Annotated in this window: 43 protein-coding genes, 1 tRNA gene and 1 pseudogene (1 of these 45 running past the window's edge); 19 read left to right on the forward strand and 26 right to left on the reverse strand. The window is 69.0% G+C overall.

Going from position 1 to position 57671, the window contains the following annotated elements; all coding sequences use genetic code 11:
• Positions 1 to 72: 72 nt before the first annotated feature.
• Together KY661_RS26570 and KY661_RS26575 are read right to left on the reverse strand one after the other, a co-directional pair.
• Positions 73 to 1458 carry a DUF2156 domain-containing protein gene (locus KY661_RS26570; protein ID WP_225412890.1) on the reverse strand — a complete coding sequence of 462 codons (1386 nt, stop codon included), beginning with the start codon at positions 1456 to 1458 and terminating at the stop codon, positions 73 to 75.
• A gap of 269 nt (positions 1459 to 1727) precedes the next feature.
• Complete coding sequence (locus tag KY661_RS26575) at positions 1728 to 3935, reverse strand: glycoside hydrolase family 15 protein (protein WP_225412891.1); 2208 nt, start codon at positions 3933 to 3935, stop codon at positions 1728 to 1730.
• 395 nt (positions 3936 to 4330) lie between these two features.
• On the opposite strand from KY661_RS26575, the gene KY661_RS26580 reads away from it, so the two are divergent.
• Entirely contained in the window at positions 4331 to 4852 is a 522-nt protein-coding gene (locus tag KY661_RS26580; RefSeq protein WP_225412892.1) for a hypothetical protein, read from the forward strand.
• Between the two features lie 52 nt (positions 4853 to 4904).
• On the opposite strand, the gene KY661_RS26585 is transcribed toward KY661_RS26580, so the two are convergent.
• The 7 genes from KY661_RS26585 to KY661_RS26615 form a co-directional block, all read right to left on the reverse strand.
• A complete protein-coding gene (locus KY661_RS26585) occupies positions 4905 to 6170 on the reverse strand; it encodes a hypothetical protein (protein ID WP_225412893.1) in 1266 nt (421 codons plus the stop codon).
• A gap of 163 nt (positions 6171 to 6333) precedes the next feature.
• The gene (locus tag KY661_RS26590; RefSeq protein ID WP_225412894.1) at positions 6334 to 9381 is read right to left on the reverse strand and encodes a Kelch repeat-containing protein; all 3048 of its coding nucleotides are present in this window, start codon (positions 9379 to 9381) and stop codon (positions 6334 to 6336) included.
• Positions 9382 to 9531: 150 nt separating this feature from the next.
• Complete coding sequence (locus KY661_RS26595) at positions 9532 to 11013, reverse strand: chondroitinase-B domain-containing protein (protein ID WP_225412895.1); 1482 nt, start codon at positions 11011 to 11013, stop codon at positions 9532 to 9534.
• A gap of 47 nt (positions 11014 to 11060) precedes the next feature.
• A complete protein-coding gene (locus KY661_RS26600) occupies positions 11061 to 16337 on the reverse strand; it encodes a trifunctional serine/threonine-protein kinase/ATP-binding protein/sensor histidine kinase (RefSeq protein ID WP_225412896.1) in 5277 nt (1758 codons plus the stop codon).
• A gap of 88 nt (positions 16338 to 16425) precedes the next feature.
• A complete protein-coding gene (locus tag KY661_RS26605; protein ID WP_225412897.1) occupies positions 16426 to 16773 on the reverse strand; it encodes a BP74-related protein in 348 nt (115 codons plus the stop codon).
• 45 nt (positions 16774 to 16818) lie between these two features.
• Positions 16819 to 17145 (reverse strand): thioredoxin, encoded by a 327-nt coding sequence (gene trxA / locus KY661_RS26610; protein ID WP_225412898.1) that lies wholly within the window; start codon positions 17143 to 17145, stop codon positions 16819 to 16821.
• A 335-nt stretch (positions 17146 to 17480) separates the two neighbouring features.
• Positions 17481 to 18656: a lactonase family protein gene (locus tag KY661_RS26615; RefSeq protein WP_225412899.1), complete on the reverse strand. Its 1176-nt coding sequence runs from the start codon at positions 18654 to 18656 to the stop codon at positions 17481 to 17483.
• 139 nt (positions 18657 to 18795) lie between these two features.
• Here KY661_RS26615 and KY661_RS26620 point away from each other — a divergent pair, with 139 nt between their 5' ends.
• A complete protein-coding gene (locus KY661_RS26620; protein WP_225412900.1) occupies positions 18796 to 19467 on the forward strand; it encodes a glutathione S-transferase family protein in 672 nt (223 codons plus the stop codon).
• Positions 19468 to 19476: 9 nt separating this feature from the next.
• Positions 19477 to 20601: an N-methyl-L-tryptophan oxidase gene (solA, locus tag KY661_RS26625; RefSeq protein WP_225412901.1), complete on the forward strand. Its 1125-nt coding sequence runs from the start codon at positions 19477 to 19479 to the stop codon at positions 20599 to 20601.
• Positions 20602 to 20604: 3 nt separating this feature from the next.
• Here solA and KY661_RS26630 read toward each other — a convergent pair whose 3' ends face one another.
• From KY661_RS26630 to KY661_RS26640, 3 genes are all read right to left on the reverse strand, one after another.
• A complete protein-coding gene (locus KY661_RS26630; protein WP_225412902.1) occupies positions 20605 to 21945 on the reverse strand; it encodes a LysM peptidoglycan-binding domain-containing protein in 1341 nt (446 codons plus the stop codon).
• Positions 21946 to 22111: 166 nt separating this feature from the next.
• On the reverse strand, positions 22112 to 23440 hold the full coding sequence (locus KY661_RS26635) for a hybrid sensor histidine kinase/response regulator (RefSeq protein WP_225412903.1): 1329 nt from the start codon (positions 23438 to 23440) through the stop codon (positions 22112 to 22114).
• Between the two features lie 257 nt (positions 23441 to 23697).
• A complete protein-coding gene (locus KY661_RS26640; protein ID WP_225412904.1) occupies positions 23698 to 24663 on the reverse strand; it encodes a hypothetical protein in 966 nt (321 codons plus the stop codon).
• A gap of 222 nt (positions 24664 to 24885) precedes the next feature.
• On the opposite strand from KY661_RS26640, the gene KY661_RS26645 reads away from it, so the two are divergent.
• Positions 24886 to 25887, forward strand: a complete 1002-nt coding sequence (locus tag KY661_RS26645; protein ID WP_225412905.1) for a metallophosphoesterase — start codon at positions 24886 to 24888, stop codon at positions 25885 to 25887.
• A gap of 6 nt (positions 25888 to 25893) precedes the next feature.
• Here KY661_RS26645 and KY661_RS26650 read toward each other — a convergent pair whose 3' ends face one another.
• Positions 25894 to 27333 (reverse strand): cyclic nucleotide-binding domain-containing protein, encoded by a 1440-nt coding sequence (locus KY661_RS26650; RefSeq protein WP_225412906.1) that lies wholly within the window; start codon positions 27331 to 27333, stop codon positions 25894 to 25896.
• A 124-nt stretch (positions 27334 to 27457) separates the two neighbouring features.
• On the opposite strand from KY661_RS26650, the gene holB reads away from it, so the two are divergent.
• Both holB and holA read left to right on the forward strand, forming a co-directional pair.
• Positions 27458 to 28489 (forward strand): DNA polymerase III subunit delta', encoded by a 1032-nt coding sequence (holB, locus tag KY661_RS26655; RefSeq protein WP_225412907.1) that lies wholly within the window; start codon positions 27458 to 27460, stop codon positions 28487 to 28489.
• Complete coding sequence (gene holA, locus KY661_RS26660; RefSeq protein ID WP_225412908.1) at positions 28486 to 29805, forward strand: DNA polymerase III subunit delta; 1320 nt, start codon at positions 28486 to 28488, stop codon at positions 29803 to 29805. The genes holB and holA overlap by 4 nt, the downstream gene beginning before the upstream one ends.
• A 34-nt stretch (positions 29806 to 29839) precedes the next feature.
• Here holA and KY661_RS26665 read toward each other — a convergent pair whose 3' ends face one another.
• Positions 29840 to 30229 carry a response regulator gene (locus KY661_RS26665; protein ID WP_225412909.1) on the reverse strand — a complete coding sequence of 130 codons (390 nt, stop codon included), beginning with the start codon at positions 30227 to 30229 and terminating at the stop codon, positions 29840 to 29842.
• 254 nt (positions 30230 to 30483) lie between these two features.
• Positions 30484 to 31278, reverse strand: a complete 795-nt coding sequence (locus tag KY661_RS26670; RefSeq protein ID WP_225412910.1) for an NRDE family protein — start codon at positions 31276 to 31278, stop codon at positions 30484 to 30486.
• A gap of 121 nt (positions 31279 to 31399) precedes the next feature.
• On the opposite strand from KY661_RS26670, the gene metG reads away from it, so the two are divergent.
• The 3 genes from metG to KY661_RS26685 are packed head-to-tail and all read left to right on the forward strand — an operon-like array spanning position 31400 to position 35276.
• Positions 31400 to 33526: a methionine--tRNA ligase gene (gene metG / locus KY661_RS26675; RefSeq protein ID WP_225412911.1), complete on the forward strand. Its 2127-nt coding sequence runs from the start codon at positions 31400 to 31402 to the stop codon at positions 33524 to 33526.
• Positions 33527 to 33531: 5 nt separating this feature from the next.
• The gene (locus KY661_RS26680; RefSeq protein ID WP_225412912.1) at positions 33532 to 34503 is read left to right on the forward strand and encodes a HEAT repeat domain-containing protein; all 972 of its coding nucleotides are present in this window, start codon (positions 33532 to 33534) and stop codon (positions 34501 to 34503) included.
• Positions 34500 to 35276, forward strand: coding sequence for a TatD family hydrolase (locus KY661_RS26685; RefSeq protein ID WP_225412913.1), 777 nt, complete (start codon positions 34500 to 34502; stop codon positions 35274 to 35276). The genes KY661_RS26680 and KY661_RS26685 overlap by 4 nt, the downstream gene beginning before the upstream one ends.
• Here the strand turns inward: KY661_RS26685 and KY661_RS26690 are convergent, their stop codons facing one another.
• The 5 genes from KY661_RS26690 to KY661_RS26710 form a co-directional block, all read right to left on the reverse strand.
• Positions 35277 to 37235, reverse strand: a complete 1959-nt coding sequence (locus tag KY661_RS26690; RefSeq protein WP_075010306.1) for an HD domain-containing phosphohydrolase — start codon at positions 37233 to 37235, stop codon at positions 35277 to 35279.
• Position 37236: 1 nt separating this feature from the next.
• A complete protein-coding gene (locus KY661_RS26695; RefSeq protein ID WP_225412914.1) occupies positions 37237 to 38766 on the reverse strand; it encodes a 3'-5' exoribonuclease YhaM family protein in 1530 nt (509 codons plus the stop codon).
• A 55-nt stretch (positions 38767 to 38821) separates the two neighbouring features.
• Positions 38822 to 39961, reverse strand: coding sequence for a class I SAM-dependent rRNA methyltransferase (locus KY661_RS26700; protein ID WP_225412915.1), 1140 nt, complete (start codon positions 39959 to 39961; stop codon positions 38822 to 38824).
• Between the two features lie 129 nt (positions 39962 to 40090).
• On the reverse strand, positions 40091 to 40453 hold the full coding sequence (locus tag KY661_RS26705; RefSeq protein ID WP_225412916.1) for a hypothetical protein: 363 nt from the start codon (positions 40451 to 40453) through the stop codon (positions 40091 to 40093).
• A gap of 15 nt (positions 40454 to 40468) precedes the next feature.
• On the reverse strand, positions 40469 to 42064 hold the full coding sequence (locus tag KY661_RS26710) for an NAD(P)/FAD-dependent oxidoreductase (RefSeq protein ID WP_075010310.1): 1596 nt from the start codon (positions 42062 to 42064) through the stop codon (positions 40469 to 40471).
• A 326-nt stretch (positions 42065 to 42390) separates the two neighbouring features.
• Here KY661_RS26710 and KY661_RS26715 point away from each other — a divergent pair, with 326 nt between their 5' ends.
• Positions 42391 to 42594, forward strand: coding sequence for a hypothetical protein (locus tag KY661_RS26715; protein ID WP_225412917.1), 204 nt, complete (start codon positions 42391 to 42393; stop codon positions 42592 to 42594).
• A 100-nt stretch (positions 42595 to 42694) separates the two neighbouring features.
• On the opposite strand, the gene KY661_RS26720 is transcribed toward KY661_RS26715, so the two are convergent.
• Entirely contained in the window at positions 42695 to 43375 is a 681-nt protein-coding gene (locus tag KY661_RS26720; RefSeq protein ID WP_225412918.1) for a diacylglycerol kinase, read from the reverse strand.
• 91 nt (positions 43376 to 43466) lie between these two features.
• Between KY661_RS26720 and KY661_RS26725 the strand changes: the two genes are divergently transcribed.
• The 6 genes from KY661_RS26725 (at position 43467) to KY661_RS26750 (ending at position 50107) form a co-directional block, all read left to right on the forward strand.
• Positions 43467 to 46295 (forward strand): golvesin C-terminal-like domain-containing protein, encoded by a 2829-nt coding sequence (locus KY661_RS26725; RefSeq protein ID WP_225412919.1) that lies wholly within the window; start codon positions 43467 to 43469, stop codon positions 46293 to 46295.
• Between the two features lie 94 nt (positions 46296 to 46389).
• Positions 46390 to 47403 (forward strand): type I glyceraldehyde-3-phosphate dehydrogenase, encoded by a 1014-nt coding sequence (gene gap / locus KY661_RS26730; RefSeq protein WP_225412920.1) that lies wholly within the window; start codon positions 46390 to 46392, stop codon positions 47401 to 47403.
• Positions 47404 to 47435: 32 nt separating this feature from the next.
• Positions 47436 to 48623: a phosphoglycerate kinase gene (locus tag KY661_RS26735; RefSeq protein ID WP_225412921.1), complete on the forward strand. Its 1188-nt coding sequence runs from the start codon at positions 47436 to 47438 to the stop codon at positions 48621 to 48623.
• A gap of 26 nt (positions 48624 to 48649) precedes the next feature.
• The gene (tpiA, locus tag KY661_RS26740; protein ID WP_225412922.1) at positions 48650 to 49420 is read left to right on the forward strand and encodes a triose-phosphate isomerase; all 771 of its coding nucleotides are present in this window, start codon (positions 48650 to 48652) and stop codon (positions 49418 to 49420) included.
• A gap of 97 nt (positions 49421 to 49517) precedes the next feature.
• On the forward strand, positions 49518 to 49949 hold the full coding sequence (gene secG, locus KY661_RS26745) for a preprotein translocase subunit SecG (protein ID WP_225412923.1): 432 nt from the start codon (positions 49518 to 49520) through the stop codon (positions 49947 to 49949).
• Positions 49950 to 50025: 76 nt separating this feature from the next.
• Positions 50026 to 50107: transfer RNA gene (locus tag KY661_RS26750), tRNA-Leu, on the forward strand.
• Between the two features lie 86 nt (positions 50108 to 50193).
• Here KY661_RS26750 and KY661_RS37610 read toward each other — a convergent pair.
• Positions 50194 to 50352: pseudogene (locus tag KY661_RS37610) on the reverse strand (tyrosine-type recombinase/integrase); the annotation flags it as partial.
• A gap of 51 nt (positions 50353 to 50403) precedes the next feature.
• Here KY661_RS37610 and sitA5 point away from each other — a divergent pair.
• Positions 50404 to 51609: a SitA5 family polymorphic toxin gene (gene sitA5 / locus KY661_RS26760; protein ID WP_225412924.1), complete on the forward strand. Its 1206-nt coding sequence runs from the start codon at positions 50404 to 50406 to the stop codon at positions 51607 to 51609.
• Between the two features lie 9 nt (positions 51610 to 51618).
• Positions 51619 to 51855, forward strand: a complete 237-nt coding sequence (locus tag KY661_RS37915; RefSeq protein WP_450097581.1) for a DUF7336 domain-containing protein — start codon at positions 51619 to 51621, stop codon at positions 51853 to 51855.
• Between the two features lie 100 nt (positions 51856 to 51955).
• On the opposite strand, the gene KY661_RS26765 is transcribed toward KY661_RS37915, so the two are convergent.
• The 4 genes from KY661_RS26765 to KY661_RS26780 form a co-directional block, all read right to left on the reverse strand.
• Positions 51956 to 53608 (reverse strand): ISL3 family transposase, encoded by a 1653-nt coding sequence (locus KY661_RS26765; protein ID WP_225412925.1) that lies wholly within the window; start codon positions 53606 to 53608, stop codon positions 51956 to 51958.
• A gap of 137 nt (positions 53609 to 53745) precedes the next feature.
• Complete coding sequence (locus KY661_RS26770; RefSeq protein WP_317987305.1) at positions 53746 to 54654, reverse strand: type VI immunity family protein; 909 nt, start codon at positions 54652 to 54654, stop codon at positions 53746 to 53748.
• A gap of 293 nt (positions 54655 to 54947) precedes the next feature.
• Positions 54948 to 55532, reverse strand: coding sequence for an SRPBCC family protein (locus KY661_RS26775; protein WP_225412927.1), 585 nt, complete (start codon positions 55530 to 55532; stop codon positions 54948 to 54950).
• A gap of 119 nt (positions 55533 to 55651) precedes the next feature.
• Positions 55652 to 56599 (reverse strand): sigma-70 family RNA polymerase sigma factor, encoded by a 948-nt coding sequence (locus tag KY661_RS26780; protein WP_225412928.1) that lies wholly within the window; start codon positions 56597 to 56599, stop codon positions 55652 to 55654.
• A gap of 211 nt (positions 56600 to 56810) precedes the next feature.
• On the opposite strand from KY661_RS26780, the gene KY661_RS26785 reads away from it, so the two are divergent.
• Positions 56811 to 57671, forward strand: partial view of a fatty acyl-AMP ligase gene (locus tag KY661_RS26785; protein WP_225412929.1) — the 5' end (the start) only. Its footprint extends 1005 nt past the window's final position; 861 of the gene's 1866 nt are visible here — the first part of the coding sequence; the start codon lies at positions 56811 to 56813; its stop codon lies beyond the right edge, outside the window.

The raw sequence follows: 57671 nt of genomic DNA on the forward strand, positions 1-57671 counted from the left end.
GAAGTGCCTGAGAACTCTTCAGTTATCGGTGGGTCCCCACCCGGTGATCCCTCCCCCGGTGATCGATCCGGGCTAGGGTTCCGGGACGCGCAGATCACGCGAGCGCAACAACATGGCGGACGCGGTGGCGGGGGCCAGCACCGACGCGACGATGATGCTCCAGTCCCAGGGGCCCTTCGCCCGGGCGGCGTTGAAGGCGACGGCCTGCACCAGCGTGAGACATGCGTCCGCCGTGGTGAGCCTGCCCAGCAGCGTGGCCAGCCCGTCACGCCAACGGCGCAGCAGCATGAGCAGCCCCACGATGAGCCCCACGTCGAACACCACCCAGCCGTGCTGTACCCACGGCGACGGGAACCAACGCGCGCTCATGGGCAACGCCAGCAGCGCCGTCCACGGCACCAGCAGCGCCGTCAGCGTGCGCACGAAGAATCGCGGCCGACGCAGCAGCGTCACCAACCCGAAGCGCACCAGGCTTCCGCGCGCGAACGCCCGGAGCGCGTCGTACACCGCCCATGGAGCCGGTTCATCCTTCGGATGGGCGAGGAACAGCGTCACCCATCCATCGGGGCGGAACTTCGCCTTGAAGGCGCGCAGTCCCTCGAAATCGAAGAGGGGGCGCCCCGCGTTGCGCGCGAACCGCAGCCCCGGCCGCACCGGACCCGCGAGCGGCGCCAACCCCAGCGTCACGTAGCGGCGCCCGTTCTCCGCTGCGGCCCTCATCGCGGCGTCCACCAGCGTCTCCGCCGTGCCGTTGGGTGCCTTCGGTTCGCGCAGCAAATCCTGGAGGAACCAACCGCCGCGCGCGTACACGGGTGTCACCGACAGGAAGCCCACCACGCGGCCTTCCACCTCCGCCACGAAGGCCCTGCGCTCTCGGGCGAAGGCGCCCGGGGCCAGCCCCACCAGGAAGCCCATGGTCGCCATGCGGCGCGACGCCAGCCAGTGCTCCGCCAGCACCTCCACCGCCGCGCGCAGCGGATGTCCTTCCGTCTCCATCACCTCCGCGGGCACCTCGCGCACGCGGACACCGTGTGAGCGCGCCCGGCGCAGCTGCTCACGCAGGCTGCGGCTGCCTCGCACCACCTTCTCCCATTGGGAGGGATCCCATACCGGCTGTTCGCCAATGGGAAGCTCCTCGAAGGGCACGAGCTGGGAGAAGCGCGACTCCGTGGCGAAGAAGCTCACGCGCCGCCCCTCGCTCCGGGCCGCTCGGTGGAAGCCCTCCACCACGTCGCGCACCCGCTCCGGCGCGGCGATGGGGCCGCCTCCCGCCACCCATGCGCCCCCCGTGTCCACGTACGCGATGCAGCCGTCCCCTTCCGGCGCGAACCAGTAGCGGAAGCCCGGCTGCAACACCTGGAAGGACGTCGCGTTCCAACCGTGGCGCTTGAGCAACACCAGCACCCGCTCGCGCGCGTCGTCCACGTCTGGTTCGGAAGGGTGTGAAGGAAGCGTCATGTCGTTTGCGTTCAAGCTACGTCCCCGCCGGAGGTGTTGCCAGCCAAAGTCGCTCGGGGGACGGGGCCCTCCCGGTGGCCGGGACGGGCAGCAGCCCGGCCTTCGGCTTCGATGGGACGAACTTCCTGGTGGCGTGGAATGAGGGCAGCGTGCTGAAGGGCAAGCGGGTGAGCAAGGAGCTGTGGAGCGTGCTCGATGCCACGGCCTTCACGGTGGCCACGGAGGTGGCGACGGGCGCCTCCGTTGGTAGCCGTGTCCTACCGCGGGGCTCACCGCTCGCAGATGCCCGTGTAGCGGCAGGCCACCACGGCGGGCTGCTCGATGGGGTAGCCCGCCTGGAGGGACCAGGCCAGGCGCACGAACTGGGCGTGCGTCCACAGCAGCGGGGTGGCGGAGAAGGTGCCCTGTCCCGCCACGAACCCGGGCTGGCCGGTGGGGGGCCGCCCATCCCAGACCTGCTCGGGCAGCATGTCCCCGGCGTTCCGGGAGCCCGCCATCGTGGCCAGGTAGCCCTCGGTGGGCAGCCCCGCGGCGAGCGCGTACTCCCCGCGCTCGCCCGCGAAGATGGGCCAGGCCCGCCCGAAGGTCTTCCCGGTGTCAGGCTCGCTGATGAACCACTCGCCGCCCTCGCGTGTCTCGCCGTAACCGTCGTGGTTGTAGCGGCGCCACAGGAGCCCCTGGGGTGTCTGGACGCCGAGCTGGGCATCCACCACGGGCAGTGTCTGCACGATGGCGGGGTGCTTCGCGGGCTTCACGCCCAGCCGCACCAGTTCCAGGAAGCTCGGGTCCACCACCTGGCGCTGGTCCACGGCGGATGGGCCGCCATCGCCCAGCGAGTACACGGTGGCGGCGTTCGGGTTCCCGTCCTTGGTGACGCGCAGGTAGTAGGGGGTCGGCGCAAGCGGGCCGTTGGTGGTGACCGTCCAGGCATCCACCTGCTGTTGCCAGGAGTCCGCGGTGGCCTCGTAGCGCTCCGCGGACGCGGTGTCCCCGTTGCGGCGCGCGAGGTCCGCGGCACAGACGAGCCCGGCGATCTCCGCCGCGATCGTCCCGGGCGAGTAGCCGCCCTGGTTCTCCCAGCGGTCCTGGGGAGAGACTGGGCCATTGGCGAGCAGGAAGTCCGCGGCCTTTTTGATGTGCGCGGTGTACGTGGCAGCATCGGTCCGGCCCAGTTGCCAGGCCATGACGAGGGGCAGCGCCACCTCATCGAGCTGGAGGCTGCCCCAGCGCGGCTTGCCATTCACCTCGGCGTTCTGAGGGAAGGAGCCATCCGGCTTCTGCTGCACCTGGAAGAGATGGTCCAGGGCGCGGCCTGCACCCGCCCGGTCTCCGGCGGCCAGCAGCGCGGTGGCGACCTGGTATTGGTCACGCGACCAGACGAGGTGGTAGGGGCCGGAGGGCCGCTCCACCTCCCCGTTGCCCCAGACCCACGGCATGCTGGGCGAGGCGACGAAGGCGCCCCGGTATGTCTTGTCCTCCGAGGCCGCCAGCACCATCAGCGAGACGTCATAGGTGGCTTGCCACGGCTGAGCGCCTGCGGGGGCGCGGGGCAGGCCGTCCAGGTAGCCATGCCAGCCTGCGGTGTACCGCTCCGCTACCGTGTCGAAGCCCGAGGCCAGGGAATCCCGGGCGGCCGTGTGGGCCTCGTTCCCGGTGGTGCCAAACCCGAGCGCGAGCGTCACCTCCTGGCGGTCCTGTCCATCCACCTCCAGCCGGGCGGTTTGCACCACGTTGCCCGCAGTCGGCGCGTTGTATTCCCAGTCCTGGGTGAAGTCGTTCTGAAGGTCGCTCCACCCATCGCTCACGCCGAGGTAGCCACTGGAGGGCCGCGTGAGGGCAGGGAAGGCCAGCAGGGCGCTCGCGGACGTGCCATCGGTGGCGAGCAGCGCTCGGTCCTGGCTTGTGCCGGTGTCATCCATTCCGTCATTGGACAGCGACGGGTCGTGCAGCACATGCAGCGTGTAGGGCCCGCCGGAGAGGGCTTCGAAGCGCACCTGAATGAGCACCACGTGCCGCTCCGGGTCCGTCACATACGTCTTGGTGAGGCGGTACTTGCCGGAGCGCGCCGTGTTCACCTGGCGGAAGGTGAGGCTGCGCGGATCCACCCGCTCGACACGGGACTCGGAGGCCTCGTGCTCCAGTTCGGCGAAGGTGCGGCCGTCGGAGACCACGAAGCGCAAGTCCCGTACGCTCGGGGTGCTGAGGGTGGGGTAGTAGACCTCGGTAAGTTCGCCCCGGGAGCCCAGCGTGAACCAGACCCGGCTGGCCTCGCTGCGCGAAGTGCCAAAGCCCATCTTGTCCGCGGGCGTCCAGACTGCGGGACTGCCGGGGTGGCCGGGGGCTGCGGCGCTGGAGGTCTTGGTGCCGGCGCAGCCTGACAGCAACAGCCATACAATGAGAACGGGCCAACGGGACGGCGTCCTGAGCCTGGCGCGCGTCAGGTCCCAGGGAGCATTCAGCGTGGGGGTGGGAGACATGCGGTGCCCCTCCTGGCGTGTAGAGCCGAAGGTGGGGCCGGTGGACCGACGGGGAAGTCCAACCTGGGAAAACGCATCCGTCTTTATGGACGAGTCAACAGGGGCGCCACGGCCGGGATGCTTTGCGCGGGGAGTGCGTGTCTGGTAGTTTAGACATGTAATCCGGTCTGATAGGGTTTCCAATGGAAAAAGAGTCGAGACGGTCTTCGCTGAGCATTGCTCTGGGTGCCTTGATGTGGGTGGCTTGCGGAGCCCCTGAGGAGGGGACCTTGGCCCCGGAGGAGGCAGTGGGCACCCAACAGTCCGCCCTGTGCTCTGGCTTGAGTGTGACGGCTCTGAACACGGTGGGAATGACCTCTTACGGCGGAGAGATCGCGGGACATGGGGCCTGGGCGGTGTCGACTTTCGCCAACGCCGTGAGGCTGGAGTACCGGGTGGATGGCGTCCTGCGCATTGTCGAGGAGCGTCCGGGAAACTCCGGCAGTTGGTACATGAGCAGTGCGGGGGCCACCTGTGGAACGCACACGGTGGAGGTGAAGGCCTACCCGATGGTGATCGACAGCAATGAAAATCGCACCACGTGTCTGGAGGCCCCCCGGACGCTCACCCTGTCCGTTGTCCAGGATTGCCCCACGGCCACGCTCTCGTGCTCGTATCCCGCTTCCCAGGTCAATTGCACGGCCAGCGGCAGCGGTGGTACCGGGGGATATACCTACTTCTGGCAGGAGCGCATCCGGTACCCGGATGGCACTGAGTACACGGGCGGCTGGGATGCAGGGGGGACCAGCAATGGTTTCTACTGCCCTTCGGTCTTCGACCGGACGGAGATCATCTGGAATACGCTCTACCTGAAGGTGCGTGACAGTGCTGGCATGGAGTCGCCCTCCCGGATGATTACCCGGAAGTGCGGATACTAGTTGCCCTGCCAGGAGGAGGGGCGCGGGTGGGGTGTATTGTCTGACATTCTGGTCAGTGGCGCAGCAACCACTCCGCGAGCGATTGCCAGGCGAGCGCTGGTGCGTCGGCCGCGTACAAGAGGTCGCCGTGGCCGAAGTCCTCGGCGACGCGATCCGGCTCGAACCGGCGGACCACGAGCGTGGTGACGTCTTTCGAAGAGACCCGTGCCGCCGAATACAGGCCGCGGTCGCCGAACCCACCCGCAGCGCCGAGATAGAAGAGCGGGACACGGATGTTCGCGAGCCCGGGCCGCTGCGAAGTGCCGCACCAGATCTCGTCGAAATCGGCGGCCTCCCGCAGCGATTGGTGCGGCGGCGCGCTGGCGAACCACGCGCTCACGCTGTCCTCGGACGACTCGCGCGCCGCCGTCACGTTGCCATCGGCGTCGAGGATCGGGGCAATCAGGTGGTACAGCGGCGTGTACGGCGAGAACAAGTAGGTCAAACCCGCCGTCCCGAGCAGCGCGCCCCGGTTCGTGTAGGACGGGAACAGGGGCGACGGCGCATCGGGTGCGCTTCGCGCCAGCTCTCCGGCGGTGATGAAGAAGCTGTTGCTGGAGTCCGTCACGCCTTCGGCGAGAGCCTCCCGCTCCGCCGCGGCATTGGCGCACGCCAGGGCCTGCAGATCGGCGTCCTCGGGCGCGATGTCGTAATAGATGTCGAGCGCGGCGATCGCCGAGACATGGCGGCCATCGGCGGCGGCGTAGGCATAGGTGAGCTGGGCGCCATGCGAGAAGCCGCCGAGGACGATCCGGCCCGGATCGTGGTCGGTGACGGTCCGTGTCGCCCGTGCGAAGGCGAGCGCGGCCGCGGTATCCCCGAGCGCCTGATCGATGCCCATCCCGCCCAGATCCGAGACATCACCGTCCGCCGTGGGCAGCGTCCAGCGCCGATCGACACCCCAGGCATCGATGCCGCGGGACGCCAGATACGGGGCAAGTCCCGGCGCTGGTGACGCGGGATGACCGAGCGTCGGCACGAAGTTCGTGACGAAGTTGGCAAAGTCGCCGTGAAGCAGCATCACCGCGTGCGAGGTAGGACGCGGCCGCCAGGGCGAAATCTCACGGACGACACGATGGATGCGCACGCGAGCGTTCGGCGTGGAGCCGGCGCGGATCTCGAACTGATAGTGGTAGATGTCGGCGGTGACGTGCTGGCGCGTCACCGCGAACGGTGAAGCCGCGGAGGCGGCCTGTTCCGCTTCGGAACGCGCGGGTGGAGCCGCGAGTGCGGACGCGCATGCGACGAGGACGGCAATCACTAGACCCGGTTGAGACATGGAAAACCCCTTCGCTGTTCTCAGAAAAGACAGAAGAGAAGCGAAGAAGGCTACCAACACGGCCCGTGTCTGACCACTTCACACAGGGGAAAAAGGGGCGCGCCGAGGGCCTGCTGCGAAGCCCACGGCGCGCCCTGTGCTCACGTGCGGTGAGTGCCGGGTGCTACGGCTGCTGCGGGTTGTTCGTCACGGTGAGGTTGAGCGAGAGGTAGTCGGTGGAAAGCCATTCCGTGTTGTCGATCCGGAACTGCAGCGGGTGGGAGCCGTCCCGCGCCACCGCCCCCTCGGCCGACTTCTCACCTTCCAGATCGTCCGTATTGCAGTCCGTGTTTCCCTCGAACAGCTTGCCGGTGGCCTTGGCCTGCACGGTGACATTGTCCGCCAGCAGGGTGAGGACCACATCCACCTCGCCGCGCACCTCGTCCTCCACACACTGCGAGTAGTGGAACGTGGCGGTCGGGTTGCTCGGATCGAGGTAGGCGACGTCGTTGACCCAGATGGTCGCATACTTGTTGGTACCATCATCCTCCTTGAGATCGATCTGCCCATCCACGTTCACCTGACGGAAGTACTCCGGGGGCACTGTGGGGTTCTGCTGGTGGAAGACGTCGATGGTGCGCTGGTACGTGGAGTTGAAGGTGCGGCCGTGGCTGTCGCTCACCGCCTTCACGCTGGCCGTCTTCAGGCCCTCCTGCTGCCAGGCGTGGCGCTTGAGCGCGACGGTGTCGAACTTGGCGCCCGAGAAGCTCTCGGCCGCGCCGTCGCCCCAGTTGACTTCGTAGTTGATGGCGTTTTCACCCTGGAACGGGAAGCAGGGGCGCATCCGGATGCTGTAGGCGGTGTTGTCGTACTGGCCCGGGTTCGCGGAGCCCACCATCATGGGATCGAAGGGCGTCCATCCTCCGGGGACCGTCGGCGCCAGGTTCTTGAAGTAGATGTGCTGCTTGCCGGTGGACCAGAGGTTGGTCCACTCCTTGGTGAAGATGGACAGGCCGCTCACCTCCGCGGTGACGTTGACGCGCCAGTTGAGGTCGAAGTAGCTGCCCCGCACGAACTCCTCTTGGGTATCGCCATCGGCGTCGCCGCAGTTGTAGCCAACGTAGCCCCACAGATCGCCATCCACGTAGGGGCGCACGCCCACCTGGGCATAGGCCGCATGCTCGGAGTAGAGGTAGGCCCGGACGGCGGCCTGCGCCCACACGGACGGCTCGATGCGGCCCTGGATGCTGCCGGCGACATCGGTTCCCGAGGACGTGGGCGCGGTGACGCTCGACTCGTCGGTGCAGCCGTCGAACGTGCACGTGGCCTTGTAGTTCACGCCCATGCTCTGGTTGGCGGTGTAGCTGATCTGCCCGGTGACGGTGGTCTTGAGGTCCAGGCCCATCGTGAGGGGCAGGTTCACGCCGATGTAGACCGGGATCGGGCCCGCCAGGAAGGCGATGCTGCCCAGGTGCGGCTTGGCGATGGGGAACGCCCACCCGTTCGTCGAGGAGATGGACCCCTCCACGGAGGCGCCATAGTTGAGGGCCCCCTTGGCATCGACCGTGACCTGCTGGAGATCGAAGCCCGCGGGCACGCACCAGGCGAGGATGCGCGCGCGGACCTTGTTCACGTTCGCCGTGAGCGTGGCCTTCGCCTCAAGGTTGCCGCTCGTCTTGATGGTGCCCGAGAGGCCATCCCCCAGGTCCTTGGTGGCCGTGAGGTACTTGGTGAAGTCCCAGGTCTTCTGCTTCGGCTCGAGCGCCTCGTCCGGGCACGAGTCGTCCTCCGCCAGCAGGGTGGTCTCCGCCGGTGTGGCGATGGACTGCAGGTAGGGGGTGAGCGTGCCCTGCTGCTCGGAGAGGTGAATCTCGTCGAGGATCTTCTTGTCGAGGATGAAGACCGTCGACCGGTTGGCGGACGACGCGGCGAGCTTCGTGCGGAGCGCGCCGGGCATCGGCGCGTGGGCGATACCGGTATCGTCGCCGACCACGTACACGTTCGAGTCGAATGCCGGCAGCTCGCTGTTGTCCGTGTTGGCGCCGCTGATGTTCATCAGCTCCCAGCCGGTGCCCGTGCCGAGGGTGACCTCGACGTAGGTGGCGGAGAACACCTCGGAGGAGGTCTGGTCGCCGGTGCTGAAGCCGCCAGCCACGAGCACGCGGCCGTTGGCCAGCAGCGTGGCCGTGTGCTGGTAGCGCGACACCCCCATGGAGGGCAGGGCGTCCCACACACCGCGGGCCGGATCATAGAGCTCCGCGGCGGTCTGGATGCCGGCGGAATCATCATAGCCGCCCGTTACCAGCACGCGGCCGTTGGCCAGCAGCGTGGCGGTGTGGTTGCGGCGGGGGTGGAGCAGGGGGCCCGTGGCCGTCCACGTGCCCGTGGCCGGGTTGAACAGCTCGGCGCGGGTGGAGGGCTCACCGTCCAAGGCGCCGCCCGTCACCAGGACCAGGCCGTTGGCCAGCAGCGTGGCGGTGTGGCTGGAGCGGGCCGTGCCCAGGGCGCTCACGCTCGTCCAGGTACCCGTGGCGGGCGTGAACAGCTCGGCCGAGCTCAGCCGGCCCGAGGCGTTCCCACCACCGGCGACCAGCACTTGGCCGTTGGGCAGCAGCGTGGCGGTGTGGTGGTGGCGCGCCCCCACCAGGGAGCCCGTGGCCGTCCACGTGCCCGTGGCCGGATCATACAGCTCGGCCGAGCCCAGCGGCGTGGTGCCGCTCTCGCTGGCCGTGCCACCCGTCACCAGCACCTGGCCGTTGGCCAGCAGGAGGGCGGTGTGGTGGTAGCGCGGCGCCGCCAGGCTGCCGGTCGCGGTCCAGGTGCCGCTCGCCGGATCATACAGCGACGCGGAGATGCCGTTGCTGTTGGCGCCCGTGACGAGCACCTTCCCCGAGGGCAGCAGCGTGGCGGTGGCCCCGCGATAGCTGGCGGGCGCATTGCCCGTGGGGGCCCAGGTGCCGGTGGCTGGATTGAACAGCTCGGCCCGCTGGGTGTAGCCGCCGGCGACGAGCACGCGGCCATCCTGCAGCCGGGTGGCGGTGTGCTGCAGCAGCGGGGCGCCGAGGTGGCCCGCCTGGGTCCAGCCGGTCTCCTCGGAGGTGGTGACCGTGCCGATGGCACGGGCCTGGGTGGAGGGGCGGAAGGGAGCAGCCGAGGGGGAGGGCGCGAGCTGCTCCGGATTCGAGTCCACGCAGCCGCCGGCCAGCAGCAGCGCGAGGGCTCCGAACTTCATACTTCTCTTCACGGTGTCTTCTCCTCTGAGAGGCGGGTGCATTGCCTGCCGGGGAGGGCGGCCCAGGGCCGGGTCTCCACGGCAGTCGAGAAGAAGACGGGCTCGCGCGGTTTTGTTACCTGCGCGAATCCACGCTGGCCGGGAGGCGGGCTATTTCCGGCCGGGCGCGTGCCGGGGGCGGGAGAACGCCAGAAGCCCCAGGGCCATGAGCAGGAGCGTGGCGCTCACCCCCGGACTCGCGGAGCAGCCGGATTCACTGGCAGCCTCCTCCTCCTCCTCGGAAGGGCCCTCCGCGCCCGGTCCCCCATCGTTGGTCCCCCCTGCGTCCACGGGCGAGGGGGTACCCGCGTCCACCCCTCCGTCCACGCCCCCGTCCGTCCCCCCGTCGCCGGGAGATGTGCTGCCCCCATCGGGGGGCCAGCCCGCGCAATCCCCGAGCGAGTGCTCCAGGGCTCCCATCGTGTACGCGCCCTGGGCTGGACGGGGCCGGCCACAGAAGTCATCCACCACCTGCGGCCGGGCCGCCGCGGCGCCAATCAGCGAGGACACGTTCCCTCGAACCGTGAGGTCTCCCTTCAGCGGCTCCTGGTACCAGCCGGAGAAGGTGGCCGTGCTCACGTTGAGCAGGTTGGTGCCGGCCTCGAACGTGCTGCCGTCCCGGCGGCGCAGGGTCCCCGACAGCACGTTGCCGTGCGCGGCGCCCGTGCTGGAGGCAAAGCGGAAGTCCACGCCCGACGTGGACACGAGGGTATTGAAGAGCACCTGGGTGGAGCGGGCCTTGTTCAGGTAGATGCCGACGTCCGAGCAGTTGGCGATGACGTTGTTGCGCATCGTGCCGCCGGTGTGCTCGGGATCGCACGGCTTGTTGGCATCGAAGTTCGGCGCGCAGTAGGCAGCGCCCGTCCCGCCGCCCCCGAAGGACAACCCGATGCGGGTGCCACCGGTGGCCACATCCCGGGTACACAGCACGCGGTTGCGCTCGAACACGCCGTTGTTGCCACCGCTCTTCATGAATGCGCCGTAGGAGACGGAGTCCCCGCCGTTCTTGTGGAAGTCGCGGATGAGGTTGTCGCGGACGATCCAGTTGTCGCCCGTGTCGATGTTGAGCTTCGTCACCGGATGGGACGTCTCCCGGGGGCTGGTGTCGGCCAGCTCGTTGCGCTCGATGAGCCCCGCGTGAGGAATCTCCCATTTGCCTCCGTTCTGGGTGGCGTTCACCTTGAGCTGCGCGTTGAAGTCGCGCACGCGGCTGTCGCGCAGGACAAAGTGCTCGGCGTGGCCCGTGACGTGGAAGGCGTGGTCACAGGTGTTGTCGTCCGAGCAGGCCCCTTGGATGTCGAGCCCCTCGAAGCTCCAGTGGGCGCCCGAGACTTTGAAGCCCTCCACCGCGTTGAAGCGGATGAGGGCTCCCAGCCGGTTCTGGGCACGTACGATGATGGGGGCCTGCGCCGTCCCATTCACCGAGCAGTTCAGGTTGGCGTTCACCGCATAGGTGCCGTCCGCGAGGATGAGTTCATCCCCGGCTTGAGCGCCCGCGAGGGCCGATTGGAGCTGGGACACCGAGGAGATATTGACCTGCCGGGCCAGCGCAGGGGAGGAGAGGAGCAGCAGGAGTGCAACGGGCTTGAGCATCAGGAAGGACCTCTGGGTTACGGAAGGTCCACCAGTCTACTGGAGGGCTAGACCAGGGGCAGCTCCAGCGTCGCCGTGGCGCCCTTGCCCGGTCCGTCGCTCTCCAGCAGGAGGCGCCCGCCCAGCATCCGCGCCGCCAGCGCGCTGGAGTGCAGGCCCAGGCCATGGCCCCCCTCGCGCGTGGTGAAGCCCTGGGAGAAGAGCTGAGCGTGGATCTCCGGCGCGATGCCCACGCCCTGGTCCACCACCTGGATGCGCGCCATGGGTTCCTTCGCCTCGAGCCGCACGAGCAGGATCCGGCGGTCACTGGGCAACGCGGCCATGGCGTCCTTGGCGTTGTTGATGAGGTTGATCAGGATCTGCAGCACCTTGTGCTTGTCCACCCGGACCTTGGGCAGTGACGCGAGCTGCCGGGTCACGGAGACGCCGTGGCTCTTGAGCGCGGGCATCTGGATGCTCAAGGCGTCCTCGACGAGCTGCGAGAGTTCCCACTCTTCGAGGAGGAGCGTGCTCCGGGCGTAGGTCTGCTGCAAATGGACAACGGCCCGCACGTGTTCGATGTGCTTGGTCATCCCAGCCAGCCCTTCCTGCAGCGTGGCCTGCTCCCGGAGCAGCTCGTTGGCCAGGCTCGTCAGGTATCCAGGAAGCAAGGTGCCGCGTGAATCCCGGGTCAGGAAGTCCGCCAGGGCACTCTGATGCTCCTGGAGCATCGTGGAGACCTGCTTCAGGCGTCCCACGCGGGAGGCGCTCAACGTCTGGTGGAGCACCTCGACGTTGATGATGGCGCTGGTCAGCACGTTGCCCACGTTGTGGAGCACACTGGTGGCCACCTCGGCCATGCCCGCGGAGCGCGCCGTCTCCAACAACTGCGCCTGGGCTTTTCTCAGCTCCCCCGTGCGCTCCTCCACCCGCTTCTCCAGCTCGTCGTTGGCGCGGCGCAGGGCCGTCTCGGCCCGCTGCACCTCCGCGTAGAGCCGCGCGTTCTCGATGGAGATGGCGGCCTGGGAGGCGAGGTACCCCAGCAGCGCGAGCCGCGCGGGCGTGAAGGCGTGGGTGGCGAGGCTGTTCTCCAGGTAGAGCACCCCGCGGAACTCCTCCTGCCGCACCAGCGGGAGGCAGAGCACCGAGCGGGCCCGCGTGCGCGCGAGCCACCCCTGCTCCAAGAACGCGTGGGGCTGGGTGGCATCATCGAGGAGCACGTGCTCCAGGGTGCGCCGGACATAGGCGATGAGCGTCCAGGGCAGGCTCTCCTCGTTCCCGTCTGCCCCGGAGGGCCCCGGCGGGGCTGCCGAGTCCGCCACCACCGACAGCTTGCCGCCCTGGAGGAGCACCAGGGCTCCCCGCTGCGCCCCGGCATTCTCGATGGCCACCTTGAGCAGCGTGTCCGCCAGCCGGTCGAGGACGATCTCCCCGGAAATGGCGTGCTGCGCCTTCACCACGGAGAGCACGTCGAGCTGTGCCGAGGCCGTGCCGGTGACGGACTCCAGGGCCGCCGTGGCGGAGGCCAGCTCGGGCCACTGCGCCTCCAGCTGCCGCACCTTCCCCAGAGCCCCCCAGCCCAGGTAGGCCTCCCGGGCCTTTCGCGCATAGGCGTCCGCGAGCAGGGGCAGCCTCGCGCGTCCCAAGCGGGCGGCGAGCTCGCACGCGAGGCCCACGAGCTGGGGAAGGCCTTGCTGGCGAGCCCATGGGATGGCCTCCTCACAGGCGTGGAGGGCCTCCCACTCAAGGCCCGTGAGCCGGGCCAGCTCCGCGGAGAGGATCCGCTCCTGCGCGCGGAAGTTCTCCGGGCAGTTCTCCTCCCACTGCGCGAACTGCCGCTGGGCCTGCCGGAGGGTCTCGAGTGCCGGGGCCTGTCCTTCGGGAGGCATCCGCTCGAAGCAGGCGGCCAGGCTCAAGGCGCGGAAGAAGGTGAACTCCGCGAACAGGTAGCGGCCCATCAGGCTCCAGCTCAGCTCGGCACACCGCTCGCCGGATTCGCGCGCCTGTTCGAAGCCGCCGCTCAGGTAGCGCGCCTTCATGCGCATGAGCCAGTACCAACACTGGATGAAGCTGCTGCCTTTGGGGGCCAGCCCGGCCTCGAAGGACTCCTCGTTGAAGCCGTCGCCGCTCATGGCGCCGAAGACGGGGGTCAGGCCGCGCAGCTGCCGCACATAGCCCTGGAGGAAGAGGAGGATGTCCTTCACCACCACGACGCCGGCCTTGCGCACGAAGTCCATGCGCACCACCGCCTCCTGTTCGACCTCCTCCAGCGCGTGCCCCAGGTTCAGGCGATTCATGACGAGGAAGGGACAGCAGAATCCCGCGATGGGGATGTCTCCGGCCTGGAGCGCGTGCTGGAAGGCCTGGCGCATGACCTCCAGCGAGGAGGCGAGCGGCTGGGTCCAGCCGGTGAGCAGGCCCAGGCAGTAGAGCGCCCGGCCCTTGAGGGCGGGAGAGCCGTAGCGCTCCGAGAGCTCGCGGGCGAGCTGCCCGAAGGCGTAGCCCTCGCGGTAGCGCTGGAAAGCCCCTCCCAGGATCACCCCGTAGTTGCCGTAAGCATGGACGGACGCGGGGGAGTTGCCATGGCGCAGGCTGAGGGAGACGAGCTTGCACAGGTGCAGGATGAGCAGGTGGGGGCTCACCACGAGCGTGGAGCCGTACAGCTCACTCAGGAGCAGGAGCACCGCCTCCAGGTCCGGCTCGGTCATGCGAGGCAGTCCGGCGAGGCTCGCGATGGGACGCTCCCCCAGGAGATCCTGCACCTCCTGCTGGGCCGCGAGCACCTCCTCCCAGGAGGGATTCGGCGGCAGCGGCATGCCCACGAGGGACAGGCCCTCCAGCAGGACGGAGAAGGAACCTTGGAAATCGCCCCGGGCCAGGAGGAGATCGCTCCGGAGCCGGTAGATCGTCGCCAGGTTCGCGCGGCCGTGGGCCCGCGGCTGGAGGGTTTCCAGCAGCTGGCGCGTCCGCTCGGGGTTGCCGCTCATGAACTCACAGCGGGCTTGGTCCAGCAGGAGCTGGAAGGACAGCCCGGGGTCCGTCTCCCATGGATCTCCAGGGAGCAGCTGGAAGGCCATGGCGAAGTAGTGGGCGGCCGAGCGGAACGCGGTCGCGGCCCGGGCCCGGGTGCCCGCCTCGCGGTTGAGACGCGCGGCCTGGTGGCGCTCGGTGGGGCTGGAGATCAACCCGGCCCCAGCGTTGAGCTGGCTCACCACATCGAAGAGGTTCTCCTGCAGCTCCTCGGGTGACAGGCGCGCCAGCAGCAACTGGCCGATGCGCAGGTGGATGGCCTTGCGCTCCTCCTCGGGGATGAGGGCGTGCGCCGCCTGCTGGATGCGGTCGTGGAGGAAGCGGTACTGCTCTGGGCCGGTGTTCGCCACCAGGCCTTCCTGGAGCGCGGGCTCCAGCTCCTGCTCCACCTCCGAGGCGTCTTCCCGGTGCGAGAGCAGGAGCAGGATCCGCAAGGCGAAGGCGTTGCCCACGCAGGCCGCCAGCCGCAGCAGGTGCTGGGTGGCGGCGGGAAGCTGGCGCAGGTTGCCCACCATGAAGTCGACGGCGTTGTCGGAGTAGCCCCGGTCCCGGACGCCCTCGGCATCCCAGCGCCACGAGCCCTCGGGCGTGCGCACCAGGAGCCCGTCCTGGTTGAGCGTGCGCAGGAACTGGAGCAGGAAGAACGGGTTGCCGCCCGTCTTCTGCAGGGCCAGCACCGAGAGCGGTTCGCGAATCTCCGCGCCCGCGCCGGGAAGCGTATCGGCCACCAGCCGCTGGATGTCGTCGAGGCTCAGGGGATCGAGCTGCAGATCCGTCGTCCGCGCGCCCGTCTTGCGCAGCTCTCCGAGCATGAGCGCCAGCGGGTGGACAGGGCTCACCTCGTTGTCGCGATACGTGCCGATCAGCAGCACCGGAGGCGTCTCCGGGTGGGTGAGCAGGTGCTGGAGTAGCTGAAGGCTGGCCAGATCCGCCCACTGCAAATCATCCAGGAAGAGGACGAGCGGGTGCTCGGAGGTGGCGAAGACGCCAAGGAACCTGCGGAACACGCGGTTGAAGCGGTGCAGCGCCGCGGCGGCCGGGAGTTCGGGGACAGGCGGCTGCTTGCCGGCGACGAGCTCCAGCTGGGGCACCACGTCGGCGAGAACCTGGCCCTCGCCTTCCCACGCCTTCAGCAGGTGCTCGCGCCAGCGCGCCAGCTCCGCGTCCGTGCCGGACAGTTGCTGCTGCGTCAGCCCGCGGATGGCCTGGGCCAGGGGCGCGTACGGGATGTCCCGCTGGAACTGATCGAACTTGCCGTGGAGGAAGAAGCCGCGCTGGCGGACCACCGGCTTGTGCAGCTCGTGCACCACCGCGGACTTGCCGATGCCGGAGTAGCCTCGGACCAGGACGAGCTCCGGCCGGCCTTCGAGCGAGACCCGCTCGAGCGCCTGCAGCAAGGCGGTGGCGTGCGTGTCACGCCCATAGAGCCGCTGGGGAAGCTGGAAGTGCGGCGAGTAGTCCTGCAGGCCCGGCAGGAACTCCTCGTGCACGCCCCGGCTCAGGTTCTCCAGGCACCGCGCGAGGTCCGCCCTCAGTCCCTCGGCGCTCTGGTAGCGCTCCTCGGCCACCTTGGCCAGGAGCTTCAGGATGATGGCGGACGGCACCGGCGGCAGGCCCGGCACCCGCTCCAGGGGCGGCACCGGGGCCTGCGCCATGTGCGCGTGGAACCACTCGAGCGCGTCCCTCCCGTGGAACGGCAGGCTGCCCGTGAGCAGCTCGTAGAGGGTGATGCCCAGCGAGTACAGATCCGTGCGGTAGTCCACCGGGCGGTTCATGCGCCCGGTCTGCTCGGGAGACATGTACTCCAGGGACCCTTCGATGTGCGGTGAGAGGAGCGCATCCACGTGCTCGACGCGCTGGAAGCTGGCGCTGCCGAAGTCGATGAGGCGCGTCTCTCCCGAGGCGGCCAGGTAGATGTTGGCGGGCTTGACGTCCTTGTGGATGATGCCGCGGCGGTGAAGCTCCGCGAGCGTGGAGGACAGGGAGATGCCCAGCGCCAGGACGCGCCCCACCTCCAAGGGCTCCGCCGTGAGCTCGGACAGGCGCTGGCCCTCGACATCCTCCAGGAGCAGCACCGGACGATCGGGGAGCTGCTCGCAGCCGTAGACATGCGGCACGCCCGGCATGTCCCGGATCCGCTGGAGGATGCTGAACTCGCGGCGGTACCGCTCCCGCTCCCGTGGACCGATCGCCGCGGCCACGGGCGTTTTCAGGATGAGCCGCAGGCCATCCAGGTCCCTGACCGCGCGGAGCAGCAGGTGGGAGGGGGTCGCCTTATGGGCTCCAAGGAGCGTGTAGCCAGGAAGGGAGAACATCCGCTGCGTAGGATACTCCCAGGCGGCCACGTTCCTTGGAAGGCTGTGGCCCTGGCAAGCGGGCTGGCTCTTCCTGCGGGCGGTGGCGTCAGAGGGTGACTTCCCTCACCAGCCTGGAGTTCCACGGACACCAGAAGAAGCCTGGGAGAAAAGCGCCCCCCGCTTCGTCCAGATGGTCCTGCACGTAGCTCATGTCGGCATCACACACTTCAATGGCTACCGCGAAGAAGTTGATGGAGGCGGGATCGAGGTGGTAGTCCCACTTGGGGTTGTAGGGCCTCCTGTTCTTCACGAGCTTGCCCATGACGTGGACCTTGAACGTCTCCTTTCCGGAGAGAATGTCGAGGGCCTGCTGAATCTTCTCGGGATCGGTCAGTTCGAACACAAACTCCTGGTCCTGCCGCTGCATGAATGAGAAATACCGGGGGGTGGCCATGCGTATCTCCTTCGGGTGATGTCAGTGATTGGATTGACTGCGTGACTACAGGTGGGCGGCCAGGAACTCTGTCAACTGTGGCTTGGAGGGCACTCCCTCCTTGACCGCGACGACTCCTCCCGCCTTGAACAGCAGCAGCGTTGGGATGCGCTGGACGCCATGTTGGCGTGCGATGTCCCGGTTCTCGTCGATGTTCAGCTTCGCGATGGTCAACCGGCCCGCATACTCACCGGCGAGCTCCTCCAGCAGCGGAGCCAGCCTCGAACAGGGACCGCACCATTCGGCCCAGACATCGACCAGCACCGGCGCCTGGGCCTTCAGCACGGCCTCATCGAAGCTCGCCTCTGACACGTGAATGCAGGGATCGCTCATGTTGGGGTGCATTGCGTTCAAGGTGTAGGATTGGATCGCCCGATTGGGTATCTGCCCTTTAGGGCGGGCTCGCGGCGCTTTATGGGCCCACCGCCCGGCACCGCACCATTGAGATCTTTGTTGAATTGACAGCACAGGAAGAGTGTGTCTGGACCGCAGGTGGCCCACCACGTGCGCGTGGTGGCCGTGGGGTCCAACCTCAAGGTCTACGTGGATGACATGGCCACGCCCAAACTCAATCCGGCACCGCAACCGCCTGCTGTACAGCGAGCCGCTCGCCACGGACCTGGACCGCAGCGACGCGACCTTCCGGGAGTGAGGGCCCCGCGGGGCGCCTACGCCGGTACCAGGAGCAGGCAGACCGGGGCGGGAACCTCCAGGGGCGCCCCCACCTGCGTCAGCTTGCCGGTCTGGGCATCCCGCCGGAACGTCACGATGGAGTGGGAACGCTGGTTGGCCACCAGCAGGAACGAGCCCGTGGCGTCGATGGCGAAGTTGCGCGGCCAATTCCCCTGCGTGGACACGTGCTCCACGTAGGTCAGCTCACCAGCGGACCCAATGGCATACACGACGATGCTGTTGTGCCCACGGTTGGAGCCATAGAGGAACTTGCCATCCGGACTGACGTGAATGTCCGCGCAATAGCTCGCGCCTGTGAAATCCGTGGGCAGCGTGGAGACGGTCTGGAGGGGCGTCAGGGCGCCCCGCTCGCCGTCATAGGCGAAGGCGGTGAGGGTGGAGTTCAGCTCGTTGATGTTGAAGACGAAGCGGCCGTTGGGGTGGAAGGCCAGGTGGCGGGGGCCTGCCCCGGGCGCGGTGGACACGGACGCGGGCGCATGCGGGGTGAGGGTTCCCTGCCCGGCGTCGAACCGGTAGACCATGATCTTGTCCGTTCCGAGATCCGGGACCAGGGCATGCTTTTGGCCGGCATCCAGCCGGATCTGGTGGGCATGCGGGCTTGTCTCGGGCCCCGAGCCCTCATGCTGGTCCACATCGACGGCGGGGCCCAAGCGGCCTCCCTCCTGAATGGGCAGGACGGCAACGTTGCCCCCCACGTAGTTGGCCACCAGCACGAACCCATCCTCCGCATCCACCTCCAGGTGGCAGGGTGCCCCGCCCTGGGAGGCTTGCTGGTTGAGGAAGGTCAGCGCGTGGGTGTCCGGGTCGATGGCGAAGGCGCTCACGGCGCCGCTGGGCTTGCCCTCGAACGTGGTCAACTCGTTGACGGCATAGAGGTGGCGCCGTTGGCTGTCCACGGCCAGGTATGACGGGTCGGTCACCCCTGGGGTAACGCCCACCTGCTGGAGGGCACCGGTCTCCAGGTCCAACCGGCACAGGTAGATGCCCTGGCTCTGCTGGCCCGTGGTGTACGTGCCCACGTAGACCCAGACCTCCTTGGGGAGGGGAGGGGGTTCGGGGGTCTTCTCGTCTCCGCAGGCGACCAGCGTTCCCGCGGTGCCCAGGCCCGCGAGGTAGAGGAAGTGGCGGCGTGTCAGGTTGCGTTGGCTCATGGACGGATTAGAGCCGGGGAAGGCCGGAACCTCCAGTAATCCCATGCAGAGGGCTTTTCAGGTACCAGCGAAGCGGCGCCGCTGTGCTAGGGGGGCCCGCATCGCTGCTCGACGTTCCACCGGAAAGGCCACGGTCCCCATGATTCTCGTCCACCACCTCAACAACTCCCGCTCGCAGCGGGTGCTCTGGCTCCTGGAGGAACTGGGAATCGAGTACGAGGTGAAGCGCTACGAGCGCGATCCCAAGACGATGCTGGCGCCGCCCGCGTTGAAGGCCATCCATCCTCTGGGCAAGTCGCCCGTCATTACCGACGGGGGCAACACGCTCGCCGAGTCCGGGGCCATCGTCGAATACCTCGTGGACCGCTATGGGCAGGGCCGGTTGAAGCCGCCCGAGGGCAGCCCCGAGCGCCTGCGCTACACGTACTGGATGCACTACGCGGAGGGCTCGGCCATGCCCCCGTTGCTCATGGGCCTGGTGGCCGCGCGCATCCGCAGCGCCCCGGCGCCCTTCTTCGTGCGCCCCATCGTGCGCGGGGTGGCCGACAAGCTGCAGAACACGTTCGTCGGCCCGCAGATCAAGCTGCACCTGGACTACTTGGAGGGCGAGCTGAGCCAGCGCACGTGGTTCGCGGGCGAGGACTTCACCGCCGCGGACATCCAGATGAGCTTCCCCCTGGAGGCGGCCTCCGGGCGCGCGGGGCTGGATGCCAGCCGGCCGAAGCTCTGGGCCTTCCTGGAGCGCATCCACGCGCGGCCTGCCTACCAGCGGGCCCTGCAGAAGGGTGGGCCCTTCAGCATGGGGATGTGAGGCACCGCCATGGCACGCATCGCGGTGCTGGGCGCAGGGGGCGTGGGCAGCGCGGCGGCGCGGTTCCTCGCGCACGAGGGGCACGCCGTCACGGTGCTGGAGCAGTTCGCGCCGGACCATGACCGGGGCAGCTCGTATGGCACCTCGCGCATCATCCGGAAGACGTACACGGACGGGCTCTACACGGCGCTGATGGGCGAGGCATATCCGCTCTGGGACGCGCTGGAGCGCGAGGCGGGCGAGCCGCTGTTCCGGCGCACCGGTGGGCTGTTCTTCGGCCCCGCGGAGCACCCGGAACTGGCGGCCATCCGCCGGGCCCTGGGGGAGAACCACGTTCGCTTCGAGGAGCTGGACCCGGCCGCCTGCGCGCGGCGGTTCCCCGCGTTCCGTCTGCTGCCGGGCGAGTCGGCGGTATTCGAGCCCGAGGCGGGCTTTCTCCGGGCCTCCGCCTGCGTCCGTGCCAACCTCCGCCTGGCCACGGCGCACGGGGCGCAGGTGCGTGCGGGGACGCGCGTGGTGGCCCTCGAGCCGCGCGCGGACCGCGTGGACCTGGTGCTGGAGGGCGGGGAGGTGCTCGGGTTCGACCGGGTGGTGGTCTCGGCGGGCCCCTGGACGGCGCGCTTGCTCTCCCCGTTCGTCCCGCTGCCGTTCACGGTGACGCGGCAGGTGTACTGCCACTTCGAGCCCACGGCGCCGCTGGAGGAGTTCGGCGCGGGGCGGTTGCCGGTGTGGATCGACTTCGCCACGAACTTCTACGGCTTCCCGTATGACGGGGAGGCGCCCGGGGTGAAGGTGGCGTGGCACCAGCCGGGCACGCCCACCCTGCCTGACGCGGTGGACCGGGACATCCGGGACGCGGATGACCGGGAGCCGCTGCGCCAGGCCTGCGCGGCGCACCTGCCGGGCCTGTCCCCGCGCGTGGTGCTGGAGCGGGTCTGCCTCTACACGATGACGCCGGACCACGACTTCGTGGTGGACTCCCTGCCCGGGGAGCCGCGGGTGACGGTGCTCGGCGGGCTGAGCGGGCACGGGTTCAAGTTCACCGTGCTGCTGGGGCGCATCGCGGCGTGGAAGGCCACGGACCAGCCCGTGCCGTGGGATGTGTCGCGCTGGTCCCTGGCCCGCCTGGCCTGAACGTCAGGACGTCGGCGTCCCCACGACGGTGGGGCTCTGCGGCTTGGGCTCCTCGCTGGCGGGGGGCTCCTCGGACTGGCCGGTGGCCGGCACCGCCTCCATGGGCTTGCCGGCCGCCAGGGTGCCCGTCTGCGCCGGGGCCGCGGCCAGGCGCCGCGGGGGCAACACGACGGGCGGGGGCACCGGGCAGCGCGTGCACGGCCCCCGCAGGGGCACGGAGAGCACCTGTCCGATGCGCAGCAGGTTGCCCCGGAGGCGGTTGGACTTGCGCAGGCCGTTCACGGTGGAGTTGTAGCGCAGGGCGATGGCGCCCAGCGTGTCCCCGGAGCGCACCCGGTGCATGGCGATGTTCTGCTCGGGCTGCAGCGCCAGCAGCGGGGCGAGGCGCCGGCCCAGCTCCTGGGCCCGCGGGCTGAAGAAGCGCACGTGGAAGTGGTCCCGGTGCCCGCGCGCATGGCGGATGATCGACTGGAAGCCCGCGTGGAACAGCGAGTCGAGCCACGCCTTGTCCTCACCCGCCTTCAGCGCGTACTCGTAGAGCACCTTCTGGACGCGGCGATCCACCAGGATGAGCTGCACGTCGGCGTGCGCCAGCAGCGCCTTCACCAGGGACCAGTTGCGCGCCAGGTGGATGTGGTTCTCCCGGTCCCGGGCGCGGATCGGCTCCACGGTGGGGTAGTAGAAGCCCAGGTCCACGTCCCGGCCGCTCTGGTGGCTCTTGTGGGGGCGCATGTAGCCGCCCTCCTTGGCGGAGATCTGGTTCACCCGCAGGGCCGGCGCATCCGGGTGCTCGGCGCGCACCGCGCGGATGACCTGGGAGACGTAGGTGATGGTCTCCTCGGTGGCGTACGTCTTCTCCGGCGAGACGACGATCCAGTCCGCGCCCCCGTCCGGAAAGCGCATGCCGTTGATCAACCGGCCGCTCTCCACGAATCCCACGGACACCGAGCCGAGCGACTGCGGCTCCTGCTTCCACCGCCGCGTCAGCTCCTCGTCGCTCAGGTCCGCGGTGTAGAGCAGCCCCGGCACGCCCGGGTTGGCGGCCGCCTCGCCGGCCTCTCCCTCGTCGCCCTCTTCCAGCCCGGCCTCGTCCTCGCCGCCTTCCTCCTCCTCTGCGTCCGCGTCCTCCGCGGCCACGGCCTCCGGGGCCTGCTCGGATGGGACAGGGCTGGCGGCCGCCACCTCCTCCTGCGCGGGCAGGGGCTCTCCAGGAGGCGGGGCGGTGGGCACCGCGGCGGGGGCTTCCGCACGGGCCGCTTCCGGGGGCGCCGCCGCGCGGACGGTGTGGACGGGACGCACGGCACAGCCGGCGCAGATCAGGACGAGAAAGAGTGGAAGACGCACGCAGCCCCAAGGATTACCCGGAAATGGCCCGAAGCAGAAGTTCGCGCCCGAGAGATCCGCCATACCCGGAGTGCGGCCGGGGGCCTCACAGCAGGCAGGCAAGCGTGAGGAGGCCCCGGTTCAGGGCCCGGTGCGCGTGCTGGGCACGCGCCGGGCCCCAGACGGGTTAGGGAGGCAAGGGCAGCTGGATCCGGAAGGTGGTCCCCCGGCTGGGGATGCTGTCCACGGTGATGTTGCCGCCAAAGCCGGTGATGATGCCGTGGCAGATGGACAGGCCCAGCCCGGTGCCCAGCCCCACCGGCTTGGTGGTGAAGAAGGGCTCGAAGATGCGGCCCAGGTTCTCCGGGGCGATGCCGCTGCCGTTGTCCTGAATTTCCACCACCACCTGCGGGCCTTGCTGGCGCGTGGCGACGCGGACCCAGGGCTCGGGGTGGGACTCGGGCAGCGCGTGCGCGGCGTTCACCAGCAGGTTGTGGAACACCTGGCCCAGGCCGTGCTCGCTGGCCCACACGGGGGACACCTCGTGGAAGTCCCGCACCAGCCGCACGCGCGAGCCCAGCAGGTCCCCCGCCATGGCGATGGACTGCTCCAGCACCCGGCGCACGTCCACCGGGGTGCCCGGCTTGCGGTCCGCGCGGGCAAAGAGCTTCACGTCCTGGACGATGTGCTTGATGCGGTCGGTGCCCAGCAGCGCGTCCCGGCACGCCTCCATCAGATCCGCCGGCTCCTCCAGCGGCTTGCCCGCCGCCAGCGTCTCCAGTCCCTCGCGGATGTAGCTGAGGTTGACGCCCACGAAGCCCAGGGGGCCGCTGACCTCATGGGCCAGCCCCGCAGCCAGCCGCCCCAGGGCCTCCAGGCGCTGCACGTGGGCGAGCCGGGCCTCCAGCCGCGCCCGGTCCTCCATCTCCTGGCGCAGCCGCGCGTGCGCGGTCTCCAGCTCGCGCGTCCGGGCGAGCACTGCCTGGTTCAGGTCCTTCATCCGGCACCGGTTCTGCTGGGCCAGCTCCCACTTCTCCGTGAGCGCTTGGGCCATCTGGCGCACCTCGATGTTGTCGAAGGGCTTGCGCAGGATGAGCAGGCGTTGCGTGGCGCCCAGCCGCTGCCGCGTCTCTTCCCAGGAGTAGTCCGAGTAGGCCGTGCAGAGCACCACCTGCACATCCTCGTCCTCCTCCCACAGCCGCGCGGTGGTCTCCACCCCGTCGATGCCCGGCGGCATGCGCACGTCCACGAAGGCCACCGCGTAGCGTTGCCCGTCGCGCCGGGCCTCCCGCACCCGCTGCAGCCCCTCCTCGCCCTGGGAGGCCGAGTCCACCTCGAAGGGGTAGGCGGGGGCCGCGCTGCGCATGGGCACGGCGCCGAACAGCGCGGACTCCAGCGCGTTCAGCGAGGCGCGCTCGGCCGGGGGGGTGAGGATCTTCTGGAAGTCCTGGTGGATGGAGGGATTGTCGTCGATGACGAGGATCCGCCGCGGCGATAGGTCCGAGGAGAGATTCATGGTCAGGCCTCCTCGCCGGTACAGGATGGAACGCAGCTCATGGACAACCCCCCCAGGGGGAAAGACCATGGGCTCCGCCTGGCGCGGTAGCCCTCCGGGACGCCCCCATCGCCCAGGATTGGCAAGACAGACGTATTGTGACGGCTCTGAAGAGAGAAGTGTCTGCTTAATTCGATTATTTCAACGCGAAATCGATGGAATCCCCGGATAACTGCGCGTGTGTGGGGATTTGCACCCTTCGCCGAAGCGGGGGGGCCTCAGGGGCAGCGGCCACAGTCTTTTTCGCAGCTGTTGGCGGTGGTGCCCTGGCCGCAGGACTCGGTGAACTGGCACACCCCGTCCCCGCACTTGTAGACGTCGTCCGGGTGGATGCGGGTGGTGATGGGGCGGTAGGTGACGCCCTTCCAGGTGCATGCGGTGTAGAAGGGCGCGTGGGGCTCCCGGGTGCAGAGCTGCTCGCACGGGCCGGTGTAGACCATGGGCGAACACGCGTTCATCGACTCGGGGTGATCCGACGAGAGCACGCAGGCGCGCGCCGAGGTCTCCTTGTCCTTCAGCAGGTGCGAGTCGTTGCCGTAGAAGATGCCCTGGCCGGTGAAGATGTTGCCGAAGAAGCAGCCCTCCTGGATGGCGTAGTCCTGAATCTCCGTGGCCGTGTAGGGAATGCTCTGGCCCGTGGCCGTCTTGCCCAGCACGGAGATGAGGATGGACACCCCGTACTTGTTCACGTGGGCGGCCAGGCAGGCGGTGAGCAGCTGCTGCTCGGCCAGGGAGATGGGCTGGCCGCCGGCCCATCCCGGCGTGAGTCCCAGCCCGCCCTGCCAGGTGTAGGTCTGCGTGGAAGAGGGCGGGGTATAGGTCCGGGTCTGCCCCTCGGGCACCGCGCAGCGCACCACGTACTGCATCACCATGTCCGCATGGGCCGGCGCGTGGGTGAACCACGCCCGGAAGCTCTCCGAGGAAAGGCCATTGGCGGAAAGGCCATTGGCGGAAAGGCCATTGGCGGAAAGGCCATTGGCGGAAAGGCCATTGGCGGACAGGCCATTGGCGAAGTTGAGGGACTGGTGCCTCTCCGCGGGCGCGCCGGGCTCGGCGGCCAGCTCCTCGGTGCCACAGGCCATGGCGCCCAGCAGCCACAGGGTCGACAGGAGCAGTCTGGGTTGAGGCCATCTCCCCCCGTTGGAGCAGAACCCCCGGGCGTCACCGATCGAGCTCGTATCCATATGTCGTCCCCTCGACAGCGCCGTTCACCGGCGTCCGTATCGAGGGCAAAGTGCTGTCTTTCCTGTAATTGGGGGAAGGCCCAACGGTTGCTTGCCCCTCCAATCGATGACTGGTGAATGATCGAAACGGAGGCTGGTGAACATCCGGCGGTAGGGCCGTTGAATGTAAGGTGTTGTGCTTGGGTTGAAAATTTTTACCTCCTACTTCTGGACAGGAAAGACATGTCTGCCTGGGTACCGATGACGCGCACGTTGTGCGTCCTGATGCTGGCCTCGCTGCTGGGCGCGGCGGCGCCCGCGCGCCCGGAGAAGGCGGCGGAGGACACCTTCTCGGGCGTGGAGCGGGTGGTGGCGGTGGGGGATGTGCACGGGGACGTGGAGGCGCTGAAGGAGGTGCTGCGCTTCGCGGGGCTGCTCGATGCCCAGGGCCACTGGAGCGGTGGGAAGGCGCACCTGGTGCAGACAGGGGACATCGCGGACCGGGGGGCGGGGACGCGCGAGGCGTTCGAGCTGCTGATGCGGCTGGAGCGCGAGGCGCTCGCCGCCGGGGGCCGCGTGCACCTGCTGCTGGGCAACCACGAGGTGATGAACATGCGCGGAGACCTGCGCTACGTCACCCCCGAGGAGCTGGCGTCGTTCGCGGATCAATCGGCCACGCCCGATGCGCCTGGGGCTCCCAAGGGGCTCGCCGGGCACCAGGCGGCCTATGGCCTGGAGGGGCGCTATGGCCGGTGGCTGCGCACGCACCCCGCGGTGGTGCGCATCGACGGCACGCTCTTCCTGCATGGCGGGCTGCACCCGGAGGTGCCGGCGAAGACGCTCGGGGAGCTGAACCGCTGGACGCGCCAGGAGCTCTTTCCGGGCGGGGCGCCGGGCGGGGGCACGGACCCGCGGGGCCCGCTGTGGTTCCGGGGCTATGCGCGGGAGGACGAGGCGGTGTGGGGGCCGGGGCTGGAGGCGGTGCTCACGCGCTTTGGCGCGCGGCGGATGGTGATGGGCCACACGCCCACGCAGGATGGGCGCATCGGCGTGCGGTTCGGAGGGCGCGCGGTGCTCATCGACACGGGCCTGAGCACCTATTACGGCCGGCACCTCGCGGCGCTGGAGATCCGCGGGGAGCGGCTCACCGCGCTCTACCCCGAGGGCCGGGTGAGCCTGCTGGTCCCCGCGTCGAAGCCGGAGGTGGCCCCGCCCGCGCCTGGCAAGGCCGCCCCGGGGCGTTGAGCCGCGCTAACCGGTGATTCCGAAGATGTGCCGCAGCCGGTCGAGGATGCGGCCTGCCTCGGGGGTGGAATCCATGGGGCCGCCGTTGTGGGCGGCCACCGCGCGCAGCTGGGTGCGGCGCTGCGCCAGGAGCGCCGAGAGCCGGTGCGCCAGGCCCGGGTTGGAGGCGAACATGCGCGCGAAGGCGGGCCGGTCCAGCTCCAGCAGCACCGAGTCCTCCAGGGCCACCACCGTGGCGGCGCGCGGCTCGCCCGTGAGCAGGGACATCTCGCCGATGGTCTGGCCGCACTGCAGCCGCGCCACCTCTGCCTGCGCCTTGCCGGCGCGCACGGACACCTCGCCGGTGGCCACCAGGTAGAAGGTGTGCCCCGCCTCGCCCTCCTGGATGATGGTCTCGCCCTTGCCGAAGCGCCGGGCCACCAGGTCCTGGTGGAGCTGCTCCAGCTCGCGCGAGTCCAGCACCGAGAACAGGTCCACCGCCTTGAGCAGCTCCAGCACCGTGTCGCGGGAGACCTCCATGTGCTCCAGGGCGCCCTGGCGCATGTGCACGGTCTGCTGGGGGATGGGAAGCTCGATGCGCTCGCGCCGCAGCCGGTACCAGAGCTGCGTGTAGATCTGCTCCATGGCGTTGTCGGCCTGGCTGAAGTCCGACACCCAGTAGCGGATTTGATAGCGGATGGACGCGCCCTCGTATCCCCACGTGCGGCACTGGGGCTCGGGCGTCTTCAGGATGAGGGGAATCTCCCGGAGCACGTCCAGCACCACGGCCTTCACCGTGTTGGGGGGCGTGTCCCGCGACAGGCTGACGAAGATGTCGGCGCCGATGGGCACGTAGCCATAGGAGAAGTTCCGCACCACCTCCTTGGCCACCATGCTGTTGGGCAGGGTGACGCTCTCGCACCGGAAGGTGGAGATGCGCGTGGCGCGCCAGCCAATCTGCACCACGCGCCCCGCGTGCTCGCCAATGCGGATGATGTCTCCCACCTGGTAAGGCCGCTCGAGCTGCAGCGACAGGCCCGCGAACAGGTTGCCCAGCGTCTCCTGGAGCGCCAGACCGATGACCACCGAGAGCACCGCGGAGGTGGCCAGCAGCCCGCCCAGGTTCAGGTCGAGCTGGGACTGGACGATGGGCAGCGCCGCCAGCCCATAGAGCACGAAGTCGATGACATCCCGGAGAATCTTCGGGATGGCCACCGGGGAGCGCAGGCGGATTACCTTCAGCGCCACCGCCACCCCGGTGCGGATGACACCGAAGGTGAAGGTGAGCATCCACGCCACCTGGACGAGCTTCTGCGCGGTCTCGGGCACCGTGCTGGGCAGGGCCCACGCCGCGAGGCGGCAGGTCAGGAACGCCAGCAGGAAGCGGATGGCGCCCTGCAAGTCTCGCCGGAAGTCCTTGTCGGCGCTGAGCGCCCGGGCCCCCGCGAGCAGCAGGGCCAACACCACACCGGCAACCAGGGAGAGATTACTCTGCAGGAAGGGAAGCAAGGCCCGGAAACTCTGGCCGAGCGGCTCCTCGCGGGTCAAGGTGGCGGTTGACGCCTGCACCCCGAGCGGGGATACACGCCCCATGACGTTGGCCTCGGTGGTGGGACAACCCCGTGCGGTGGATGCACTCCAGGCGGCCTTGCGCAGCGGCTCGGTGCACCACGCCTACCTGTTCGCTGGGCCGGAAGGCGTGGGCAAGGAGCGGGCGGCGGTGGGGCTGGCCCAGGCGCTCACCTGTCCGGAGCAGCCTGGGGTGGGATGTGGGACATGCGCCAGCTGCACCCGCATCCTCAAGGGGCTCCACCCGGACGTGACGTGGGTCATGCCGGACGAGGAGCGGGTGGCGCGGGGGCTCGCGGGGCGCTCGGACTTCACCGGCACGCCCAGCCGAGAGATCCGCGTGGAGCAGATCCGCGGGCTGCAGGAGCGCCTGTCGCTGCGCGGCCTGGAGTCCCGCCGCAAGGTGGCGCTCATCGTCTCGGCGCAGACGATGAACGTGCAGGCGCAGAACGCCTTCCTCAAGACGCTGGAGGAGCCCCCCTCCGACACCACCCTCATCCTGGTGGCCTCGGCGGTGGACCGGCTGCTGCCCACCATCCGCAGCCGCTGCGGCAAGGTGCACTTCGGCCCGCTGCCGGTGGATCTGGTCGCCCAGCGCGTGCAGCAGGAGCGGAAGTTGGATCCGCCCACCGCCGCGCTCGCCGCAGTGATGGCCGGTGGCAGCCTGGGGCGCGCGCTGAGCCTGGACCTGGAGGTGCTCACCCAGCGCAAGGACATCCTCACCCGCTTCGAGGCTCTGCGGCCGGACAACGCGCTGCCGCTGATGCGCTTCGCGGAGGAGTACGGGGCAAGCCGCGAGGAGGCCGAGCAGGCCCTGACGCTGCTCTCCCTGTGGACGCGGGACGTGGCCCGGGTGAAGGCGGGGGTGGGGGGCCTGGCGAACATGGACATGGGGGAGCTGGCGCGCGAGGTGGCCGCCCGCACCCACGAGACGGAGCTGCACCGGCGCCATGCGCTCGTGGAGCGCGCGCTGGCGGCGATTCACCGCAATGGGGCCCCGAGGCTCCAGCTGGAGCGGATGCTGCTGGAGATGCTGATGCGGGAGGTCCGGTGAGCAGCGAGTTGGACGAGGTGCTGGCCCAGGTGAAGGCGGGCAAGGTGGCGCCGCTGTACCTGCTGTGGGGCGAGGAGTTCCTGGTGCGCAAGGGCGCCGACGAGCTGGTGAAGGCGCTCGTGCCGGATGCGGCCATGGGGCTGAACCACGCGGTGCTGGATGCGGCCTCGCCCCGGGAGGTGGCCCAGGAGCTGGCCACGCTGCCGCTGTTCCCGGGCCGCAAGGTGGTGCTGGTGCGGGACCCGGAGTTCCTGGCGCCCAAGAAGGGCCGGGGGGACGCGCTGGGCAAGGCGCGCGAGGCGTGGAAGGCGGGCAAGCGCAAGGAGGGCGCCCGGCGGTTGCTGGCGCTGGCGGCGCGGGCCGGCTGGGGCGTGGATCAGCTCGACCCGGGGGCCTCGGGGGCGCCGTCCGTGGAGGACTGGAAGTCGGAGCTGGACGTGGACTTGGCGGAGGTGGACGTGGCGTTCCTCAAGGAGGCCGCCGCGTTCTGCCGCGAGGAGCGCGTTTCCGCGCCAGAAGGGGACGCCTCGGCGCTGCTGGAGCTGCTCCAGAAGGGGCTGCCCCCAGGGCATGCGCTGGTGCTGGCCGCCTCGGACATCGATGCGAAGAGCCCGCTGCTCAAGTTCGCCAAGGACGAGGGCCGGCTCATCGAGCGCAAGGTGGCCGCGCGCCACAAGGACCTGGACCTGTCGGAGATCTCCCGGGAGTTCCTGGCGCCCTTCAAGAAGAAGCTGGGCCCCGGGGCGCTGGAGCAGCTCAAGGAGCGGGTGGGTGGCAACATCCGGCTGCTCCAGTCGGAGCTGGAGAAGCTGGCCATCTACGCGAACGGCGCCACCATCGAGGCCGCCGACGTGGCGCTGCTGGTCCACCAGGCGCGCGAGGAGGAGTTCTTCGCGCTGTCCGAGGCGGTGCAGAAGCGGGATCTGCGCGGCGCGCTGGACTACACCGAGGACGCGCTGGGGCAGGGCACGCACGCGCTGCAACTGTTGGGGGCGGTGGCCTCCATCGTCCGGGGGCTGCTGGAGAACCGCGAGCGGCTGAGCCTCTACGCCCAGGGCACGGTGCCGCGCTCCTTTGACGACTTCAAGGCCCGGCTCTTCCCGAAGATTGAACAAGAGGTGAAGGGGGCCAAGGGCCGCGCCCCGCACCCCTGGGCCGCGTTCCTCAGCATGCAGGCCGCGGCGCGCTACGAGCGCCGGGAGCTGCTCCGGGCGCTGATGGCCTGCGCGGACGCGGACCTGGAGCTGAAGTCCTCTGCCAACGGCAAGCTGGTCATCGAGCGGCTGCTCTGGAGCCTCTGCGCCCGGCCCGCTTGACGGGGCGGGTCGCAGGAGACTCGGAGGGGGTGGGTCAAGCGCTGGACGTGGTAGGTGACTGCTGACCCCCGAGAAGGGTCCGGACCCGGGCCACGAGGTGGTCGTCATCCCACGGCTTGCTGATGAAGTGGGAGACGGCCTGGGCGGCCGAGGAGGGGGTGCTGCTCCACAGGTCCGCGTGGCCCGACAGGAGGATGCGCACCGCCTGGGGGCAGACGCGCAGCACGCGCTCCAGGAGCTCGGCGCCGTTCATTCCCTTCATCCGGAAGTCGGAGATGACCAGGTCGGCCTGGAAGGTGGTGAGCTTTTCGAGGGCTTCCTCGCCGTTGAGGGCAACCTCGACGGCAAAGCCTTCCCGCCGGAACAATCGCCGGAGCGCGCTGGCGACTTGCACTTCATCATCGACGATCAGGATTTTGGCCATGGGTAGAGGGACTCACCACTGCGGTGCGTCTTTTGAGCAATCCGCGTGCCACCATGTCTCCCTGGGAAAACCAGCAAGAATCAGGGGTCGCCGGAGACTCATGAGTCTGACCACGCTCCCCGAGAGCGCGGTGGATTCCGAGGACCTTCACGTTAAACCCTGTTGGCCGTGTTGGGGAGCGCCAAGTCGGGGTCTTGTTGGACTCTCGTGGGTATGCGGGGCCCAGCCCCCAGGGGTGTGGGGGAGACTTCCCCTCATGCCCTGGAAGGCGGGATTTCGAGTTCGCGAAAGCCATGCTGGCAAGGCGGGCCATCGGAGGCGAGGAAGCGCGCGGGGCGGCCCGGGGCCAGGGCGACGATGGCCGAGGAGCGCGTCCCGTAGTGCGGCGTGTGGATGCAGAGCGCCTGGTAGGGGCGGGCCTGCTCCCGGTTCATGCCCGTCACGGCCGGGGGCTCGGGCATCTGTTCGAGAGAGGGCAGGGCGTGGTCGGCCAGCAGGTGCTGGAGCCCGTCCACGAGGCCAGGCCCTGCGCGGCGCGCGGAGGCCTCCGCCAGCCCGCGGGCCCGGGCCACCTTGGGCAGGTGGGGCGCGTCGAGCACGTCGTTGGGCAGGACGTGGATGCCCGGGGGCACGTCCCCGAAGGTGAGCCGCCCGGCGGTGGGGCGCGCGTAGGCCACCCGCAGCCGCTGGGTGTCTCCATAGAGGAGGTTGAAGGGGCCGAAGTCCGCGGGGTTCAGTCCCTCCAGGTACCGCTCGACGGCCTCCAGGCTTCCCCGCCGCAGGGCCTCCGCCACCACCTCGCCCCGGGAGGCGGGCGCCGGGAGCCGGGCGGGCCCGGCGGGCTGGTTGGTGAGTCCCACGAAGAAGCCGCCCTCGGTGACGCCCATCCACGTGCCCCCCCGGACGTCATCGAGCCCGGCCACGAGCAGGCGCGGCCCGGCGAGGAACTGGGCGGGCGCGGAGGGGCGCGCGTAGAGCTCGTCCCGGTTGGCGGCCAGCAGCAGGGGCCACTCGGGGTGGACGTGGTGGAGGATGACGAGGGTGCACATCGTATCGGGTCCATAACATCCACCCCCCCGCTTTGCTCTTTGCATGGGGGGCCTCACCAGCACCGATGACCTTGGACATTCCAGCGGCTACAGTCCGCCGCCCTCCAGGAGAGTTCAGTTCATGGCGGAGAAGATCCTCGTCACCAGCGCGCTGCCCTACGCGAACGGCCCCATCCACATCGGGCACGTCGTCGAGTACGTCCAGACCGACATCTATGTGCGTTTCCTCCGCTCGTGCGGCAAGAACGTCGTCTACTTCTGCGCGGACGACACCCACGGCACCCCCATCGAGTTGAACGCGGCCAAGCAGGGCCTCAAGCCCGAGGAGTTCGTGGCCCGGTGGGCTGAGCTGCACCGCAAGGACTTCGAGGACTTCGACGTCAGCGTCGACTACTTTCACTCGACGCACTCGCCCGAGAACAAGGCCTACGCGGAGCTCATCTACGGGCGGCTCAAGGAGAAGGGGGACATCGAGCGGCGCGACATCGAGCAGACCTACTGCGAGCACGACAAGCGCTTCCTTCCGGACCGGTTCATCAAGGGTACCTGCCCCAACTGCAAGGCGAAGGACCAGTACGGCGACTCGTGCGAGAAGTGCGGCAAGGCCTACAGCCCCACGGACCTGGTGGATCCGCACTGCTCGCTGTGCGGCAACCCCCCGGTGCGCAAGCGCTCCGCGCACCTGTTCTTCAAGCTGTCGCGCCACGAGGCCTTCCTGCGCGAGCTGCTGCGCAGGCCGGGCTTCCTCCACCAGGGGTTGGCCACCCAGCTCCAGGGTTTCTTCGAGAAGGGCCTGGCCGACTGGGACATCAGCCGGGACGGGCCGTACTTCGGCTTCGCCATCCCGGGCGAGACGGACAAGTACTTCTACGTCTGGCTGGATGCGCCCATCGGGTACATCGCCACCACGGAGAAGTGGGCCCAGGAGACGGGCAAGGCCCAGAGCGCCCTGGACTACTGGGGGCCGGAGAGCAACACCCGCATCGTCCACTTCATCGGCAAGGACATCGTCTACTTCCACGCCCTGTTCTGGCCCGCGGTGCTGAAGGTCGCCGGGCTGCACGGGCCGGACGAGGTGAAGGTCCACGGCCACCTCACCGTGAACGGCGAGAAGATGTCCAAGACGCGCGGCACGCTGATCCCCGCGCGGGACTACCTCGACAAGTTGGATCCCAGCTACCTGCGCTTCTTCTACGCGGCGAGCCTGGGCCCGGGGCCGGAGGACTTTGACTTGTCGCTCAAAGACTTCCGCCTGCGCGTCAACGGCGAGCTGGTCAACAACGTGGGCAACCTCGCCAACCGCGCCCTGACGATGCTGGCGGGGCCGCTGGAGAAGCGGCTCGCGCCCGGCGCGGACGGCGCGGGCAAGGCGCTCGTGGAGGCGGCGCTCGCCCGGGTGCCCGAGGTGCGCGAGTCCTTCGAGAAGCTGGAGTACCGCAACGCCATCCGGGTCATCGTGGAGATCTCCCAGAACGCCAACGCCTTCCTCCAGACGCAGGCCCCCTGGGCCAAGGTGAAGACGGACGCGGAAGGGGCCCGCGCGGACCTCTCGGATGCCGCCGACATCGTCTACCTGCTGGGCGCGCTGCTCACGCCCGTCATCCCCCGCGTGACGGACCGGCTCTTCGCGCAGCTCGGGGCGCCGCCGCTCACCTTCGCCGGGCTGGAGACGGCCCGCTACCCGCTGCTGGACCGGAGCCGGCCCATTGGCACCCCGGAGCCGCTCCTGCCCCGGCTGGAGGAGGAGCGCGTCAACGCCATCATCACCGCCCCGGCCGGAGCGCCCATCCAGGCGGCCGCCACCACCGAGGCGCCCAAGAAGGGCGAGAAGAAGGCGGACAAGGCCGCGAAGAAGCCGGCCGAGGTGCCCGTCACGCAGGCCTCGGCGGGGGCGGGGGCTGGCGCGGCGCCTGCGGGCTCCGGGGAGATCGAATACGCGGACTTCGCCAAGGTGGTCCTCAAGGTGGGCCGCATCCTGGCGTGTGAGCGCGTGCCGGACGCGGACCGGCTCCTGAAGCTGTCCGTGGACGTGGGGGAGGAGTCGCCGCGCACCATCGTGTCGGGCATCGCCGAGGCGTACACGCCGGAGCAGGTGACGGGCCGCCGGGTGGTGGTGGTGACCAACCTCAAGCCCCGGAAGCTCAAGGGCATCGAGTCCCGTGGGATGCTGCTGACCGCGGGGCCCGGGGGCAAGAGCCTGTCCCTGCTGGATCCGGGCGAGCTGCCGCCCGGCTCCGAGGTGAAGTGAGCCCCATGGACTGGCGGGCCGAGCGGGATCGCGCGCTCCTGGTGCTGGAGCGGGAGAAGAGTCCAGCGGTTCGCGCCGATGCGGCGGACCTCCTGTTCCAGCTGGCCGCGGAGGAGGCCGGGCGGGCCCCCGAGTTCGCCGGGGTGCTCACGCGGCTGCTGGCCGATGCCCAGGGCGAGGTGCGCCGCTCAGGCCTGGGCCTGGCCACGCTCGTGCTTCCGCAGGGGGAGCTGATCGACACTCTGTCGGCGCGCCTGTCGGATCTGGACGTGGGGGCGCGCCTAGAGGCGGTGGGGCGGCTGGCGGACCTGGCGCTGCCGGAGGTTCGCGGCGCGCTGGCGCCCATGCTGCAGGATGCCGTGCCGGAGATTCGCTTCGAGGCGGCGCGGGGCATGGCCTCGCTGAAGCACAGCGCGGGGCTGGACGTGCTCGTGGAGGCGCTGGACAACGAGAGCCTGCGCTTCCGGGCCCTGGGGGCGCTCGCGGAGCTGGAGGACCCCCGGGCGCTGCCCGCCGTGAAGAAGCTGTTCCGCCGCTGGCTCCTGTCTCCGTTCGAGAGGACCCAGGCCGCGGGCGTCCTCGCCAAGCTGGGAGACACCGAAGGGGTGGAGTGGCTGGTGAAGCGCCTCCAGAAGCGCTGGAGCACGGACCGGGCCCTCGCGGTGGAGCTGTGCGGCGAGGTGAAGATCCCCAACGCCCTGGAGCGGCTGAAGGCCATCCTGGAGTCGCCGAAGGACCCGTGCCGGGGTGCAGCGGCGCGGGGCCTGGGCCGCCTGGGGGAGCCCGCGGCGCTGCCGTGGCTGCTGGCCCTGCTGGAGGACCCGGGCGCGCCGGAGGACTTCCGGCTGGATGCGGCCGAGGGGCTCTGGCGGCTGGGACTGCCCGAGGGGCAGGCACGCGTGCGGGCCGCCGCTGCCTCGTTCACCTCGCCGGAGGTGCGCGCGGAGCTCGACGAACTGTTGCAGGAGATGCCATGAAATTGATCGACGCCCATTGCCACCTGGAGAGCGCGGACTTCGCGGAGGTGACGCCCGTGCTGGAGCGCGCCCGGGCCGCCGGGGTGGTGCACGCCATGGTGGTGGGCCAGTTCCAGGGCCCCGGGGACTGGGGCAACGCGCTGGAGGTGGCCGCGGCCTACCCGGACTTCCTGTCGCCCACGCTGGGCATCCACCCCCACGAGGCCGCCCGGGCCACCGAGGCGGACTTCGCCCACCTGGAGCGCACCTGCGCCCGGCCCGAAGTGCTCGCGGTGGGCGAGGCAGGGCTGGACTACTACTACGACCGGTCGCCCCGGGAGGTGCAGGCCGCGGTGTTCCGCCGCCAGTGCGCGCTGGCGCGGTCGCTGGGCAAGCCGCTCGTGGTGCACGTGCGGGATGCGCACGAGGACTGTGAGGCCATCCTCCGGGAAGAGGGGCTGCACCGGGGCGTCATCCACTGCTTCACCGGGGACACCACCGCGGCGCGCCGCTACCTGGACCTGGGCTTCCACATCTCCCTGTCGGGCGTGGTGACGTACAAGAAGACGGAGGCGCTCCAGGACGCGGTGCGCTTCACGCCGGTGGACCGGCTGATGGTGGAGACGGACAGCCCCTTCCTGGCGCCGGTGCCCTACCGGGGCCGGAAGAACGAGCCCGCGCACGTGGTGGAGACGGCGCGCAAGGTGGCGGAGCTGAAGGGGCTGCCGGTGGAGGAGCTGGCCGCGGCCACCACGGCGGCCACGGTGGGGCTGTTCGGGCTCCGCCTGCCGTAGCTACGCCGAGGCGCGGCGGGTGACGAGCTCCTTGGTCACCCCTTCGAGATCCTTGTCGAGGTGGGGCATGTCCAGCAGCAGCGCGTCAGGATCGTACTGGAACTCCGCCTGCTTGATTTGCAGGAGCGCGTGCATGGCGGACTCCCCGGCCTGGCCGGCGTAGGCGGCGTAGACGATGCGCCCGCGCTCCAGGTGCAGGTAGCCCTCGAACGAGTGGTGGCGCAGCAGGAGCCGCCCGGACTTGCGTCCGCTGGCGAGCGTCTTGAGCAGCTCCAGCAGGGGCAACTCGTCATAGCTGCCCCGCACCACGCGCGCCGGGCCGTTGTGGAGGATGCGGTCCTCCTGGAACTGGCGGACCGTCTTCGACGCCGCGTCCGTGTCCGCGGGCGACTGCACCGCCGTGGCACCGGCCATGAGCAGCCGCTCGCGCGAGGAGTTGTCCGGCTCGCCGAGCACGAGGATGGGCAGGCCCGCGCCCTCCGGCGTGCCGCGCGCGTACTGGAGCAGGGAGAGGATCTCGGGCAGCCCGAAGCGCAGGCTCACCACGAGCACGTCACACTCCTTGTTGGCCAGCCCGTCGAGCGCGCCCTCCAGCGTGGAGAAGGCATACACCACCAGCCCCTGCCGGAGTACCGACTCCAGCATGTCCGTGCGGATGGCCTCGTCGGACTCGGCGATGAGCACCTGCCGCCCGTCCTGGACGATGCGGTGGCGCAGCAGCTCGCCGCTCTGCACCTGCCCGACGATGTCCGCCACGATGGGATCGTAGAGGACGCCGGCGTTCTTGCGCAGGTGGTCCAGCGCCTGGGCCTTGGTGAGCACCTTGCCGTAGGCGTTGCCCGGGTTCTTCGTCAGGTCCAGGAAGCTGTCCACGGTGGAGAGGATGCGCGCGCCCAGGACGATGTCCTCGCCCTTGGTGCCCAGCGGAACGCCCGAGCCGTCATAGGCCTCGTAGAGCTGGGAGAGCAGGGTGTTCACCATGGGCGGCAGGTTCACCGTCTCGAAGAGGCGGGAGGGGGCGCGGCACAGGCGCTTGGCCTCCTCCTTCCAGTTCGCGGCGGCCGCGTTGCTGGCCAGGGTGTGGTGGCGCTCGTGGGACTTGCCCAGGTCATGCAGGTAGGCGGCGATGGCCAGCGCGGTCAGCTCCTTGGGCGCGATGCCCATGCGCTTGCCCACGATGGAGGCCTGCCGGGCCAGCTGGGTCGAGTGGCCCCGGTGGTGGGACCGCTCCTGCTCCAGCAGGCTCACCAGGACATTCAGCGTCTCGACGAAGTCGCTCTCGGCGATGGACGAGCGCGTGGCGCCCACCATGTCGCGCATCTGCGTGGTCATCCGCAGCAGCTGCGAGCCCGCGGCGCGCGGCGTGCGCGAGCCCGGATCCGTCTCGAACCGGAGCTGTGAAATCGGGGCGCTCCGGCTGCCGCTGCCCGTGGCCTCGTAGGCCCCGGCCATGGCGGACACATCCGCGCGCTGGACCTGGGCATTGCCCGATTCCAGCGCGGTGAAGGCCGTGGGGTCTCCGTAGTAGTACTTGCGGATGGCCGCGGCGATGGCGCTGCGCAGCCCCACGAAGGCGTAGACCTCGGAGACGCCGGTGACGAGGGCGATCTCCTCCATCATCGCCTTGTTCTGAGGCTCCGCCGCGACGATGGAGAGCAGCTTGCGCTCCGTGTCGTACGCCAGCGGCAGGACGTTGTTGGACTCGGCCATCCGCACGGGGATGCGGTCCAGCACCGCCGTGGCGATCTTCGCCTTGGACAGCTTCTCCGCGGAGACAAAGCGCGTCTGGAACTCGGTGGCCAGGAAGCGCAGCAGGGCGGCTTCCTGGAGCAGGCCCAGCTCCACCAGACAGTCCCCGAGCTTGTGGCCGGTGATCTTCTGGTGGTCGAGGGCCTTGCTCACGGCCTCGGCGGTGACGAGGCCGGCCTCGATCAGGCGTTCTCCGAGCCGCTTGGCCATGTCACCCTTCCGTGGGGCCGTTGTCCTCGGACTTGCTCTGCGAGCCCTCGGCGGGGGCCAGGGTCGTCAACGCGCTGAACGGCTTGAAGGTGAGCTCCTGGGGCAGGTTGTTCGGGTCGCGGGGCGGCCGGGGCGGACGCTCCTCGCGCGGCGCACGGTCCTCGCGGGGGGGACGGCCCTCACGGGGCGGACGGTCCTCGCGGGGGGCCCGCTCCTCGCGGGGCGGACGGCCTTCCCGGGGCGGACGCTCCTTGCGCGGGGCGGGGGCGGCGGCCTCGGTGCCACCCGGGGTGGCCTGGCCCTGGGGGGCGGGGCTTCCGGAGCCCTTGCCCTTGCGGCGCTCCTCACGCGTCTTGCGGCGGCCCTCCACCGGCGACTTGCCGCGCGCGGTGGGCGCGGGGCCCTTCCAGAGCTGGCGCTGCTCGTAGAGCTTGAGCGGCTCGGTCCACTTGTCGTTCGGGTCGCGCGCCATGGCCTCCAGCCAGGAGGCGATCCGGGAGTCGAGTGTGTCGAGCGCGTGGACGATGTACGCCTCGATCGTCATGGGCAGCTTGGGCGAGCCGTACTCCAGCTTGCCGTGGTGGGCGAGCACCAGGTGGGTGAGGTGCTGCTCGAGCAGGGGCGGGAAGCCGGGAATGGCCAGGGTCTTCTCCCGGATCTTCTGCGCCGACATCACCAGGTGGCCCACCAGCTTGCCCTCGTCGGTGTAGTCGAAGCCCTTCTCCGGAGAGATCTCCGCCACCTTCATCACGTCGTGCAGCAGGGCGCCCGCCAGCAGCAGGTCCCGGTCCGCCATGGGGTAGTGGTCCGCGACGCGCAGCGTCAAGCGCATCACCGACAGCAGGTGCTCGGCCAGGCCCCCCCGGTAGGCGTGGTGCACGCCCTTGCCGGCGGGCGCGATGGGCAGGTTCGCGGCGAGCTGGGGATCATCCAGGAACGCCAGCAGCAGCTGCTTCACGTAGGAGTCATTCACCCGCTCGGTGATGATCTCGCGGATCTGTCCCACGGCGCGGGCGCCGATGTTGGCGCCGTCCTCGCGGGGCGGGCGCTTCTCGGACGCGCCGTCCTCGCGCTTGTCCGCGGCCTGCGCGGGCTTCTCCGGGGCCTTGTCCGCAGGGGCCCCCTCGGCGGGGGCCTCGGCGGCGGGCGGGGCCGGGGGCGGCTCGAACTCGGCCATGTCCAGCGGGCCCGGATCCAGGCGCTCCAGGGCCTCCACCACCAGCTGGGTCTTCCCGTGGAAGCTGATGATGTGGCCCTGGACGAGGATGTGGTCGCCAATGGCGAAAGCAGGCTCGAAGGTGTCCACCTTGTCGAAGATGCGGGCATCCATCTCGCCGCTCTTGTCCCCGAGCACCAGCGAGAGGAACACCTTGCCACTGCGCGCCGTCACCTTGCTCTTCTGGGTGACGCGGAAAACGGTGTGGACGCGGTCCTTCTCGCGCAGATCCTTCGCGTACACCTTGCGAACGGTCTCGACGGAACCGCCCTCGGAGGTGGGGGCGGGAGTACCAGCGGAATTGTCGGTCGTCATCGTGGGCGCGGACACTACCACCCCCGCTGCCGGGAGTGCGGTCCATGATGGGGGGTCAATTCACTTCGAGGGCCATCGCGCTCAGGTACTCGGCCCCCGGGCTGTTCACCGGCAGGGGGTGGTCGGGCGGCAGGCCGAACCGGGCCAGCCGGAACGCGAGCCGCTGCTCGCGCTCGCAGGACTCCGCCACCAGCTCCTCGAAGGAGCCCCGGGCCAGCGGGGGGTGGTAGCCCGCCAGGAGCAGGCGGCCCCCGTGCCGCGTCCGGTTGAGGGCCAGGCGGACGTGTTCCACGAAGGACTCGCCGGAGGCGACATCCTGGGTGTCGAGCAGCACCAAGTCGAACGTGTCCTGCGTGCCCCGGAGCACGGACAGGCACGCGCCCCGCTCCACCTTGACCCGTCCGAGCAGGCCATTGGCCTCGGCGTTCTCGCGGGCCAGGTCCGCCGCGTCCGCGTTGCCGTCGAAGGCGAGGATCTGCCGTGCCCCGTGCATGCCCGCGTGGACGAAGAGCCCGCCCACGTTGCAGCAGGGATCCAACACCCGGGCCCCGTTGGACAGCCGCGCGAGGAACCGGCGCAGCTCGCGCTGGTCATAGTGGTAGCCGGTGTTCTGGCCGTACGTGAGGTCCACGGTGAAGCGCGCGCCCAGCTCCAGCAGGCGGCACCAGCGGGGCGGGGTGCCATAGAGGACGTGGGGCCGCTGCGGGGCGAGCCCCAGCTGCTTGCGCCGGGGCGAGTCGTTGCGCAGGAGCACCGAGCTGGCGCCGGCCACCTCCACGATGGCGCGGGTGATTTCCTCCAGCCGCGCATCCATGGCGCGCGTGAGCGTCTGGACGACGAAGTGCGCGTCATACCGGTCCACGATGAGGCCGGGCAGGCCGTCGCCGTCGTCGTTCACCAGACGGCAGAAGCGCGGGTCATCCAGCAGGCGCGCGCGGCGCTCCATCGCGTGGCGGACGTGGCGGGGGATGAGCCCCTCGGCGCTCTCCTCGGGCAACCCGAGGCGGCGCACGGCATAGGAGGACTCCAGGTCCACATCTCCCAGGCCGAGCACCTGTCCATCCTCGTCCCGGAGCTGGGTGGGCTCGCCGGCCGTGGGCGTGCCGTCCATGGAGAGGATGTCTTCCCGGCGGAGCCAGAACGCACCGTGCCGCAATTTCTGCGCTGCTTCTCGGGACAGGTAGGTGTTGAGCAAAGCCGTCCTCCGTTTGCCGCGCCATGGCGGTCCTGGGGGCGAAATGCCCGCTGGACAACAACATGGGGGCGCCCGCGGCCGCTTGCGGCAAGCGCCGCGCCGCCGCGCTGGAGGGCAGGGGAGGGAGCGTCAGGTGGAGGGTGGGGGCCGCCGGAAGGCCTTGAGCGTCACCCGGGTGAGCACCGCGGCCACGATGAGGGCGATGGCGAGCACCGGCATCATCCCCGCGCCGCGCCGCATCAACTCCAGGGCCACGGCCGACAGCAGCACCACGACGCCAATCGTCAGGGCCTGGGAGCGGGCCCAGGGCTTGGGGGCCGCGCGCCGGGCGCGCACCAGGACGGGCAGGCTATCGGCCTTGCGCCACAGGGCGCTGCCCTCCTCGCGCACCTCGTCCTGCGGCTCGACGAGCCCTTGCACGTAGGCCTGCTCCAGGGCCAGGAGGTCAGGGTAATCCAATTCCCCATCCGGGGTCCGTACGCGGTAGCGCATGGGCTTCTCTCCTCGCTAGGTCAGCTCCGAGGCAATCTGCTCAGCGGCCCGCAGTCCATCAATGGCCGAGGAGACGATGCCCCCCGCGTAGCCGCAGCCCTCGCCCACGGGGTACAGGCCCTTGAGCGACACGGACTGCAGGTTCTCGCCGCGGGTGATGCGCAGCGGGGAGCTGGTGCGGCTCTCGATGCCGATGAGCTTGCCCTCGTCGCTGTTGAAGCCGCGCATCTTCCGGTCGAAGGCGCGCAGGGCCTGCTTGATGGACTCGGTGAGGCGGGCGGGGAACAGGACGTTGAGGTCCGTCTTGACGATGCCGGGCCGGTAGCTGGTGTCCCCGGGGTCCTTCTTGGCCCGGCCAGCGAGGTAGTCCGGGATGGTCTGCGCGGGGGCGAAGAACTTCCCGCCGCCCAGCGCATAGGCCTTCTGCTCCCAGTGGCGCTGGAACTCCAGCCCCGCGAGCGGGCCGTGGAAGCCCTCGCGCTCGAAGTCCTGCACGGACACGGTGACGACGATGCCGGAGTTGGCGAACTTCGCGTTGCGGCGCGAGTTGCTCATGCCGTTGGTGCACTGCTGGCCGTCCTCGGTGGGCGTGGGCACCACGATGCCGCCGGGGCACATGCAGAACGAGTAGATGCCGCGCACCTCGCCGTCCACATCCAGGTTCTCGGCCAGCTTGTAGTCGGCCGGGGGCAGGCGGGGGTTCTTCGCCGCGCTGCCGTACTGGATGCTGTTGATGAGCCCCTGCGGGTGCTCGGCCCGGAAGCCCAGGGCGAAGGGCTTGGCCTCCACGCTCACGTGCTTGTCCGCCGCGAAGCGCTCGTACAGCTCGCGCGCCGAGTTGCCCGGCGCCAGCACCACCCGGTCGCTCTCCAGCGTGCGCCCATCCACCAGCTTCAGCCCCGCCACCCGGCCATCCCGGTAGAGCAGGTCCTCCACCTTGTGCTCGAAGAGCACCTGGCACCCGCCGGCGATGAGCATGTCGCGGATGCGCGCCACCGCGCCCGGCAGCAGGTCCGAGCCGATGTGCGGCTTGCCCTCGATGAGGATGTGGTCCGGCGCGCCGTACTGGGCGAACGTCTCGATGACCTTGCGCACCATGGGGTGGTTGATGCGCGTGGAGAGCTTGCCGTCCGTGTAGGCCCCGGCGCCGCCCTCGCCGAAGTTCATGTTGCTCTCCGGGTGGAGCGTGCCATCGCGCATCAGCTTCGCCACGTCCTTGCGGCGCGTCACCACCTCGCGCCCTCGCTCCAGCAGGATGCTGCGCACCCCGCGCTCCAGGAGCCCCAGGGCGCAGAAGAGGCCCGCAGGCCCGGTGCCGATGATGAGCGGCCAGCGCTCGGGCTCCTTCACCCGGGGCAGCGGCTCGGGCAGGGCCGGGGCCTCGCCCACATCCGGCGGGAGGCGGGGCGGGGGACGGCCCGGGGCGAGGGTGACTTCGAGCGTATAGATGTAGCGAGGGCTGCCCTTCTTGCGGGCATCCAGCACCGAGCGCACCACACGCACCGACGCGAGATCGGACCGGGTCACCCCCAGCTTCTCCGCCGCACGCTGGCCGAGCAGCTCCTCCGGCTCGTCCAGCCACAGCCCGATGTTGTTCACCCGGTACGCCATATGTGTTGGTCTCCTGCGCGGGGCCTGTATCTGTCCTGGCCGCCGGGGGCAATGCAAGTCCTTGGAAACACGGGGGAGCGTGCGGCCCTGCTTCAGGTGTGTACCCCGTTATGCACCCAGGGGCCGCATCCCCCGGACCCCTGGTGGGAATGCGAAGCGGGCTTCGCACCCGGGAGAACCCGGAAAACGCCCTGGCTTCTCTTAACCCACCGCAGCCAATGAGGAATCCCGGGGGAATCCGTCTTGCAACCAACTGTTGGCATGAGGGTTGAAGAAGCGGGGAGGGACGACTTCCCCAGCCCCCCCTCTCTCTTGGAGGCAGTTCCTTGAGCACCGACCAGAAGGGCCCCCGCATCCTGGCGCACACGTTCTACGCGCAGCTGCGCGCAAGCGGTTATACGCCGCAGCAAGTCATCGGCATCGCCACGGAGCTGCTGGACATGGTCACCGATGACCTCAAGAGCAATGCCAAGCAGGACATACCCCCGGCGGCCTCCGAGGTGAGCCCGGGCTTCCAGCCCCGCGTCTGACCCGGTAGACTGCAGGCAACCCTGGCGGGCAAGTGGGCTCCGGACTGGTTTCGGGGTTCCCACCCGCTCTGGGCACCGGGCACCGGTGCGGTGCCAACCCTCACGAGTGGTGAGCAACCGGCGCGCCGCCGGTTTTTTTATGCGCGGCCTCTCGCCTGCGCTCGCGCGCCGCGGCCCCCGCCACCACGAGCAGCCCGGCGGTCAGCGTGGAGAACACCGAGCTGGCGGTCTCCGTGGCCTGAAAGGCGATGAGCCCCCCGGCGCCCAGGAAGGCGAGCCAGTCCACCCAGGCCGGGCGCGCCTGGGGCAGCACGAGCAGGGTGACGCACGCGGTGAAGGGCAGTCCCAGCTTCACCTGCCGGGCGATCTGCGGCCCGCTCGTCAGCACCGTGCCCCAGTTGTGCACGAGCAGCGCGGCGAAGATGACCACCGTGCCCAGGGCGAGCACCATCACCCCGGCGGCGGCGGCGTCCTTGGCCAGGCGGGCCTTCTCGTCGAACTGCTGGACGGCGAGATCCACCAGGTGCTCGAGCGCGCTGTTGAGGATCTCCGCGAAGAAGATGAGCAGCACGCAGAAGATGAGCGTCACCTTCTCGGCGAGCCCCAGGGGAATGCCGCTGCCCACCAGCCCCACGAGCACACCGGAGACCAGGTGGACGCGCATGTTGCGCTGGTAGACGACAGTGTGGATGAGGCCCTTCCACGCATGGTGGAACGAGGCCAGCAGGCCAGCGGCGCCACGGTGTGGGAATTGGGGGCGAGGCGGGTGGGGGTGGGTCATCGCGCTTGGAGGACGGGCAGACTAACACCGGGAACGGGAATACCGCCGTGCTCGCGTATGGGGAAGCGGGCGCCTATGGTCCGGCCCCATCATGGCACGCCTCCGTTCCGGGCATGGTCCCGTCCTTGCGCTCCTGCTGCTTCCCACCGTCGCGGCCGCCCAGGTTCCCCTGGAAGATCCCCTCGACTGTGGCCTGGATCCCCCGGGCCGCGTTTACGTCCCCCGGCCCGGGCCCCGCGCCCACGAGGCTGCGCCCTGGACGGACAGAGAACCGGCGCTCGTCCGCCGGGAGCTGCGGGACTCCGGCATGGGCACGCGTTCGGGGGTGCCCCAGACCCGGGTGCACGGCGGGGCGCTGTCCGGGAAGACGATCTACCTGAGCCCCGGGCACGGCTTCTACCGCAGCGCTCCCTTGGCGCGCTGGGCGACCCAGCGTCCCAACACGTTCGGGGTCGTCGAGGATTTTGTCTCCGCGGAGACGCTCAACCAGTACCTGCTGCCCATGCTGATGGGGGCGGGGGCCGTGGTGGTGCCGGTGCGGGAGCCGGACCTCAACCCGCGGATGGCCATCGTCAACAATGGGGACCCGGGCTACTCGGAGCAGGGGGACCCGGGCCTGTTCAGCACCTCCCCGGTGCCGGGGTGGGGGCCTCCGCCCTCGCCCATGGCGAACAACGTGCTGCCCTTCCAGCTCGGGGGCAGCCGGGTGATGACCGCCGCCGCCCAGGCGACGGCCTCGGCCTCGTGGGTGCCGAACATTCCGGAGGACGGCGCGCGGTACGTGTACATCGCCTACACCTCGGATCCCTCGCGCGTGCACGACGCCCACTTCGTGGTGCGGCACGCGGGGGGCGAGAGCCACTTCCGGATCAACCAGCGCCGCCACGGGGGCACCTGGGTGATGCTGGGGCGCTTCTACTTCAAGGCGGGCCAGTCGCCGGAGAAGGGGGCGGTGCAGGCCCTCAACGACTCCACGGCGCAGGGCAGCGTGTCCCTGGACGCGGTGCGCTTCGGCGGCGGCACGGGCTTCATCGGCGACGCGGAGATGGGGCCAGTGTCCCGGCCGCGCTATGAGGAGTGCGCGCGCTACCACACGCAGTTCAGCGGGGCGCCCGCCTCGGTGTTCGCCCCCTCGGGCACGAACCGGCTGAGCAACGAGCGCAACGACGACGTCACCGCGCGCTCGCGCTTCGCGGCGTGGGACCACGAGGAGGGCGAGGATGCCGTCTACGTGGCCTGGCACACCAACGCCTCGGGCACGGGCAACGGCTACGGGACGGAGGGCTACGTGTACGGCCCCAACCCGGTGGACGGCACGCTCAACTTCACGGGGGTGCCCGGCAGCGACGTGATGGCCCAGGCGCTGCTGGACGAGCTGGACCACGATCTCAAGGCCACGGTGGTGGTGGACCCGCCCTGGCGGACGCGGAAGCTGCGCTCGGCCTACTTCGGCGAGGTGAACCCGGCCCACAACCCCGAGATGCCCTCGGTGCTCCTGGAGATCGCCTACCACGACTCGGAGCGGGACGCGGTGCACCTGCGGGAAGCGGACTTCCGGAGGGTGGCGGCGCGCGCCATCCTGCAGGGGCTCATCAAGTACTTCGCGAAGCGGGATGGGGCGCCGGTCCACCTGCCGCCCGAGCCGCCCTCCGCGGTGGCCGCGCTCAACAGGGCAGGAGGCGTGGAGGTACGCTGGGCGGCTTCCCCCACGGACAGCGATGACGTGGGAGGGCACGCGGCCACCGCGTACCGCGTCTACCAGAGCGAGGACGGCCTGGGCTGGGACGAGGGCCACGAGACGGCCGAAACCGCCTTCACCATGGCATTGCCCCCGGGCACCACGCGCTACTTCCGGGTGGCGGCGTTGAACGCGGGCGGAGAGTCCTTCCCCTCGGAGACGGTGGGGGTGCGGACCGGCGAGGCGCCGCCGGTGCTCATCATCAACGCCTTCGACCGGCTGGACGCGACCATGAACCTCACCGAGGACCTGACGCCGTATGATCTCGGCTCCCCGGTGCGCGTGTTGCTGGAGGCCATGAACGACGGCTCGTCCATCCGGCGCCATGGCGCCGCGGTGGCGCGGCACGCGGTGGCCTTCGACAGCGCGACGAACGAAGCCTTTGCCGCGAAGCTGACGAACCTCACGGGCTACCGGCTCGTGGACTGGTTCACGGGCCGAGGGGGCGTGAAGGGCGCGCCGCCCACCCGGGACGAGCAGGTCGCGCTTCGCGACTTCGTGTCCAAGGGAGGGCACCTGCTCTTCTCGGGCAGCAACGCCGCCTCCCAGCTCCTGGCGGGCAGCGCGGAGGACCAGGCCTTCCTGGCGGACATTCTCCGCGCCTCAGTGGGCAGCGGCACCTCCTCGCTCCTTGTGGAGGGCCAGCCGGGACAGTGGCTCGCCCCGGCCACGAACCTGGCGCTCGATGACGGGACGCGAGGTGGGCTGGCGGTGGGAGTGACCGACGTGCTGGCCCCAGCCGGTGGGGCGCTCCCCGTGCTGCGCTACGCCGGGACGGAGTTCCCGGCGGGAGTGGCCTCGGCGCCAGGGGGACAGGTCCTCTTCCTGGGAATTCCCCTGGAAGGCATCGTGAGCCCCTGGCGGCGGGAGTACGTGATGGGCGCATTCCTGGCCCGCACGGGGCTGCTCGCCACGGAGCCGGCCCCGCCCGGCGACGAGCCGCCGCTGCCTGACCCGGGACCGGCCAACCAGTGGACCCCTGCCACGGGCAATGACGTCCGGCCGCCCGACCCGCTCCCGCCTCCTTACGTGGTGGGCGAGGTGCCAGAGTCCTACGAAGCAGCGGATACGGGCTGTGGTTGTGGCGCGGGCTCCGCTCCGGTGTTCATGGCGTGGTTGGGCCTGCTCGTAACTGTGCAGCTCCAACGAGCGCGCCGGCGCACGCCGCATTCCAGTCGTTGACTCGGGTGCGGCACATGCCTACGGTCGGCCGCTCTTTAACTCGACCCATCCCGCGTGGGCAGTGGGCCCACCGCCCTGAAGGAGAAGGATAGACATGGCTACCAAGATCGCCATCAACGGCTTTGGCCGCATTGGCCGCTGCGTGCTGCGCGCGGTGCTCAGCCGCAAGGAGCAGGACATCGAGATCGTCGCGATCAACGATCTCGACAAGCCCTCCTCGCTGGCCTACCTGCTCAAGTACGACTCCGTGCACCGCACGTGGCCCGGAGAGGTGAAGGCGACCGAGAAGGGCATCATCGTGGACGGCCACACCATCGCCGTCACCGCGGAGCGGGATCCGGCGGCGCTGCCCTGGAAGTCGCTGGGCGCGGACATCGTGCTGGAGTGCACGGGCCGCTTCACCGCGCGCGAGGGTGCCGAGAAGCACCTGGCCGCGGGCGCCAAGAAGGTCATCGTCTCGGCGCCGGCCAAGGGCCCGGACCTGACGATCGCCTACGGCATCAACCACGATCAGTACGATCCGAAGAAGCACCACATCCTGTCCAACGCCTCGTGCACCACCAACTGCCTGGCGCCGGTGGCCAAGACGCTGCTCGACAGCTTCGGCATCGAGAAGGGCCTGATGACGACGGTGCACAGCTACACCAACGACCAGCGCGTGCTGGACCTGGCGCACGAGGACATGCGCCGCTCGCGCGCCGCCGCGCTGTCGATGATCCCCACGAGCACGGGCGCCGCGAAGGCGATCGGTGAAGTGCTGCCGTCGCTCAAGGGCAAGCTGCACGGCCTGGCCATCCGCGTGCCGACCCCGAACGTGTCCCTGGTGGACCTGACGGTGGTGACCAGCAAGTCCGTGACGGAGGACGCGCTGAAGGCGGCCTTCCGCAAGAACGCCGAGGGGCCGCTCAAGGGCATCCTGCAGTACAGCGAGGAGCAGACGGTCTCCATCGACTTCAACGGCAACCCGCACTCGGCCATCTTCGACGCGACCAACGCCTACGTCATGGGGGAGAACCTCGTGAAGGTGATGGCGTGGTACGACAACGAGTGGGGCTTCTCGAACCGCATGGTGGACACCACCAAGTTCCTGGCGTCCAAGGGCTTCTAGTCCGCGCCACGGCCGAGAGGGGAGAGACCAAGATGATCCGCTACATCGATGACATGCAGCTGACGGGCAAGCGCGTCTTCATCCGCGTGGACTTCAACGTCCCGCTGGAGGGCCGGCGCGTGACCGACGACACCCGTATCCGCGAGGCGCTGCCGACCATCCGCCGCGCGCTGGAGATGGGTGGCAAAGTCATCCTGGCCTCCCACCTCGGCCGTCCCAAGGGGCCGGATCAGAAGCTGTCGCTGGAGCCCGCCGCCTCGAAGCTGGCCGAGCTGCTCGGGGCCAAGCACGAAGTCATCCTCGCCGACGACTGCGTGGGCGATGGGGTGAAGAAGCAGGTGCGGGAGCTGAAGGACGGGCAGGTGCTGGTGCTGGAGAACCTGCGCTTCCACAAGGAAGAGGAGGCCAATGACGAGGCCTTCGCGCGCGAGCTGGCGGCGCTGGCGGACGTGTACATCAACGATGCGTTCGGCACCGCGCACCGCGCCCATGCGTCCACCGCGGGCATGGTCCCCTTCGTGAAGGAGAAGGGCGCGGGCCTGCTGATGCGCAAGGAGATCGAGTACCTGGGCGGCGTGCTGAAGAATCCGCAGAAGCCCTTCGTGGCCATCCTGGGTGGCTCGAAGGTGAGCGACAAGATCAAGGTCATCGAGAGCCTGCTGCCCAAGGTGGACGCGCTGCTCATCGGTGGCGCCATGGCCTACACCTTCCTCAAGGCGCAGGGCATCGAGGTGGGCAAGAGCCGCGTGGAGGGGGACAAGCTGTCCCTGGCCACGAAGCTCCTGGACGCGGCGGAGCGCCTGAAGACGTCCATCGTGCTGCCGGTGGACCACGTGGTGGCCAACGAGCCCACGGAGCAGGGCGTGAAGCGCGAGACGCCGGACCGGGCCATCCCCGCGGACCAGATGGGGCTGGACATCGGGCCGAAGACGCGCGCGCAGTTCAACCAGCACATCCGCAACGCGAAGACGGTCATCTGGAACGGCCCCATGGGCCTGTTCGAGGTGGCGCAGTTCGCCGAAGGCACCCGCACGGTGGCCGAGTCCATGGCGAACAACCGCACGGCGGTGACGGTGATTGGCGGCGGCGACAGCGCGGCGGCGGTGCAGCAGATGGGCTACGGGGCGAAGATGAGCCACGTGTCCACCGGTGGCGGCGCGTCGCTGGAGTTCCTTGAGGGCCGCGAGCTGCCGGGCATCAAGGCGTTGGAGACGAAGTAGCCCCCATCAGCTCCCCGGGAGGGACCATGGCCACCGAAGCACGCCGGAAGATCGTCGCTGGCAACTGGAAGATGAACAAGACCGTCCCCGAGGCGCTCGCGCTGGTGAAGGAGCTGCGGGGCGTGGTGCAGGCGCTGGGTGACAAGGTGGAGCTCGTCATCGCGCCGCCCTTCGTGGCGCTGCACGCGGTGGCGAAGGCCATCGAGGACTCGAACCTGAAGCTGGCGGCGCAGAACTGCCACTGGGAGACCTCGGGGGCGTTCACCGGCGAGGTGGCCGCGCCGATGCTGAAGGAGCTGGGCTGTGCCTACGTCATCGTGGGCCACTCCGAGCGCCGTCAGTTCTTCGGGGAGACGGACGAGACGGTGAACAAGCGCTCCCAGGCGGTGCTCAAGGCGGGCATGGTGCCCATCATCTGTGTGGGCGAGACGCTGGCGGAGCGCGAGGGCAACCGGACGCTGGAGGTGGTGGAGCGCCAGGTGAAGGGGGCGCTCGCGGGCTTCAGCGCGGCGGACGTGTCCCGGTTCGTGCTGGCGTACGAGCCGGTGTGGGCGATTGGCACGGGCCGTACGGCCACGAGCGCCCAGGCGCAGGAGGTCCATGCGGCCATCCGGGCGCAGCTTGCCCGGCTGTACGACGGGGCGGCGGCGGGGCAGGTGCGGATCCAGTACGGCGGCAGCGTGAAGCCGGACAACGCCGCGGAATTGCTGGGCCAGCCGGATGTTGATGGGGCCCTGGTGGGCGGAGCGAGCCTGAAGGCGGGCGACTTCGTGGCCATCGCCAAGGCAGGGGCATAAGAGGAGAGCCGGTGGGGTGGCGTTAAGGAGTTGTCACCCCGCGGGCCGGTTGTGTAGGGTGCGCGTCCTTTTCCACTGAGCGTCTGAAAGAGAAGCCATGCTGACCTTCTTCACGATCGTGCACGTCATCCTGTGCGTGTTCATGATCTTCGTCATCCTGCTGCAACCCGGGAAGGACGCGGGCATGGGCTCGGCGCTCGGCGGTGGCGCGGCCACGAGCGCCTTCGGTGGCCGGGGCGCGGTGACGTTCCTCAGCAAGCTGACAGGCGTCTCCGCGGCGCTGTTCTTCCTGACGTCGCTGGGGCTGTCGTTCGTGGGGCTGCGCCCCTCGGTGGCGGCGGGCCCGATGGCCACGCCTCCGGCGGCAGCGGCGCCTGCGGCGGCGGGAGGCACGGCGGTCCCGGCGGCGGCGACGCCTCCGGTGGGTGTGGCTCCGGAAGGAACCCCGCCCAGCGTGGAGCAGCCGCGCGAGGCGCCTGCCCCGGCACCGGCCGAGGCGGCCCCGGCGCAGCCTGCGCCGCAGCAGTAAGAAGAAAGTTGGAAGCGCAGCCGTTGAAAACGGTTGCGCGAAGCACGGCGGTTCGATACATGGGCCGCGTTGGTTCGCCCAGGTGGTGGAACTGGTAGACACACCATCTTGAGGGGGTGGCGCCGAAAGGTGTGCGGGTTCGAATCCCGCCCTGGGCACTCCGAAGAAGCCTCCGAGTCGAAAGACTCGGGGGCTTTTTTAGTTTCTGGGCGTTGTCTCCTGGCGATGTGCTCCTTGGGTGCATGTCGAGGGCCTTCACCTCGTCCTTCTTTACGTTCGGACTCAGGTGGGCGTAGCGCATCGTCATCTCGATCGTGGCGTGCCCCATGAGCTCCTGGACGGCTTTCAGCGGTACCCCGCTCATGACGAGGTGTGCGGATAGGGCCCGGAGCGTCATCGTCACGGGTGTGACGTTCCCGTAGACTGGAGCCCTCCACGATCTGGAGGGCGTCTCATGGCATCTCGTATGACCGCTGCGGTCGTGCTGTTGGCGCTGCTCAATGCGTGTGCCTCCCAGCGTGTCGTGCGCCTCGACACGGGCCAGGAGGAGCCTCTAGAGCACCGGCCTCCTTTGAACAAGTCCGTGAAGGTGGATGAGGAAGCGTTCGAAGAAGCGCTGACGCAACTGGTGCTGGAAGTTCCCCTCACTCTTCGACCACCCCAGCGAGGCTGGTTCGTGCGCGCCTCCTACCCCGGCAAGGCCCCGGACACCCGTTGGCAGAGCCTCATGAGCAAGAGCTTCGGCGGCATCTGCGAGCCAGGCCAGCGCAGGGCAAACTGCCTTTCTCTGCTTGATGACGTGATGGGCCTGAGTGCGTGGGACAAGCTGGGGGTGGCCTTGGGCTTGTCGATCGATCCCCTTAAAGAGAGCATCTCCAAGGCTGTGGAGAAGACGCTGGCCCCCCAGCTCTTCTACACGGTGATCGCCACGGGACTCATCTCCTGGGCCGTCTTGGCGGCCAACCCCGAGCCCGTGTTCACCAAGGCGGCGGCGATCGTTTCAGCGGCACTGTTGATCTACCTAGGAGTGGAGACGTTCCTGGAGTTGGTGGATGCGAGCCGGGAATTGAAGTGGGCCACTGACCGGGCCACGACCTGGGAGGAGTTGGAGCGCGCCAGCGAGCGCTTCGCGAACCGGGCCGGGCCGGAGGTGGCCCGCGTCTTCGTCCTCACGGTGACGGTGGTGGTGAGCCACGGTATGACCGGGGGCTCGGCATGGCTGGCCTCAAGGCTGGCGATGCTGCCCAGCTTCTCGGAGGCGGCGGCACTGGGGGCCTCGCAACTGCGCCTCACACTTTCGGAGATAGGACAGGTGAGCGCGGTGGCAGTTTCAGCCGAGGGCACCATCACCATGACCCTGGCTCCTACGGTGGTGGCCATGACAGGCCAGGGGCCCGGTGGTGGCTCGAAGCTAGAGAACCAGAAGCCACAGACACAAGAGCAATACAAGACGCCCAAGTCTGGTGTCAGCGGGAAAGAGGGCGCCAAGGATGTGCCAAGCTGGGCGAAAGGTGAACGGCCCAAGGTCAATGAGAGTGGCAAGGACTTCGCCAAGAGGTTGTTGGACAAGAAGTATGGGGAAGGGAACTACGACAAGGGGCCTGGGAGTGAATTCAACAAGATACAGAAATGGGGAGACCGCGCATTCGAGAACCCATGAGGGCGTCCCATGACACACGTGTATGTCCTTCACCATGTGCATGCAGCTCCAAACGGAGAGGAGGATGTCAAGCTCATTGGCGTGTACTTGACCGAGGCAGATGCACAGGCGGCTGTTCCCCGCCTGAGCCAACAGCCAGGCTTCCGAGATCACCCGGAGGGGTTTCACATCTCTCGGTATGAGCTCAACAAGGACCACTGGACCGAGGGGTTCATTGGATGGGATGAAGCCCTTGATGAATCATGAATCCATGGGAATTGAAGCTCTCGCCCGAGAGAGCGCATTCAGGTCTTCCAGATGAATTGAGCCTGCCCCGGTTTTGTGGCTCTCCCGCACTTCGTGTGGATTACGCAGCGAGAAGCACTCGCCGCCGCAGCAAATCGAAGCTGGCGCGTCCGTACATCTGACGCTTGAGGAACTTGAGCCTCGTGACCTGTCCTTCCACCTGGGCATTGCTCCACGGCGTTGTGAGCGCGGCGCGGATCGACTCCCCCTCCTGCTCAAGCCCTGCGGCGAATGTCTCCACTGAGCGCACCCAGCATGAGCGGGCCTCCCGGAGCCATGCTTCAAAGGCTTTGCAAGAAGGATTCGGCTTGGCGGCATGGGTGACGCCCCGTTCACGCACGAGTTGATTGAATCGACGTGCCAGCGCGATGACACGAGCGGCCTCCTCATCCTGCTCGAGGCGGGCCAGCAGAGCCTTGTCGGTGGGACTGAGTGCTGAGCGTGGCTGCACACACAGCCATGCCAACTGCCTCGGCGAGGGCAGAGAGTAGGTGCGTGCGTCTGTCGGCGTGGAATGGCTTTCGCGGCGGGCGCGTGGCGTCGAGCGTGCCGGGGCAGTCCGCCGTGTCTGGAGCCAGCGGTGAACTTGGCGCGAGGAGCCGGGATAGCCCTTGGCGCGAAGCTCTCGCCAAAGAACGAGCGCATTCTCACAGCCCTCCGCATGCCGTCGCGTGAGCTGCTCCAGGTACGGGTCGAGGAGACTCGGCCCCGGGCTTCGAACGGCACGCTCAGGAAAAGCCTCCGCGAGAGCATATTTGCGCACCGTCCCCCGAGCCAGCTTCAGGGCGCGGCTGAGGGTCAGCAGAGGCTCCCCGGCCAGGTGGCGGCGGCGCACCTCTTGGTACGTGGCCAGGCGGCGTGCCCGGCTCTCTTCACCCGCGCTCACCTCGCTGTGCGTCCTGGGGAAGCTGGAACGACGAGGCCTCGGTGCAGCGGACGACTTCGGCACGCAGGGCAGCGTTCGCAAGCGCGCGTGCGCACCTGTGAGCCAGCGCTCCACCATTTGCCTTCCATTGAGCAGCAGGTGCCAGCGATCTGCGACCTGCTGGGCTTTGGGTGCGCCTGCTTGGGCTGCCCGTGCATACTCGCTGGAGCGGTCCCGGGTGATGACTTGGACTCCGCGATGCCGCTGGAGCCATTGGCTCACTGTGGAGGCCGACCGGTCAGGCAGCACGTCGACCACGCGATGGGCTTCCAAGTCGACGAGGATGGAGCCGTAGGTCCGCCCTTTGCGCAGGGCCCAATCATCCACTCCCAACACCTGCGGTTTCTTCTCCGCAGGCAGCGGCGCGCGGTGCATCAGCCGCAGGAGCGTATCGGGGCTGGCAGGCATGGCCAGGGGCTTGAGAAGCCTGGCCTCCGCTTCGGCCCCGGCGGTCATGCCCACCGCACACTGGGCCGTGGCCAATCGTCGTGTCCGCCGAGCCCGAGCCGCCAGAAGGCGGGACACTGGCTCGGCAAAGGTGCGCCGAGTGCAATCGGGATTGCGGCAGTAGAAGCGGCGAACCCTCAGCTTGAGCTGAACGGAGCACCCTGCGGATGGCAGGTCGGTGGGGTGCCGAACGTAGCTGCTGTGGGGGGAGGCGCTATGGACCTTGCAGCAGGGGCACTTCGCGCCCACGGGTTCAGAACGCACGAGCAGAGCGGCTTGAGCTGGGCCGCTGCGTGCCGCTCGCTCCACGTGGCAGACCGGTATCGAATACAACGATGTCATCTTCGATTGTAACCGCTTCAATGGCAGCTTGCTGCCTTAGCCAGTGGCTCGGGATGGCTCCACACAAAGTGCGGGAGAACCACCCAATCGGGGCAAGCCCATACTCAGGTTTCGTGTGACCGAAGGACCCCTGTTTATCAATCCAGGAAACGGTGCTCCCAACGCTGCCATACATCTCTAGGGAAGTAGGGCGACCAAGGCCCTGATGACTGGTACAGGTGAGACTCCAGCACGCGTGCTAACTCGCGGTACCCGGGCAGATGGTGACCCATCCTTGTGTCTCCAGCCTCGGGCCATGTGCAGAGAGTGACGATGGCGCGCTCTTCCTCTAAGAGCTGGATAGTGGTGCTCGGGGAAGAGAGACGGGCCCTCAATCCGTCGGCACCGCCTAATTCGCGGAGAACGGGTTGTCCAAGGAAAGTGAGCCATGCAGGCCCTTTGACTCGCGTCCCGAGTTTCCAGGAAAGAGTTCTGAGCGAGAGCACATCCATGCCTGGGTAGCGTAGGCACTGCTGACTGAGCGGCTCTTCGGTCTCTGGATATCCGTGCATGGCATGGAAGGAGAGGCCCGCATGACCCGAGCAGAAGGGGAGAGGCGCAGCCAATTCCAAAGCCAGATTGCGGACAGCTACAGGCCCCAGCGCTTCCAGGAACTCCGTGGGGAGCGAGAACCCGAGAGCGGACACCATGTCTGGCTCCTGTATTCCGCGGGGGTCCTCAAACCACTTGCCGTGGTATTCCACCCCGAATCCATGGACGCCTGCGGGATCATCCCTCAATTCGAAGCTGGGCCAGGATTGCTCATGGAGATCGTGACGGAGTCTGTCCCAACCGTGGGTGTCCAGCATCTGCCAGTCATCCTGGCCTGCATACCAAGCCAGCGTTTGCGATCCCACCGCGCGCAGGTAGACATCCAGTGAGCGCTGTACGGCACGCGCGATTTCGTGGTGGGAGTGGCGCATGTAGAAACAGATTGTGATGCCTTCACGGAGAATTGGGGCCCCGTGGCTCCCGTAGATCCGAACTCTGGGATAATGCTCATTCATGGATCGAGGAGCCGCCTGATTCCCCAACGAGGAGAGACGCGGGCTGGAGTCCCGCCGAAGGCTTTTGCGTAGACCTCTCCTTGGTTGAGGGGGTGATGAGGAGTTCCCGGGGCATATTGATGCCAACGGGCGGGTTGGTTCCTGGACACGGAAACTTGAGGTCGAAGACGTCCAAGACTTCGGCCGGGTTTCCGGGGTGGATCACGATATCGGGCTCAATGGTGCCAGCCAGGCTGCTCCCCCTTTGCATAGCAGCGCCTCGACAGACTGACCTCTTCCAAGGCACGCTGTGTCTACGGGGCGGCCGTGGACGTTGGGGCGACTGAGGGGAGCACTCCTGCCGCTTCCGAGACCGCCTTGAGATCCGCGAGGCCCCGCTCGAAGTCCTTTCCGACGAGAGCGTCCATGTCGAAGAAGACGGCGAAGACTTTTCCCATCGTCGTGTTCTCGCCATCCATCGCCCACGTTATCGCCGTGCCTTCCGGCTTCGGCGTGAGGGTGTAGGTGGCCGTGTTCGTGGCGGGAAACGGCTTGAGGAATTCGAGCCGCAGCAGGAGGTGCTCACCCGGGCGGCTTTCGAGGATGGTCATTTGTCCTTCCCCCGCCTTGCCGTTGCCGCGCCAGGCGTAAGTCGCGCCCACGCCGCTGGGCGGGCCGCCGTACGTCTTCTGCATCGACGGGTCGAGCTTTTCCCACGGCGACCATGCGGCCCAGCGGCGGAAATCGTTGAGATGGGTGAAGACCGCCTCGGGCGGCGCTGCGATGACCGTGCTCCGCTCGATGTGGAACGTCGCTGGCTTCTGGGAAGCGAGCGCGAACACGGTAACCACGCCGAGCGTGGCAACTCCGGCGCCGCAGAGAAGAATGGTTTTCAGCATGATCGGCCCTTTCACTGGGTGAACGCCGCCGGAGCCATGGGGAAGACTCCCCACCCGGCGGGTTTGGATGGTAGACGCCCCCATGCCCGCGAACTCATCGGTCCCCATTTAAAAATGCGTTAGGGGGCGAGTTCCCGGGGAAGTCCGAAACGTGGGAACAATGCCTCGGTGTCGAGGAACGAGTTCAGCGCGGTGATGTGGCCCTCGGAGACTTCGAGCACGATCAGCGCCCACGGCTCGTGGCGGCCTCCCGGTCCACTGGGCCGGTACTGCCCGAAGGAAGGCGAGCCACTGGCCGAGACCGGTACCAGCCGGGAGCCCCTGCAGCCCGCGCCTCGTCCCAGCAGCCAAGCTCGGATGGACGTGTGCCCGCGAAGCCACAGCTCATAGGGCGGCATCGAGAGGGTGGCTTCTTGGTGGAGCAGTGCCGTGAGCGCATCCACGTCGTAGCGCTCGAAGGCATGGACATAGCGCTCCAGCAGCGTGGACTGCGTGCCCGACAGCGGCGCCTGTGGCGTCAGATCGTGGGTGGCAAGCGTCGCCCGGGCCCGCTGCAGGGCACTGTTGACGGCCGCCACCGAGGTGTCGAGGCTGTCGGCGACCTCCGCTGCGGACCAGCCGAGGACCTCGGTCAGGAGCAGCACCGCGCGTTGCCGGGGCGGCAGGTGCTGGAGCGCCGCCACGAACGCGAGGCGGATGCTCTGGCGCAGGATGGCGAGCTCGGCTGGATTGGCGTCCGTGGGCAGGACGTGCGCGTCGGGGATGGGTTCGATCCACTCCGAGGCCGGCCGCGACGCGAGCGGGCCGTCGGCGGAGCTGGCGGGGCCCAGCTCCATCGGGCGGGCGCGGCGGGAGCGATCGCCCAGGGAGTCCAGGCACACCCGGGTGGCGATGCGGTACAGCCAGGTCCTCAGAGACGCCCGCGCTTCGAACTGGTCCAGGCCGCGCCACGCCCGGATCAGCGTCTCCTGCACGGCGTCGTCGGCTTCGGCGGCCGAACCCAGCATGCGGTAGCAGTGGCCGGTCAGGGCTGTGCGGTGCTCCTCGAGGAGGTGGGCGGTGGCCATCGCGCCGCTATTTACCAACTCCCCCCACGTTGCGAAGCGACGGCCAGGCGCGGCGGCTTTCCTCTCGGAGAACAAGAAGGTCACCAAGAAAACACATGATTGCCTGGAAATCCGCTTATGTCCGTGTTAGCGTCACTGGAAGAATACGGCAGCGCTTAAACAAAGCTCGACGAAGTGGCATCCCCTGCGCGGGAGGCCCGGAAAGACAGCGATGAGTACGCCAGGAGCGGTCCAGTCCCTGTTTCCCTTGGAGGGTGCCGGGGAGAGTCCCCTTCTGAACTCGCCGGGAGGCAACCTCGTCAGTCCCGCGCGGTCGCTCCAGGTGGTGCCTTCGCTGTACAGCGACCTGGACCTCGTCTCGCTGCTCCGCATGCGCAGCCAGATGCAGCCCCACCAACTGGCCTATTCCTTCGAGACCGACCACGGCGAGGTCCGCCTCACGTACGCCGAGCTGGACCGCCAGGCGCGCATCGTGGCCGCGCAGCTCCAGGCCGCCAACGGGGCCGGGGCGCGCGCGCTGCTGCTGTACCACCCGGGGCCGGACTTCCTCGCGGGCTTCTTCGGGTGCCTCTACGCCGGGGTGATTGCCGTTCCGGCCTATCCCCCGCGGGCGCCTTTCCGCCCGGAGGACCGCAATGTCCGCCGGATCTTCTCCATCGCCCAGGATGCCAGCCCGCGGTTCGTCATCACCACGGAGTCGGTGCGCACCAAGCTGCGGGACATCTCCAACATCCTGCCCGGGGTCGAGCACTGGCTGGCCAGCGACATCCAGGAGGGGCCAGGGTCCGAGGCGTGGTTGCCCTTCTGGCCCCAGCAGGACGACCTGGCGTTCCTCCAGTACACCTCGGGCTCCACGGGCGCGCCCAAGGGCGTCATGGTCAGCCATGGGAACATCATCGCCAACGAGCGGATGATCTCCATCGGCTTTGGCATGACGGAGAAGAGCCTCATCGGCGGCTGGTTGCCGGTGTTCCATGACATGGGGCTCATTGGCCACGTGCTCCAGCCGATGTACCTGGGCGTGCCGTGCTTCCTCATGTCGCCGATGTCGTTCATGAAGCGGCCCTTTCGC

Source organism: Allostigmatella hybrida, from assembly GCF_020103775.1.
GTDB classification, from domain to species: domain Bacteria; phylum Myxococcota; class Myxococcia; order Myxococcales; family Myxococcaceae; genus Hyalangium; species Hyalangium aurantiaca.

Bases quoted from the DNA above. Each gene is read 5' to 3' on its own strand.
- KY661_RS26570 (WP_225412890.1), bottom strand. From the start codon at position 1,458: ATGACGCTTCCTTCACACCCTTCCGAACCAGACGTGGACGACGCGCGC.
- KY661_RS26575 (WP_225412891.1), bottom strand. From the start codon at position 3,935: ATGTCTCCCACCCCCACGCTGAATGCTCCCTGGGACCTGACGCGCGCC.
- KY661_RS26585 (WP_225412893.1), bottom strand. From the start codon at position 6,170: ATGTCTCAACCGGGTCTAGTGATTGCCGTCCTCGTCGCATGCGCGTCC.
- KY661_RS26590 (WP_225412894.1), bottom strand. From the start codon at position 9,381: ATGAAGTTCGGAGCCCTCGCGCTGCTGCTGGCCGGCGGCTGCGTGGAC.
- KY661_RS26595 (WP_225412895.1), bottom strand. From the start codon at position 11,013: ATGCTCAAGCCCGTTGCACTCCTGCTGCTCCTCTCCTCCCCTGCGCTG.
- KY661_RS26600 (WP_225412896.1), bottom strand. From the start codon at position 16,337: ATGTTCTCCCTTCCTGGCTACACGCTCCTTGGAGCCCATAAGGCGACC.
- KY661_RS26605 (WP_225412897.1), bottom strand. From the start codon at position 16,773: ATGGCCACCCCCCGGTATTTCTCATTCATGCAGCGGCAGGACCAGGAG.
- trxA (WP_225412898.1), bottom strand. From the start codon at position 17,145: ATGAGCGATCCCTGCATTCACGTGTCAGAGGCGAGCTTCGATGAGGCC.
- KY661_RS26615 (WP_225412899.1), bottom strand. From the start codon at position 18,656: ATGAGCCAACGCAACCTGACACGCCGCCACTTCCTCTACCTCGCGGGC.
- KY661_RS26620 (WP_225412900.1), top strand. From the start codon at position 18,796: ATGATTCTCGTCCACCACCTCAACAACTCCCGCTCGCAGCGGGTGCTC.
- solA (WP_225412901.1), top strand. From the start codon at position 19,477: ATGGCACGCATCGCGGTGCTGGGCGCAGGGGGCGTGGGCAGCGCGGCG.
- KY661_RS26635 (WP_225412903.1), bottom strand. From the start codon at position 23,440: ATGAATCTCTCCTCGGACCTATCGCCGCGGCGGATCCTCGTCATCGAC.
- KY661_RS26640 (WP_225412904.1), bottom strand. From the start codon at position 24,663: ATGGATACGAGCTCGATCGGTGACGCCCGGGGGTTCTGCTCCAACGGG.
- KY661_RS26645 (WP_225412905.1), top strand. From the start codon at position 24,886: ATGTCTGCCTGGGTACCGATGACGCGCACGTTGTGCGTCCTGATGCTG.
- holB (WP_225412907.1), top strand. From the start codon at position 27,458: ATGACGTTGGCCTCGGTGGTGGGACAACCCCGTGCGGTGGATGCACTC.
- KY661_RS26665 (WP_225412909.1), bottom strand. From the start codon at position 30,229: ATGGCCAAAATCCTGATCGTCGATGATGAAGTGCAAGTCGCCAGCGCG.
- KY661_RS26670 (WP_225412910.1), bottom strand. From the start codon at position 31,278: ATGTGCACCCTCGTCATCCTCCACCACGTCCACCCCGAGTGGCCCCTG.
- metG (WP_225412911.1), top strand. From the start codon at position 31,400: ATGGCGGAGAAGATCCTCGTCACCAGCGCGCTGCCCTACGCGAACGGC.
- KY661_RS26680 (WP_225412912.1), top strand. From the start codon at position 33,532: ATGGACTGGCGGGCCGAGCGGGATCGCGCGCTCCTGGTGCTGGAGCGG.
- KY661_RS26685 (WP_225412913.1), top strand. From the start codon at position 34,500: ATGAAATTGATCGACGCCCATTGCCACCTGGAGAGCGCGGACTTCGCG.
- KY661_RS26690 (WP_075010306.1), bottom strand. From the start codon at position 37,235: ATGGCCAAGCGGCTCGGAGAACGCCTGATCGAGGCCGGCCTCGTCACC.
- KY661_RS26695 (WP_225412914.1), bottom strand. From the start codon at position 38,766: ATGACGACCGACAATTCCGCTGGTACTCCCGCCCCCACCTCCGAGGGC.
- KY661_RS26705 (WP_225412916.1), bottom strand. From the start codon at position 40,453: ATGCGCTACCGCGTACGGACCCCGGATGGGGAATTGGATTACCCTGAC.
- KY661_RS26710 (WP_075010310.1), bottom strand. From the start codon at position 42,064: ATGGCGTACCGGGTGAACAACATCGGGCTGTGGCTGGACGAGCCGGAG.
- KY661_RS26720 (WP_225412918.1), bottom strand. From the start codon at position 43,375: ATGACCCACCCCCACCCGCCTCGCCCCCAATTCCCACACCGTGGCGCC.
- KY661_RS26725 (WP_225412919.1), top strand. From the start codon at position 43,467: ATGGCACGCCTCCGTTCCGGGCATGGTCCCGTCCTTGCGCTCCTGCTG.
- gap (WP_225412920.1), top strand. From the start codon at position 46,390: ATGGCTACCAAGATCGCCATCAACGGCTTTGGCCGCATTGGCCGCTGC.
- KY661_RS26735 (WP_225412921.1), top strand. From the start codon at position 47,436: ATGATCCGCTACATCGATGACATGCAGCTGACGGGCAAGCGCGTCTTC.
- tpiA (WP_225412922.1), top strand. From the start codon at position 48,650: ATGGCCACCGAAGCACGCCGGAAGATCGTCGCTGGCAACTGGAAGATG.
- secG (WP_225412923.1), top strand. From the start codon at position 49,518: ATGCTGACCTTCTTCACGATCGTGCACGTCATCCTGTGCGTGTTCATG.
- sitA5 (WP_225412924.1), top strand. From the start codon at position 50,404: ATGGCATCTCGTATGACCGCTGCGGTCGTGCTGTTGGCGCTGCTCAAT.
- KY661_RS37915 (WP_450097581.1), top strand. From the start codon at position 51,619: ATGACACACGTGTATGTCCTTCACCATGTGCATGCAGCTCCAAACGGA.
- KY661_RS26765 (WP_225412925.1), bottom strand. From the start codon at position 53,608: ATGACATCGTTGTATTCGATACCGGTCTGCCACGTGGAGCGAGCGGCA.
- KY661_RS26770 (WP_317987305.1), bottom strand. From the start codon at position 54,654: ATGAATGAGCATTATCCCAGAGTTCGGATCTACGGGAGCCACGGGGCC.
- KY661_RS26775 (WP_225412927.1), bottom strand. From the start codon at position 55,532: ATGCTGAAAACCATTCTTCTCTGCGGCGCCGGAGTTGCCACGCTCGGC.
- KY661_RS26780 (WP_225412928.1), bottom strand. From the start codon at position 56,599: ATGGCCACCGCCCACCTCCTCGAGGAGCACCGCACAGCCCTGACCGGC.